The following is a 46,178-nucleotide window of genomic DNA, read 5'->3' as shown; positions in this document are numbered from 1 at the left end:
ACATCGGCATCTTCAAAGGCAGATTTGACAAAATCCATCATCGAGGCCTGAAGTTCATAAGCCGGTTTAATGATGCCTGGGGTATCTGAAAACACCACCTGAAAATCATCTCCGTTCACAATTCCAAAAATGCGGTGCCTGGTCGTTTGTGCCTTAGAGGTGATAATGGACAGCTTTTCTCCGACAAAGGCATTCATCAAGGTCGATTTGCCCACATTTGGGTTACCAATAATGTTTACAAAGCCAGATTTATGCGCGCTCATCCTGAAGTTTTGAAAAGTAGGTTTTCGCCGATTGGTTCACTTTCGGTGCCAACCACAGCACCGCAATCATGTTCGGTATGACCATCAGGGCGTAGGCCAAATCGATGAGGTTAATGACCAAATCGACAGAAGCGACCGCCGCAAAGACAATGGTGGCGACAAAATACCAGTTGAAAAACCTACCGATCTTGGCATTGGTCAAAAAAGAAAGGCATTTTACGCCATAGTATGAATACGTGAACAGGGTCGAAAGGGCAAAGGCGGCCACAATGACCATCAACAGTACATCACCTACCCCGAACAATGATTTTTTAAAAGCTATCAGCGTCATGATGATGCCATTGCTCTCTGCTTCTAAATACGCCCCGCTCAGAATAATCACCACAGCGGTCAGTGTGCACACCACAATGGTATCGATAAACGGCCCCAACATGGCCACCAAACCTTCTCTTGTAGGTTCTTTGGTCTTCGATTGGCCATGGTACATGGGCGCGCTGCCCAGACCTGCCTCATTTGAGAACATGGCCCGACGCACCCCAAGTATCACCAAGCCCCAAAAACCACCGGTAACGGCCGTCTTCAAATTGAAGGCCTCTGCAAAAATGAGTTTCAATGATGGCAGTATTTCCGAAGCGTTCATGAACATCACCACGACCACTGCCAAGAAATAGAGCAATACCATGAACGGTACAATGGCGGTAGCTACCTTGGCTATTTTTTTGAGTCCCCCGAAAATGACAAAAGAGGTAATCAAGGCAAGTATGATCCCGATGGTCAATTTCCAATTGAATTCTCCCAATACCATAAGGTTTTCATCAGGCTTGACCACGTTCATAAAAGTCTGTGTGAACTGGTTGGCGGTGAAGACTCCCAAAAAGCCAAACAGACCGGCAACACAAAAGAAAACGGCCAATGGCCTTGCTTTTTTGCCCATACCCTTGGTGATATAGAACATAGGCCCCCCTTGAAGTTTTCCTTCTGAATCTTCCCCTCTGTACATGATGGCCAGACTGCAGGAATAAAATTTGATGGCCATACCCAACAATGCCGTCATCCAAATCCAAAAAATAACCCCGGGACCACCCATGTATATGGCTATTGCCACTCCCGAGATATTCCCCAGACCTACTGTCGCCGCAACTGCTGACGATAACGCCTGCAATGAACTCACATCGCCCTTTGCGTCTTTGTCATCATATTTGCCCGAGGTGATGGCAATGGCATGGCCAAAATATCGGTAGGGCAATAATTTTGAATAAAAAGCAAGAAAAAGCCCTCCACCGATCAACAGAATGAGCATGGCCCATTCGGTGTAGGGCAACATGGAGGAAAGAAAATCATTGAATGCGTCCATGCGGTCGAAGTTAAGCAATTCTCATCTTGCATCGATCAGACCTAAAGTAAGTAGGTCTCATTTTGTGAATCGAAGAAACCGTCGTATATTTGCCGTCCATATCGCGGGGTAGAGCAGTATGCTTCGGCTACGCTCAGCACAAGGTCCGCTCGTCGGGTTCCAGGCTTTGAAAAATTGACGATAAGTTGTTACCGCAGGGCAACGTTAAAATATATCGCGGGGTAGAGCAGTAGGTAGCTCGTCGGGCTCATAACCCGAAGGTCGCTGGTTCGAGTCCAGTCCCCGCTACTAGATTAACCCATTGATAGGCAGGTATTTAAACCTCTTGACAATGGGTTCTTTTTTTGATAAATTACAAACCGTATACGCTACCGTATACAGTCACGGTTTGAAAAAGCGATTCACGGAACCAAAAATCTATCACGGCGGGGAGGATTTTGACCTCTCCAAGCGTTGGTATGTCTATTATTCCTTTGAGCATCCCACCAAAAGGGACGACAAGGGAAACCCGACTCTCAAGCGGCAAACCCCAATTATGCTGAGGGTCAACCAAAGGTACAAGACCAAAAAAGAGCGGTTGTTCCATTTGCAGTTGATCCGCGATGCGCTGCACCAGATGCTGAAGGACGGCTATAGCCCTTACGAACAAGAAAGGGACGAACGGTCCATCAGTTATTCCGCCGAGTCCGCCCTTGACTTTGCGTTCGAACTTAAGAAGGGCTTGTTGAGCGAATCGTCCGTCAGGGACTACAAAAGCCGGTTGAACAGGTTCAAGACCCATTTGGAACAACAAGGGCTGTTGCATCGGGACATCCGGCAAGTTGACAAAAAAGTGGTCAACGACTACCTGAATTCCATACAAAAGGCGTCGAGCGCCCGTAACAGAAACAATGCCAAGATGGTGCTGGGGGCCCTGTTCTCGGTTCTGGTGGACAATGAGATCATTCCCCGAAACTTTGTGCACAGCATAAAGAAACTGAAATCAAGGCCCAAGCGAAACAAAGCCTATTCCCATAAGGTGGTGGACGGCCTTTATGAATTTTTAGAAGCAGAGGACCCACAACTGTTGTTCTTCATTAAAATGGTCTCGTACAATTTTCTACGCCCCATTGAGGTATGCCGCCTTCAGATCAAGGACATCGACCTGTCCCAAAAGGTGCTTCACGTAAGGGCAAAGAACAAGCTGGTCAAGACAAAGATCGTTCCCGACCTTATCCTCCCTGAACTGGAAAGATTGGACTTTTCCAATGCGGAGGATTACCTGGTCACCCCTACGGGCGTAGGCCCTTGGGATGCCACGGAAACGAACCGTCGTGATTATTTCTCGAAACAGTTCAACAAAGCCAAAAAAATGTACAATATGCACTTGAAAGAATTGGGCGAGTCCCTGCAACTGGGGCAAGACCACACCATCTATTCTTTCCGTCATACGTTCATCACCAAGCTGTACCGTCAATTGCGGAAAGAATTTTCCACAACCGAAACCTACGACAAGGTAATGTTGATCACCGGGCACTCCACTTTGGATGCCCTAAAGGCCTACTTGCGTGATATCGATGCTGAACTACCGGACGATTATAGCGGCTACCTGAATTAGATGCTAGGTTCGACTGGGGGATATAAAATCCCCAAGGCGACCATTCTTCTTCGATAGCCCTCTAATAACCTTTCTCTTTCCGTCATGGGTTTTGGCCTATCCAACAGAATCCCTCTTTTACGGGATAGGGCAGCCTCCAATTCTTCCACGGAAAGGCTATCGACCAAGAGGTTCAATATGTTATCACTTCTAAGCCCCATAAAACTGCCCTAGATCGGAACACTTCCAGAGCATTGTTTTCAATTTCCTTTCAAGTTCCTATCAAACCGAAAATTGTACAACAAAAGGTATGACAACATATGTTGCAAAAAACAATTATATCCTTGAAAAACAATAATTAAACCCAAAAAAAAGAATGTTTGACCAAATTAGGTCCCAAAGGAATAAAAATGGGTTCCCCGAATAGCGGAAGAAAAGCCCAAACTGGCCGGACCCTCAAAAGTCCAGGGACAGTTTGGGCTTTGTTTCCAAGATATTTGGAAGAGGCTTATTGACCGGAAAGGTCAATATACCGAATCCATGAAACACCAATATTCATCAAAGCGATTTGGGAAACATCCTTTATTTAAACTATTTAGTTGAAAATGTCTCGACAGATTTGGATTTTCCTTTTTCATCAAACTTAATTTTCAAAAAAATCATTTCTTTAGGGTCGATATCCCATCCATATCATATATTTCCTGTACAGCAAAATACTTTACAGATTCATGCTCTTGACTATTTAACCTGGAAGAGGAACCTATAAGCTCAATTATTTCAGTTTCATCCTTATTTAACAGAATCTCATTTTTAATTAAATCATCAACCATATTCAATCTTGTATCAAGTACAATCCCTTCACCACCAGAACTCTTCCACTCTGCGCTATCAAACTTAGTGTTCTCATTGCATGATATGAATAATAATATCAATGGAAAGAAATATTTCATTCTCTTATTATCTTTTTTTGAACTTTTAAAGTTACTCATTCTAAAATGCCAATGGATTAAAAACAAAATACCCTAGTAAAGGGCTTAAAAAGTTTCACTTTTTATCTGAAAAAGGCGTTGCGTAACGGTTACGGTTGTTGTACTTGGTTGTTTTTTATTCTCGTTAGAATTAAATTGAAAGGCGGCCAAAATGGTTTGCCGAGGACTTTTTGACCATAAATCCTTAGACCAAATTCTTTTTCTGCAATCTCAACTAGGATAAAACCTCCAAACAATAAATTTGGGTTAGATATATCTAATTCTGACACTTTTGATTTTCTAAAAACATCGAAATGAAGTGTAAATGGGGAAATGCTCTTATTTAAATGAATAATCAAATCTTTTGATTTATCAACTTCTTGATGAAGTGTTAATTGCTGTATTTCTTTTGGAGCGCAGACCAAAATCAATTTTGACACTTTGATTTCATCAAAACTAAAACCTACAATTCCGTCGCGTAGTCTGTTACCTTCCTTATCTCTCGAATGTATTAAACCACTCTGGTGAATAGATAAATGGTCTCTGATAAAATTAGTTTCTGCATAATCATTGAAGTTAATTTTACTATAATCTCTTTTTTCTAAAGGAGTTTAGGAACCATTACGTTTTTATTTGCATCATCATAGAAATGAAAATAAAATGAATTATCATCCTTCTTTTTAGCCACCCAAAAATTTAGGAATTTGTAATAGTTCTTTTGATATTCAAAGATTATTCGAGTGTAGATTGATTTCATTTTTATATGCCCAAATCGGTGGCAATGCGTATGAAAAATTTAGATTTGATAGGAGGCATCCATGGACACGCCAGCAAGTCAGAAGCACTTCTAAAAAAAGAGCATAATCTCATTCCGAATATAAATGTTGAAATGCTTTTGTTAATGATAAATATCATAATCTGTCAATCTCTTAAAATTAAGTTATGGAAATAATCTAGATTTTGATACCATTGGCTAGCTGATTTTCCGTCCTTTAAATTTGAGGCAAGCATTTTACCAATCCTGATAGATCTATCCATATTGGATTGCATAAAAAATCCGGATTTACCGGCAATATAAAGTTTGGGGTGTTCCTCTCCGATTATTTTCAAAATTGACTTTATATGGCTTTTCCAATTCTTGTAATACATTGGATATACATCTTTCACATTGATATGAAAATCAAATTCTGATTTTTCGTAAGCTCTATTTCTTAGCAGTCCTGCTTCAATTAGGTCCTTATAGCAAACTTTTATCGCTTCTTCTGTAGACAAGTTCCAGATTCTATCGTTTGGGGAACAGGGTATTTCACATATAATTCCCGTTACTTTTTCATTTGGATTCATAGAATTAGAAAACCTCTTGGGTATCGAAACTCTTCCAATGGAATATTTTGTTTCGGGCAAATAGAAACACTCTCCTTGGACTAAAACATCATTTTCAGTATGAAGAAAAATTAGCTTAAGCCCCCTGAATTGGACAGAGTTTAGTAGCTTTTTGTCATCTTTTTTGAAATTAAGTTTGCTTATAATAGCCTGAAGCGATATTGTAGATATTAGATAATCGTATTCTATTAACTGCTGAATATGATTATTCTTAAAAGCAATGGTATTCTTTGAAATTTCAAAATCCTGAATAGATTTTACAATTTTAACTCTATTCTGCTCAGCAATATTCTCAAGACCATCAGGAAATTTACCTACGCCTCCCTTTAAATAGTAATAATATCTATCTGTGTCTTTAGTAATTAGTGAACGAACAAATTGTTTAATTAGAGTTAAAGGTCCTACCATTGCGGACTGTCTCTTAATAGCGGAGCTAGAAATTAAATTGGGATCAACATTCCAAAGTTTTAAAGCGTACGGTCGGTAAAATATCTCATATGCCCTGAAGCCTACATTTCTTTTAAGTTCTTTTTCATATCCTTGATCTTTATTTTTTGGATTCAGTAAGAATAATTTAGTTAATCGACCCCTTAATAAGGAAATGGTGCAAATAATTGACTCTTTCAGACCTAATCCATACAAAAAGTTAACAGACTTCAAAGGGTACCTAATATAAGCCTTGCGAAAAACTAATTTTCCAATTCGCTTATTTCTAATTAGCAATCCGCCGGATACTTCATCCACATACTTAAGCGTCTCTGGTTCAATTTCATCATGTATTATGTGAGATCCTATATCATATCGAAATCCATTCCTTTCGATTGTTCTTAACAATCCACCTACCTCATTCTCTTTTTCTATTAATAAAACCTCACCAGGACAATCTTTGGCAAGTTCATTTGCTGCTACGAGTCCTGTAACTCCAGCACCTATAATTACATACTTGAATTTTTCCATCTATATTAAATAGAGCTATTTATAAAATAATCATTGATGGAAGTAAATTCAAATTCATTTATTAGTCGTCTAAACTTTTTCATTGAGTTTTTTGTGTTATGATATAAAACAAACTTATACAGTGTTCTAATATTCTGGACTCTAACAAGATTTGGATCTAACTCCCACGGATGAAAATACATCAATATGGGATGATTGTATTTTTTCTTTAACCTTTTTATAAAATATCTAATAATTCTATAAGGCATAAATCTGAAATAAATTCCTCCGCAAAAAGGCAGGTTAAAACCGAAAATCTTAATGGTAGAAGGGGGTAATTCGATTATATTTTGGTTGACGTGAGTAAATCTAGGAGCTTTGGGATTGCCATACATCCACCGATTTATCGGAAAAATGCTAGAGTCATATTTAATATTTTTCTTTGACAAGACATCCCAATACCAGTACATATTGGGCTTATATGACCACATAGGAGCACGATAACAGTCAACATCTTCTCCACTTGCTGTGGTAATATGTTTTATGGAATTTTCAAGATCCGATTGAAATTCAGATCTGGTTAGTTTATACGCCTTGGAATGTTTAAAACTATGTGATCCCAAATGGTGACCATTATTTCTAATACGTCTAACTAGATCTGGGTTACGTTTTGCAATTTCCCCTACAATAAAAAAAGTGGCTTTAGTGTCATTAGCATTTCTAAGTTCTATAAGAATTGCATTTATCTGATTATCGATCATTTGATTTAAATCAATATCAGATTTAAGATTCTTAAATGCCGGTAAGAGCAAAAAATCTTCACAATCAATAGTAAGTATATTTTTTCTTTCTGTTGGCATTTGTTAATTTACTCAAACCGCACCACTAATTTCATGGTTTTTACTAAATGATATCGATTCTAGTTTTAATAAATCTACTTTTTATTTTATCGTTAGTGCTTCTTGTCCTGTTGTTAAAGCAGAAGCTCAGACTTGGGCCTAATCGTAAAAAAGTGTTTCCTTGGATTATATCTATATTTTTTTTATTCCTTTTATTTAAAATTCCTAACGATTTTAAATTTTTCAAAGGTCTGGAATATGAGGATTCATATTTGGCCAACTCAGTTTCAAGATTTTTGATATATAATCAGAGGAATTTAGAATTTACTTTTTCGGCAACAACATGTGGAATAGGCTCACTTTCAGAGTGTGAAATAAGTTCTATTTATCCGAGTAATTTAATAGGACTCCCTTCGGTTTTATACTTAGTTCATAAAATTGTAGGTTATAACCACATAAATGTCTCATTCTTAAACTTATTTTTTGCTTTTATTTCACTAATAGGCATTTATATTTTTTGTTATAAATGTCAAAATAGTCATGAGTTTGCATTAATTTCTTCCTTTGTCTTTATCACCACACCGGTTTTCAATAGTTTTCATTCTTCGGCTTTATTCGAGACTAGTGTAAGTGGTCTAATTATGATCTCCTTAATACTTTTTGTTATGTATTTTGAGGAGAAAGGTAGAAGTAGAACCATACTTCTTTTTTCATCTTTAATTGTCTTATTTGTGTTGTTAATACACTTTAAAAGAGAGGGCATAATCATTATACTTTTTCCCCTAATATATGTTTTTGGTGGACTAATAAGAAATAGAGATAAGGGAGGAATATTAACTCAGGAATTTGGCTATTTTTTAATTTTCTGTGTAGCACTAGGTGTATATTATTTTAATGTCTTTGAGATTGGTTTAGGTTTAGAAATGGAACGAGAATATGCAATGGGAAATCCGTTTCAATTCAAATTCTTCATTCCTCTAGTCTCTATGTTTTTAAAAGGATTTTCCAATTTTGATTGGTTTTTTATTTATGCCCCTTTAGCCTTAATAGGAACATTTTATATTCTTATTGAGTTTAAAAAAAGACCATACTTGTCATATCCATTACTCATTTTAGTGGCTTTAATTTTCATTAACACGCTTCATCACAGAAGCTACTATTTTGTTAGAAATGATGTCGTTACGTCTTTTGAATCTTTAAGACATATTAATTTATTATCTCCTTTTTTTTCAATTCTTGCCGGTTATGGCATCTATAAATCAGTAATCTATTGTAAAACTCGATTTAAGAAAAAACTCGTAACCATAGGTCTTTATTCTCTAGGAATCTTGTTGCTGCCTTTTCTATTTAATTTGTCTTATGAATCAAGACATGATTTGATAAATATTGAAACCCAAACAAGAATTACTCCAATAAAGGAACTGATAAAAATTACCCAGTCAAAAGATGCTATAGTAATTACGGATCAATCAGTTCTTTTACAGAACTACTGTAGTGAAAAGTTGCCAATTATTGATTTTGCCATGATGGGATCCTACCTTGTGACTGCAGATATCAAGAAATTAATAAATCAAAAGGAGGTTTACTTGTTATGGGAAGATTATTTTGAGGAGAGCATTTTTCGTGGGAGGTATAACAGGTCTATTAAAATTTTAGAAGAACTAGATATGATTACTATAAAGAGAGGCAAGGGATATGCTATCAAAAAGTTAGTTAACCACACATTGTAATTAGGTTGTCTTTCCTTGATTTTAAGTCACTTTATACCAATTAAGAGAGGTCCAATATGATATTTATCATTTTTAGTTCTGAACAATTTTTGGTAATTTGATGGTTCATTATATGATCTTCACAAAATGAAAGAGGATTCCAAATTGTCGAAAAAAGTTGCTTCTGTAGTTGCTTCATCATTAACCTTATTAGGAACTGTGGGTTTTGTTTCAGGCCACAATTCAAAAGATCAAGGTGAATCTAAGGAGACCATATCAAACAAACACTCAAAACCACAATTGATTTTGACCACTAGCGCTGATTCTGTCTATTACACCCTGGAGAGTGCACAGGCTAGTCATTCCTCTCATAGTTCGCATTCTTCACATGGGTCCCATGCTTCTCATGCTTCCCATTCTTCTAGTTCAATATAAATGCCTAGCAAAGACTTTTCACTTCAATTCAAACTTGATTCAAGAGTATATTCAAAAAATTCGATTGTAAAATGCCTTTATTGGTATTCTGAAGATTTCGATATTTCAATTAATCTTGAGGATGACCACTACTATAGTATTATTTTAATTTCTAAAAAACCCTTGGATCAAGAGGGAATTGAAAAATTGAAAGGCAAATTGAATCAAGAATTTATTGATTATAACCTAAGAGATATTGTTAGTAATGAGACTAAAACAATACGAGAGTTAATTATTGCTAAGGCCTTTTCTCATGGTGAATATGATGAAGACCCAAAAGGTGACTTCGATGATCCGATAGGCATAAAATTTCCATGAACAAGAAAGTTTTTGACCGGAAAAGAAAAGATTTTCGCCAGTTTAGAGACTATGATTACTATGATCAGTCTAAGGGGAAGTACTTTCTAATGCCCTTTAATTTTCATAGGATAAACAAGAATCGAGAAGTTCTTATAAATGAAATTGGTGATTTTATTTTTGCACCTGTTGGCACATATGAAACCATTGTAAAAAGGGAGTTGTCCAAAGAAAAGCATCCTGAATTATATCAGGATTTAGTATCGAATCACTTTATTTCCGAAGAGATTTATTCTCCGAATATCGATTTGATTGCCACAAGGTTCAGGACTAAAAAACTTTTCCTAGATCGATTTACCTCCCTACATATTTTTGTTATATCTCTTAGGTGTGAACATACCTGTGCCTATTGTCAGGTTTCCAGAGTAACTCAAAATAAGGAGAAATATGACATGAGCTTAGTTTCCATTGATAAGGGAATTGAATTCATGATGAAGTCGCCCAATCCTAACGTCACAATGGAATTTCAGGGAGGAGAAGCCCTATTGGCCTTCGATAATATCAAGTATGCGATAAAAAAAGCTCAGGAATTTGCTCCAATTTACGGGAAGAGTATCAATTATGTTATTTGTACAAACCTAGCACTTATAAACGAAGAAATCCTTGAGTATTGTAAGATAAACCAGGTGCTGATCTCTACCTCTTTGGACGGCCCCAAGTACGTACATGACAAGAACAGAAATAAACCTAATTGCAGCAGTTATGATTTGACTATTAGAGGGATAGAATTGTCCAGGGAGATTTTAGGGCATGATAAAGTTTCAGCTTTGATGACGACAAGTTCTCATTCTCTAAACTATCCAGTAGAAATTGTAAATGAATATTTTGAGCAAGGTTTCTCTGGAATATTTTTAAGAAATATTAGTCCGTATGGATTTGCCTTGAGAACAGAGAAAAACCGATATGAAACAGAAGTGTTCTTGCATTTCTATAAAAAAGCTCTAAATAGAATTATTCAAATCAATAAAGAAGGTCATTTTTTTACTGAGGACTTTAGTAAAATAATACTAACCAAAATTCTTACTCCATTTAATATTCCATATGTAGATTTACAATCCCCAGCTGGATTAATTAATGGGGTTGTAGTGTTTAACTATGACGGGGCTGTATATGCTACAGATGAGAGTCGTATGCTTGCCGAACAAAAAGATTTCTCTTTTAGATTAGGTCATTTATTAGAAAATAAATACGAGGAAATTATTTACGGTCTAAAATCTAGAAGAATTGCTCAGGTTTGGACTAATGAATCATTGGCAGGTTGTTCTGAGTGTGCATTCAGAGTATACTGTGGGGCTGATCCCGTCCATAATTGGGCGACTCAAGGAGATATGTATGGTTATAGGCCTTCTAGTGCTTTTTGCAATAAAAATATGGAGGTTATTCGCTATTTATTGACACTGATGGACAGCGATGATGAGACCAGGGATATTTTGGAAAGTTGGATTAAATAGGCATGAAATTAAGAACCAAAGGTATTCCAGTAAACATTACAGAACCGTTAGTAATTAAAGCTACACGATTCAAGTTTAAATTGACTGATCCTAATTATTGCTTGATATTGGATGAAAACGACCCAATAAACGAAGAGAATGGTTCATATGTACTTCTCACAACTTCTGCTGATTTAAATAAGAATTTCATGGGGAAAGCAGTATTTAGGATAAATGAACTTTCCCATATTTTTGAGGATGACATCTTACTAATAGGACAGACTGGTCAAATAAAAACTTTATATAGAGTTAACTCTAGGCATAATTTTATTTTACTAACGGAGAGATGCAATAGCAATTGTTTAATGTGCTCACAACCTCCAAAAGATAGAAATGACATTGAGTTTCTTCATGATATACACAAGAAATTAATCCCTCTGATCCCTAAAAACTGTTATGAGTTAACGCTCACTGGCGGAGAACCTATGCTTTTAGGCACACTATTTTTTAAGCTGCTCGACCTTATTAAAATAGAATTACCTAATACTGAGGTTCATATACTTACCAATGGAAGATTATTTGCAATAAATAGGTATGCTGAAAAACTTTCTGAAGTAAATAACCCTAGAATAATGTTAGGTATTCCCTTGTACAGTGATTATTATCAGACTCATGATCATATAGTGCAATGTAAGGATGCCTACTACCAGACTATAATGGGAATCCACAATTTAAAGCGATATGGGATAAGAGTTGAAATTAGGGTGGTAATTCACAAGCTCACCGTACCAAGATTATTCAAATTATCAAACTTTATTTATAGAAATTTGCCTTTTGTAGATCAAGTTGTATTTATGGGATTAGAAATAACAGGATTTACTCTTGCAAACCTGTCAGATCTTTGGATTGACCCCTATGATTATATGGAGGAATTGGAGAGATCGGTGAAATTTCTTAATGAAAGAGGGGTTAATGCATGGATATATAATACTCCCCTTTGTCTCCTACCAGAAAGTTTATGGTGTTATAATAAAAATTCAATATCCGATTGGAAGAATATTTTCTTTGAAGAATGCCAGAAGTGTGCAGCTATCGACAAATGTGGGGGATTATTCGCTTCTTCCACAATAAAGCATAGTGAATACATCAAAGCTTTTCAAATAGATCCTACTTAAAGCAAAACCATCACTTAACTTTAGACCAAGTTCAGTCCACTTTTAGTTGAAGATTTACATTAGAGCAAGATTCATTGTAGAACTCAAGTTGAATTCTGATCAAATGTAAAGTTGTCTTGTGGTCTTGCTTTAAAAGGGAGGGTTAAAAGGCCAACGCTGAGCCTTCTCTTTTCTTCAATTACTTCAGCACCTAAGTCAAAATCACTTTTTTTAAAGGCGTAAATTTTATTGTTATAGAACTTACTGAAATCTAATCTCTCTTCTCCATCGGGTATTAATTTCCATTTTCCTGATATTCCTCGGAGAATGTATTGAAATTTAAGGCTCGAACTCTTGTCATTAAATCTGATTTTCAATGACAACGAATTTTATGTTTCTATGTATAATGTTGAACTTATTGGTTACTACCTTCAGATCTACTATACTTTCTACAGATACTATAGGTATTTGGTACTTAAATTTAATAAGATCTCCAACATCTTATCCAACGTTTTTGAGACAATAGGCTCGATACGCCCTATGTCTTCCCCATGCTACTGAGGGACGGGCTCACTCCCCTGCAATTGGAATACCGTAAGAAGAAGGTACTCCAGCAGTACAACATGGGGCTCAAGGAGCTGGCCTTGATGGCGGGCATAGATAAAAGGGTCACCTCCTATGTAGCGCGGCACAGCTACGCCGCCTGTCTCAAGTTCAAAAGGGTCTCAACGGATATCATCTCTGAAGTACTTAGCCATCGGGACATAAAGGTCACCCAGACCTATTTAAAAGAATTTGGCAATGCGGTTTTGGATGAGGACTCGGCATTGTTGCTTGATGCATAAATAGCCACATTTGCCTCAAGCACTGATAAACGAAAAGATCCTCTTCGATTAAATTATTAACTTTAGGTATTCACCTCAAGTGTAGGTCAATGAAAAATGCAGAATCAATTTAAAGACTTTTGGAATATGGAGAGAAAGTTTTCGAAGACTCCTTAAATTTCCACATTTGGATACGCCCTATGGAGTTTCTTTTCACCCTACTTTAAAGTGGGGCTTCCCGCTTATCTTCCCGAACGCAGAAGAAATTCCGAAGGAACCATGCGCATCGGCCATGGTAGGATTTGGGGGCTAAGATATTTCTAAAGGTTTAGAGATAATAATTCTATAATGCTTTTTTCATATTAAACCATTTGATTTTTGTAAATAAATTACTACATTAGCTTTGTAAGAACATATAAGAAATATTTTACAAAACACTAGCTGAAAATGGACAATTGTGTTGCCGCCCTAAAGACACTTTTACGCCGATTCCACTTTCGATACACGAATTCATTTATTGAAGAAAGTATCCTTTCCCACCCCGATTACCCAAGCTTGCTCTGTATTTCCGACACCTTACAGAAATATGGGATTGAGAACCTTCCAGTCAAAGCGGACAGGCAAAAGCTTAAAGAGTTTCCACTTCCATGCTTAATACAACTATCCGTTGGTCGTGGGATGTTCTATGTTCTGATTCGATATTCTAAGGAGGAAACGGTATATCTTGATGATAAAGGGAAGCGGGTGGTAATGACAACAGAACAATTTCTAAAAAAATGGACTGGAGTATGTCTTTTGGCAGAACCAAATGAGAAGTCCAAGGAGCCAGGAATTGAAGAGAGGCTTTCTGAAAGAAAATCTATAACCGCACTAAAATGGTTGGTTACACTTTCATTGGTTGCATTGGGGATTGTAAACATTCTTGACCATGCTCTAATGGTCAATTTGGTCAATGTCCTTATAGGAGGTTATGCCATATTGAAGTTTGTTGGATTGGTCATTGGTGTCATGTTGTTGTGGTACGAAGTGGACAAGTACAACCCAACACTTCAACGCTTCTGTTCTGGGGGCGAAAAAGTTAATTGTGATTCTGTTCTAAACTCGAAATATTCCAAAATATTGAACGGACAACTAAGCCTTGGACTTATAGGATTTGCCTATTTTTTTGGAACGTTATCCTTTTTGCTCTTTACCGGTTTCTCTAAAACTTCGTTGGTGACATTGGCCTATCTAAGTTTTGGTGCGGTTCCATTTATATTGTTGTCGGCCTATTATCAAGGTATAGTTATCAAACAATGGTGCAGGTTCTGTGTCATTGTACAAGGAATTTTGGTGTCCGAAATTCTAGTCGTTTTTTTGGGGAAGCTCTTCAAAGGAACGATAAGCTTTAATGAATTTCCATTGCTGATAACATTATTGTTGCTGCCTGTTCTTGGTTGGAAATTGCTCAAGCCACTTCTGGAAAAAGAAAAAGAAACCAATTTGCACAAAAGAGGACTCAAGAAAATAAAGAACAATCCTGATGTCCTTCATGGCCTCCTGTCAAAAACTCGAAAAATAACTACAAATACAGAAGGTTTAGGCATTTCTTTTGTGAATAAAAATGCAAAGTACAATGTATTAAAGGTGTGTAGTCCTTATTGTGGGCCTTGTGCAGGGGTACATTCCCTGCTGGAGGAATTATACCAAAAAGAAAAGATAAACCTAAAAATAATATTTACGACATCGATTAAAAAGGATGACAAAAAGACGAAACCTGTGAGGCATTTCATGGCGATCGATTCTAAAGGAGATAAAGCCAAAACGCAGAAGGCTTTAGATGACTGGTACCTATCAGAGGAGAAAAATTATGAGACTTTTGCCAATCGATACCCGATTAATGGGGAACTTGAAGCTCAGGATGAAAAGATAGAAGCTATGGGAAAATGGTGCAGTGCCGAAAAAATAACGTATACCCCCACTATATTCATAAACGGCCGTGAACTACCAAGGGAATACAGTGCTGAAGATTTAAAGGAAGTATTGGGGTAATAACAAAAATGGCCCAAGGAAATTCTTGGGCCACAGACGACATTCTTGCGAAAGAATGGTCACAAACCTTGGTGACCTTAAACGTCAAGGCAAATATATTCTTTTAATTTGTTTCATTATGAAAAAACTTAGTTTAAAAAAGTTGAGCCTTTCAACAAATGATTTACTCCAGAGAGAGCAGCTAAAAAGCATCTTTGGGGGTTATGATCTTTGTGCTGGTCAACCATGTCATGAGGGTGATACTACTAAGTGTGGTACACAATGTATTTGTGATTTTGGGAGAGGTTATTGCCGTCTTCACTAGGCGTATAAAACAATGCAATTAGAGATTGCTCTCTACTTGCATTGTTTTTATTTAAGTAAATTTCAGGACCTGAAAAACTAACTACTACATCATATTAACATTCGGTACGTTGGGCCAAACATTACAATACAAAAAGGCCACATGAAGCATTGCAAAAACTTACTCCAATAGGATTTTTGGAGAAATATGGAAAGGGTCGCTTTTCCATATTAAATAATGAACTAATTTCTACAAACTTTCGAAACGAATCTATGTTGTGTTTGTTAATACACTAGGTAATAAATTATAAAAATTATGCTTTCCTTGAGAATATATGCTTCATATTTGATTTAATTTGAAGCACTGATATTAAATTTTGTAGAAATTAAAAAAGTAGAAAGGGAATGATTGAAGAAATTGAGTTTATCAACAAACAGTGGTTTTGGTTGCTTTTAGCACTTCCATTAGCAATACTATGGTATATTTTTAAGCATAATCAACAAACAGCTGAACTTAAAATTTCTAGTTTAAAAGGATTTAAAGGCACTAATTCTTGGCTGCCAAAATTTAGACATGTCTTATTTGTTTTAAGGTTACTTGCCCTAACCCTGATAATAACTGCTTTAGCAAGACCTCAAACTGTTGATGTATCAACCAAAACAAAAACTACACGTGGTATTGACATTGCTATGGCCATTGATGTATCTACTAGTATGTTAGCAAAAGATTTATCACCTGATAGACTAGAAGCCTTAAAAAAGGTAGCGGCAGATTTTATTAAAAGAAGACCAAATGATAGGATAGGGTTGGTAGTGTATGCTGGGGAGAGTTATACCAAAACACCAATAACAAGTGATAAGGCTATAGTTTTGGAGTCATTACAGAGTGTTAGAAATGATAATCTTATAGATGATGGTACTGCTATTGGTTTGGGATTAGCAACAGCAGTGAATCGTTTAAAAGATAGTAAAGCTAAAAGTAAAATCATTATTTTATTAACTGATGGGGTAAACAATGCAGGTTTCGTAACCCCTCTTACTGCTAGTAAACTTGCTGCCGAATATGATATTAAAATATACACCATTGGTTTAGGTACTAATGGCATGGCATTATCTCCTGTTTCCCCCTTACCAAATGGAGGCTTTGAATATAGACATATTCAGGTTGAGATAGATGAAAAACTATTAGAAGAAGTAGCCGAAGCTACTGGAGGCACTTATTTTAGAGCTACGGATAATAAAAAATTAGAAGAAATCTATGAAGAAATTAATAAGTTAGAGAAAACAGAAATAGAAGAGTTTAAGTACTACAATTATAAAGAAAAATACAGGCCATTGGTATTACTTGCGGTAATGTTATTGCTTTTAGAATTCATATTAAAAGTCACCATTTTCCGGAGTTTTATATAGTATTGTCTATTCTATTACTTGTATCCTTTTCATAGAAATAATAAGATTATAACTTATAGGGTATATGGCTTATGGGAAAACTATATGTACATGAATTGTGCCATTTCTTACGCTAAACAAAATCAACAAACAACCTCAAGTAAAAAGTATTCAAAAAATTAATTGATTCTATATGGACCCAAGAAATTTCTTATTGGATAAGATGCCGAAGTACTCCATATGTGCTGAAATTGGATCATGGTTAGGGGATTTTAGTAGAAGAATAATGGATAGAACGGCACCAAAAAAACTTTACCTTATTGACCCATACCTCTATATATCTGAATATCAAAAGGCTTGGTATGGTGGTATGATAGGTAGTCAAAAGAAAATGGATGAGGTTTATAATTATATAGTTGACAAATTCAAAAAGGAAATAAACAATAAGCAATTAGAAATCAAGCGAAATTTCTCAAGCGAGGCTCTTTCCACTTTTCCAAACGATAGTTTGGACTGGGTATACATTGACGGAAATCACACTTACGACTATGTTAAGAAGGATCTAAATATTTCATGGAATAAAGTAAAAATAGGGGGGTTTATCACCGGTGATGACTACAATGTTGTGGGTTGGTGGGATAACGGAGTTACAATAGCTGTGGATGAATTCATAAAACTGAACGAAGATTTTATTGGCAAAACTTACATCAAAGGGACACAATTTATTATTGAAAAAATAAGGTGACCTATTCATAACAAAATAAAAATATTATTCACTATCCTTCCAGTGACATGGACGAAAAAGACTAATTATTGATGGAGCGACGACCCTTTTAGTGTAAACCCAGTGAAGGCTTCAAATGACCTCTCTGAAATAGCCGGTCCTTAAAAAATTGAAATCATGTGTTCTAACATTCAAGTGAATAAATATGAAAAAGTGAATAATGGTGAAATTCATCATCGTGCTATTTATGAAATTTTGAGAAGGTTAAACAGTGTAACTCTTTTTAACTTTGTTGGACTTCGCAGAAGTGGGAATCATGCGATTATAAAATGGATCCTACATCATTACCCCGGGTTTTCTGTCCATTATAATGACATCAATAATTCCGAAACCCCCTTAGATGTTTACTATATTATTTATAGATGGAAACTAGGACTCCCAGCTATTGCTTGTACTTATGAAGATATGCAGATAAATGATTTTTTAAGCAGAAAGAACATTTTTAAGAAGACTTTCAACCACTTTAATATACTAATCATTAGGGATCCTTTCAATCTTTTTGCAAGTAGATACGCTTGGAAAACAGAGGAAGGTCATAAATTTAGAACTTCAATAGATTATCGCATAAAAGTCATTGCTCTTTGGAAGGATCATGCCAAAAGCTTCCTAGGATGGTCTAACAATTCAACCAATTGCATAACTATCAATTATAATCGATGGTGCTTGGATTTGGACTATCAAAAAAAAAAATTAAAATCATTGAAAATTCCTGCAAAAAAAATAAATCAACTTTACCAAATTCCTAATTTTGGTTATGGCAGCTCCTTTACCGGAATCAAGCCTATTCGCAATAAGAAACAGTTTACACAGAGATTTCTATCACTCAAGGAGAACCCAAATTTTATGGATATATTTCATGATAAGGAAATTTTTGAGTTGTCAAAACCAATCTTCGGAGACTTAAATGATATTATAAGTAATTAGTGTAAATCTTATATGTTCACCTCTATTATCACTTAAATTTATTTTAAAACTGTTAATATAACATCAGTTCAGGATAAGAGAGGTCCTTTTTAGCTTTAGAAAAGATAGTTTAAAAGAAATTATAGGTCTTTTTGGAAAAATAAATCAAGTCAATTGAGAAATCATTTCACCTTCTATAAACAACCCGATTCCAAGGATTGTGGCCCCACTTGCCTGCGAATCATTGCCAAACATTACGGTAAACTGATTTCATTGCAAGAGATCCGTGAGCTTTCAGAGACTACCCGCGCAGGCAGTAATTTATTGAAGTTGAGTGATGCAGCAGAGGCCATCGGTTTTAAGTCAATCGGTGTCAAATTAAATTTTGAAAAACTCAAGGAAGCCCCCTTGCCCTGCATCGTGCATTGGAACAACAACCATTTTGTGGTGGTCTATAAAATCAAGAACGACACCGTATTTATCTCTGACCCCTCTTATGGCCTGATTACCTATTCAAAAGAAGAGTTCATACCCCGATGGATCGGCAACAATGCCACCGAAAAAACCAAGGAAGGAATAGTGTTGTTGTTAGAGGTAACACCCAAATTCAAAACCTTGGAATGGGAAGATACCGACAAGAAATCACTGCGGTTTTTGTTTCAATATTTGTTCAAATACAAGGGGCTGTTGCTCCAATTGTGCATCGGGCTTTTGGTGGGGAGTTTGCTTCAGCTCATTTTCCCTTTTTTAACACAAAGCATTGTTGATGTAGGCATACAAAACCAAGACATCAATTTTATTTATGTGGTGCTTTTGGCCCAAGTGATGCTCTTTTTGGGTCGAGCAAGCGTTGATGTGTTCAGAAGTTGGATTTTATTGCATCTTAGCACTCGGGTAAATATTTCCTTGGTTTCTGATTTTTTTATCAAGTTAATGAACCTGCCCATCGCCTATTTTGATACGAGAATGACAGGTGATATCATGCAACGTATCCAAGACCATTCGCGAATTGAGAGTCTGCTTACCGGATCGACGTTGAATACCTTGTTCTCTTTTTTCAACCTTGTGGTTTTTGGGGCGGTTTTGATGTATTACAACCTCATGATATTTGGCATCTTCGCGATTGGCAGCCTGCTGTATGTGATATGGGTCGTTTATTTTCTCAAAAGAAGGAAGGAACTGGATTATAAGCGGTTTTCACAGTTAAGTCAAGAACAAAGCACCGTAATAGAGCTAATCAACGGAATGCAGGAAATAAAGATGCACAATGCCGAGAAGCAGAAACGATGGAAATGGGAATATGTGCAGGCAAGATTGTTCAAGGTTTCAATGCAAAGTCTGGCATTGGAACAGACCCAAGGGGTAGGGTCTTTGGTAATCAATGAGCTTAAAAACATCGTCATTACTTTTACCTCGGCCGTATTGGTCATTCAAGGCTCTATAACCTTGGGCATGATGCTTTCCATCCAGTATATCATAGGCCAACTCAACGGGCCCATCGGCCAGATGGTGAATTTTATACGCTCCTATCAAGATGCCAAGATAAGTTTGGAACGTTTGGGAGAAATCCATGAAAAAGAAGACGAGGAAAAAAAGGACAAGTCTTTACTATCACATATTAAACCCGATTGTGATTTGACATTAAAAGACATTTCCTTTCGCTATGTGGGCAGCGATGAGAATGTTATCAAAAACCTCAGCATGACAATACCTGCTAAAAAAATAACAGCTATTGTTGGGGCAAGCGGTAGTGGCAAGACCACTTTGATGAAGTTGTTACTCAAGTTTTATACCCCACAAAAAGGCACGATTTTGTATGGAGAAAATTACCTTGAAAACATTTCTCACAAGACATGGCGTGACCACAGTGGTGTGGTGATGCAGGAAGGGTATTTGTTCAATGACACCATTGCCTATAATATTGCGGTGGGGCAAGACACCGTCGATCAAGAAAGACTGATAAAAGCGACCAAGATTGCAAACATCCATGACCATATCCAATCATTGCCCTTGGGGTTCAATACCAAGATTGGGAATGAAGGAGCAGGAATGAGCACTGGGCAGAAACAGCGAATATTCATAGCAAGGGCCATCTATAAGAATCCCGAGATGTTGTTTTTTGACGAGGCCACCTCCGCCCTAGATTCAAAAAACGAACGCATCATCATGGAAAATCTGAGCAAGTTTTTTGAAAGCAAGACCGTATTGATCATTGCCCACAGATTGAGCACTGTAAAAAATGCCGACCAAATAGTGGTGATGGATGAAGGAGAGGTCAAAGAGGTTGGCACCCATCAAGAATTGCTGTACAGAGAAGGAATCTATTATAATTTGGTAAAAAATCAGTTGGAGCTCGAAAGGCTGAGCGGTTAAGGACAAGATGGAATTGGAAAAAAAACAAATAATAAATTTAAAGCTACGGTCTGAGGAAGTACAGGAAATATTGACCAACCCTCCCTCTTGGATTGTGCGTTGGGGCATAACCCTGATTTTTGCTTTCACTTGTTTGATCTTGATATTGGCAAACATTATACGCTACCCCGATTTTGTTACGGCCAAGATTGCGGTCACTTCCGAAAAACCCGCGGAACAAATAGTTGCGCGCACCTCAGGTGCCTTGGATAAAATCTATGCGAACAATGGAGACACAATCCACCAAGACCAAATTTTGGCAATAATTCGCAATACTGCCAATAATGAGGATGTATATAAACTGAAAGCATTGGTGGACACTTTGAGAGTGGCAAACACATTTTATTTCTTTCCCATAGATTATACCAATAAGCTAATACTTGGTGACGTTGAACCTGCATACCTCACATTCACAGCACACTTCACAGATTTTAAACTGCTAAGGGAACTGAAGCCCCATCTTGGAGCACTATCGAACAATAGACAGTCCCTTTCTGAGGTTAAGACACGACTGAACAGCCAACTTCAACAAAAAGAAATTTTAGTACAAGAACTCGAATTGGAACAAAACGATTATGAAAGGCACCAGAGCCTTTTCGAAAAGGGGGTTATCTCCCAACAGGAGTTTGAGGCCAAAAAGAGGGCATTGCTTCAGATGGAAAAAGACATCAACGCCATGACCATTTCCATTTCACAGCTTAGAGAAACGATGGGTTCAGCCACCCAAAACCTGAGAAGCACCTTTATCAACAAAGAAGAAGACTATGCCCAATCAGCATCCAATCTTTCACAATCTTTGATTGCGCTAAGAAAGGCCATCATGGATTGGGAACACAATTATGTTCTCAAAGCTTCGATAGACGGCAAAATCGGCTTTCAAAAATTTTGGGGTGAAAATCAGTACATAAGTACGGGGGAGACGGTGTTTTCAATCCTACCCCTCGATACCTCAAAATTAGTGGGCAAACTTGTGGTGCCATCCCAAAATGCAGGTAAGATAAGTATTGGACAAAAAGTGCTTGTAAAGCTCGATAATTTTCCATATCAGCAATACGGCATGTTGGTGGGGAAGGTTGAAAATATCTCTGTATCACCTGATAGTAATGGCAATTACTTTGTCTATATCTCGTTACCCGACGGTACCAAAACATCATATAATCAAACACTGCCTTTTGACCAAGAGTTGTTGGGCAATGCCGAGATCATTACGGAAGATCTAAGTATAGCCGAAAGAATATTCTACAAATTCAAGGATATTTTTAAATATTGATGAAAAAAGAAGCCGATTCATATTCGATTGCATTGATTTACCTATACTACGGGTCATGGTCTTGGTATTTTGATTTTTTTATCAAGTCTTGTTCCCATAATACAGAGATTACCTTTATTATTATTTCAGACATAGACCCGCCAGAAGAATATCCAAAAAACATAAAATTCATCTCCAGATCGCTTATAGAGGTCGAACAACTTGCCACTTCTAAACTTGGTTTTAAGGTGAGTTTGAGTCGGGCCTACAAATTATGCGACTTTAAACCTGCCTACGGTTATATTTTTGAGGATTTGCTCTCGGATTTTCAGTTTTGGGGCCATGGGGACATCGATTTGGTTTTCGGGCGCATTGCGAGTTTTATCGATGCCAAAGTGCTTTCAAAATATGACACAATTAGTGTAAGACATGATTATCCTTCAGGTTTTTTTATGTTATACCGGAATGTTCCCCAGGTGAATAAACTTTTTATGAAAAGTAGGGATTACAAGTTTGTATTCGCCTCTGACACTCATTATTGTTTTGATGAGTGTAATTTTCAACACGGCTTCCTGTTCGGAGGAATGAATATTTTCGATACAGATTCGTCAATAGAGAGCATGATGCATGTCATCAAAAAAGAAGAGAAAGAGGGCGCGATTCGACCCTATTTTGATTTTTGCGTTTGCGAGGGAATCCCTGGAAACTTAAAATGGGATAAGGGAATACTTTCTTTGAACAATGAATATGAAGTGTTGCTATATCATTTCATACAGTTAAAAGAAAACGACTATTTCTACAAGCCTTCTTGGATAAGAATACCAGACACTTTTTATATTGAGAAAAATGGCTTCTTTAAGTATCCTAAAAACTCCCTAATCGGCTTTACCTCTCGTTTTTGGGTCAATTCCAAGGTAACATCAAGGAAAATCTGGAGGAATCTATTATTAAAAATCAATAAAGTAATCATTGGCATTCACACACTCTTTTCAAGGCAGCCCAATAAATATCTGGGTACTTATGCCTGTCGGAACAAGATTTTGAAAATCGCAAAAGTGAAGAACAAATTCTATATGAGCCTGAGTTATCCGAAAATTTCAATGATAAAATTAGATCCTGTCTTTTACAACCCATCGCTTTTGGTCGGCTACGATATTGGATTGCTTCTTCAAAAAAAGCAAGATGAAATCATTGCCACAAGGACAGATGGCCAAAGGGAAGTATTTCATAGGCTCGGCCCATCAGAATAACTTTTCTCACTATAGTGAATAAAAAACTGAAAATTTCTTTTTGTACGGTTTGCATGAACAGGTTGCACCATATACGCGAGACCTTGCCCAAGAACATTACTGATAATATTTCGTACAAAAATTTAGAGTTTGTTGTACTCAATTATAATTCAAAAGACGGATTGGATGAGTGGATCAATGCTGAAATGTCAGGATACATACAGCAAGGAATCTTAAAATATTTTACGACGAAAGAGCCAAATTCCTTTCTAAGAAGCCATTCGAAAAACGTTGCTGCAAAACAAGCCACTGGTGATATCATTTGCAATGTCGACGCTGATAATTTTATCGGAAACGGTTTCGCTCAATACGTAAACAATGTTTTTTGTAACAATCAAAATTGCTACGCGGCAGTTGACAGAAAAAAGACCAGTGCTGATTTTTATGGGCGCATTTGCCTCAGGAAAGAGGATTTTTGGAAAATCAATGGCTATGACGAAAGCATGGTCGGGTATGGGTTTGAGGACTATGATTTATGGAACAGGCTCGAAATGATAGGCAGAAAGGCTTTTTACATTGATGATCCAAAATATCTAAAATCGGTGGAACATGGTGACGACGAACGAATAGAAAACGAATCCAACACAAAAGACATCTTCAAAATCTACATCCACTATCTCAACCATGCAGTCTCGGAGCTTCTGTATCTGTTCAAAAACAAAAAATTCTATCTAGGCAAAGTGGTGATCAACAAGCTCTACAACTCAGAATCAATCGACAATTTGTTCCAGAACAAAAATTTTGAACACTACAACAGTTTGTTGAATAACTCATGGCTTCAAGGCGAATGGAAAAAAACTCCTGATAAAATTATTCTGGAAGACGAAAGTGGCTGCACCATTGAATTAGTCTTGACAGACAAAAAGAGCCTCATCAAAAAAACCAAACACAGAACAATCACTGAATATTTTGAAATCGAAAAGAAATCACAATTGTCAGAACTGATCATGTTCTTTTCCCAAATCAACAATCGTATCATAATGGAAAAAAACAAGAAACATAAAATTATCAAGGTTAACGGTGATAGCTTTGGTAATGCTTCTTTAATCTAAATTTTGGTAGATTTTCGATGGAAGGGAAAAGAGAAAAATACTTATGTATTTCAATTTTTTATGCAAAACCCAATTGGCACCAAATCATTGTTGGAGCAATTTACCCATATGTCATAGACAACAAAGATGTTCGCGGTTATTTTGTCAGTTTAAATATGGAAAGAGGAGAGCAAGTGAGGCTGACCTTAATTGCTGACGAAAATAACACCCGACAAGTTGCGATGAATTTCCATAAATACTTCAATGACTATCTTGAAAAAAATCCTTCCCCATCTGAAAAAAGTTTAATTCCCAAACATGGATTGTTTCTCAATTTCAAGAACAATTCCATCCACTATGGGGCTTTTGAACCGTATAGTTTAGAAAAAGAATCCCAGCATTTCAAAGAATATCTAAAAGGTCTTTCCGAGGTGATTCTTCAAGTTTTTAAGGACTTTGGCGAAGACACCCTTAATCAACAGGTTGAAATAATGCTGCAATTGTTTTCTATTTTTAGCAGAACGATACCCGAAAACATAGGAGAGGCTATTGAAATTTTTGATTCTTTATTGGCTGATGAATATCAAAAAATCAGTAAAAATTCTTTGCAACAAGTCAACACATTGAATAAAGAAAATTTTAGAGCGAACAAATCAGCAATTCTGGAACTGATTTCGTCAAATGAAGATACTGACAAAGATTTTTTCCAGCATTTATGGCTCAAAAAATGGCAAGAGGTGTTGTTGTCTTTTAGTAAAGACAAGGTCAAATCAACACAGCAAAACAAAAAAATGGATGAAAACAAAAAGTTGATTCGAATGCTCTGCAACACTTTTGCCTTGGATGATAAAATCAGTGCTTGTTACTTATTTCGAGAGGCATTGAAATTAAACTCCAATCAAGGGCAGTAATTTTTTTGATATATACATAAATTTATCAGAACATACAGTTTTTGAACAAAAATCAGCAATTTTTAACGTCAGAAATTATCGTTTTTTTGAACTTTTTATTTTGAATTTGAGAGACTTTGACATCCTAGTGGTCAATCCAGATTTTCTAACCACAATCTCTTAATTTGACTACTTGATATCTCGAAGAATCAAGAGTGATTCGAAAACCAAAGGTTCATCTTCTCATTTTGAGAGGCATAGACATGCCTTTTCGGCTATTTTATCTTCATAGGCTCTGCGGTACGGATAGAGTGGCTCAAAATTTTAAAGTAAGTGCCTCCAGTTTTGTTAATCTTTTCTAATTCAAATTAACTAACTTATCTTAAGTTTCTTGACTAATTTGCTGTAAATCAAATCTGTGGCTTGTTCGATGGAGTAGTCTTCATTTATTTCTATATACGGATTCTTTGGTTGCTCATATCGAGCCGATATACCTGTGAAATCAAAAATTTTTCCCTTGCGAGCTTTTTTATATAGACCTTTGGAATCACGTTTCTCACAAGTTCTCAAGCTGGTATTTACAAAAATTTCTAAAAAGTCAGCATTCCCGATTAAGTTTCTGATTTCATCTCTATGCTTTGCATACGGTGCAACAAACGCTGCAAGTACGACAATTCCTGCATCGATGAATAGCTTAGAAATTTCAGAAGCAATTCTAAGGTTCTCAGATCTATCATTGGGGCTAAAAGTTAAATTTTTATTGATATTGTTTCTTAAATTGTCTCCATCAAGTATGTATGATTTTATGTTTTTTGAGAAAAGTCTTTGCTCCAAGGCATTGGCAAGTGTCGATTTTCCGGAACAAGGGAGTCCTGTAAACAGAATCATAAGTGATTTGTGTCCATTACGTTTCATACGGACATTTCTTGATATTCGGAATGTTTCAGGAAATATTGTTTTCTCCAATTTTCTGAATTTTACTCTTAGATTAAATCATTTTTGCCATCATAGGCATAAATTTATGAATTTACTGTAAATTAATTCTTACAAATAAGGTAAGATGAAAAAACGAATCTAGGAAAACCGTTAAATGTTTTAACCTATGCGATAGGCACAGGAGAAAACAAGATCGTGAATGGCGAAATCAAACGAGTAAGGAAAAAGCGGAATTAGAAAATGAATTACTTCGAAGACAGATTTTTGAGTCGGATAATAGAATTATGCAGAGGAGAATCGAAATTTTGAGAGAATTAGGATTTACTGATCAAGAGATAAGACAAGTAATTTGGGCAAATCTAGAAGAACCATTAAAACAATTAGGCAAACATCAAGATGATGGATTGATTGAGGGGGCGGAATAAATGAATAACTACCACCAACAATGTATATAAGCCATTGAAACGGCTCATCTACAAAGCCGTCAACGATAATTTTAGAAGTTCCATAAAGCGAAGGTTCTATGTGACTATTTTTTTTAAGCTTCATTAGAAATGAATCCCACCTAAAATCAGACTTTTTGGTCAATAGAAAAAAGAGCTTTTTAAATTCTTTCAATCATCGAAGTTCGAGTATAGATCAGGGGTCTGGGGAACATCCCCAGCAAGCCGTCCGAACAGAGTGAGGAGTTTTCCGTACGGAAAACATGGCTTGCTGCTGAAAGAACATTAAAATGTTCTTTCAAATCTGAATATCAAATTGTTTGAATCAATATATACCTCGGAGCACACTCTTGACAAGACATTTTTTATCTTTGAAATAACAAACCGTATACGGTACCGTATACGGTTGAATACAAAATCGAAGAAAATTTATTTTTTAACCATCTGTTTATCAGGTTATTGTATTTTCAAAAGGATAGCGGATTGAACTCATAACCCGAAGGTCGCTGGTTCGAGTCCAGTCCCCGCTACAAAGAAAGCCATCAACAGAAGTTGGTGGCTTTTTCTTTTTGAAGAAGCAAAGGCCACTTTGGCTTGTGAGAAAAGAAAAAGACGACACCTTGCCTTGGGCAAGGTGATGGATTTCTTGGTAAAGCCACCCCCAAGGCCGCTTACGAGCATCGCGAGGAAGCAATCCAGTCCCCGCTACAAATAAACCCCAAGCTGCACCCCTCAAAAGTCCAGGGGCTGTTTGGGCTTTTTTTCAAGACATTTGGAAGAAGCTTACTGACCGAAAAGATCAATGTGCCGAATCCATGAAACACCAATATTCATCAAAGGGGTCTGGAGAACATCCCCTGCAAGCCTTGTTTTTCCTAGGGAAAACAAGGCTTGCTGCTGAAAAGATTATCATTTAATTGACCTTTGTCAATTTGATACTAATCTCATCATTAAAATATTTAGGCCGTCTCATTTCAATTAAGTGTATACTATCACCAAATTCGTTTGAAGACGTACAGTGATAAGTGTATTAATTACAACTTAAATAATCATCACTGACAACTCTAATCCTTATTTAACAATTTACCTACTAGATTAGCAAAACTAAATCCTACCCCCCAATACATAGGACTCTCATCTGAATTTCCGGTTTGATTAAGATTTATGCCACCAGTAACAAAAATCTTTTTATTAAAAAACCCAACTAATAAACCAGTACCTATTTCTACATCGTCTGAAGTACTGAAATCTAAATAAGAAACATTTATTCCAATAGATGGTTCGATAAAATTGATAAAACTATTCTTCTCGCCCCCATCTCTTCTATAGGTCAAAAGCAAAGAGACTCCCGGAGCTCCTTTGAAATTTGATGGAGAAACATTATCAACAGTTTGATTATCAGGTTCATTTATTCTGTCTACTAAAAAAAAGGAATCGGAGATATTAACCTGCCACTTGGTATTTCTAAGTTCATATGTGCCAATTGGCAAAATTATTTGTTTAGTTCCGCCCTTATCAGAATTCTTTCTCCTTTGGGTTTCTTCTAGAGCAACATAAATGTATAATATATCACCTTCTGAGGCTCTTTCCTTTTTAAGATTTATTGTTGCATAATTTAAATCTCTATAGATTGTTTTGCTTGCAATATTAGAAAGCTTCTTTATTATTTTGTCCTTATCAGCACTATGCTCAACTTTTAAACTCAAAGAGCGATAAAACCTTTCATCGAGAAGAGCCTCAATTTCAGTTCCCCTAAGCTGTATTAACTTAGATATTTCCTCTCTTGCAGGGAAATATAAATTTTTTAGCACCAAATTCTCTGGAAGTGCGGACGAAGGATTTATCAAAAAATACCCACTAGGATTTTCAAGGTATTTATCTATTTTCTCCTTGTGTCCCTTTAAATTCTCCTCAATTTTATCAAGTGCAATATAATCCAACTTAATAACCCCTAAAAAGGCATCTTCCGCTTGTTCGCCAGATGTTTTGAAATAATTAATATACTCCAATATTACTCCGACGCTATTACTGATATTTTGAATTTCCCCAATTGCAGCATCTTCCATAAACGTGCTTAACTCAATTTTATCACCTGTATCGACCAATCCATCATCAACAACTATTTCAGTATCTTTAACTACTCTTAGACATTCAATAATTAGGTTCGTAAAGACTGTAGCAATTTCATAAGGAGGTCTTGTAGGAATTCCAACTCCTTTCTTTTCTTCTCCAATTCTTGAATAAGGGAATACTTCAACTGGATCTTCCCCACCATCTTTGCTTATAATTTTCCCTTCTATTGTAATATTACCCTTAAAATTACGGTTTAAGGCAATTTTGTCCTTTTCAAACTCAATTTGAATTTCACTAGAAACATCTAAAATTTTTCTGGTTTGATTTCCTTTTTTATCCGATTCACGATAGAACCAAATTTTCTGTTTTTCCGTATTCTTTATTTCATATATGGTTATGTATTGCCTAGGATCAGTGTTATCAAAATCAACAGTACTCGACATTGAAGAATCCATAGAAATATCGGTCTTCTGACCAATTAACCCAACAAAATACAATAGACAGCACAGCTGGATAAATAAAAAACTTGATAATCTCATTACGTTAAAATTTGAACAAATAAATGCTGAAAATGAAGATTAGAAGCAGTTATTCTGAACACCTAATGAATTAATTTTAACAATGTAAATAACATTGGAATCACATCTTCTCTCGCAAATCACGTTTTCTCTATTCCCAGAATTTAGAGTTAACTCTTTTGTTATATGATTACTCTCCTCATTTGTAAGAGTATTTCTGGCAACGACTGTGTAATTGATTTTCAGTTGTTGAGTTGTACTTCTATTCACGAATATTTGTTTTCTGCCACACTCTCCACCGGTAGTACAATCACCAAAAGGAACAGTTTCCAAATAAAAACTAAACTTCCCCTCCTCTACTGGGGTATATTCAATTATGCACTTATCTCCGCCACCACAATCAGAAGAACAACATTTGCAGGATTGCTGTAACATTAAAAAACTAAAAAGCAAGAAAACTTTAAAACGCAAAATCATTAATTTGAGATTCGTATTGTGCATCATATTGATTTTTAGAGTTGGTTGTTGGAAATATGCTAGGAGATATTTGGGGATATGAAAAATATATTCTTTCATTATTGTCTTTTCTATAAATTGAATTTTCGATCATTGCCTCCAACAAAATATTGTACTTAAAATCAGGCAAATAATTCTCTCCCCTTAAGTTTTCAAAACTCTTTTTTTGGCTTGAGGTATTATCTTCAAAAAAATCGATATTGTAAACAATAGCTTTTTCAAGTTCAACAAGACCTGACCTTTTCTTGTCATAATTTATCGAATCCAGTTCCAAAAATTTGTCAATTAAAATCGACTCCTCTATTGTTTGTTCCAATAAATTTCGTTTCCATTGTGCAAGTCCAGAATTCTCAGAATTCTTGTAATGAATGAACGGCATCTTTGATTTTATCGTTTCAATACCTTCAAGCTTTGCATCGATTTTTGACACCTTTCCAACATTAATATTTTTTGCGTCTATCTTTTTAGTAAGCCGTCTTGTCTCCGCAATTACAGCACCATTGTCTCCCTCTTTTCTCAAAAGCCTAATAAATTCCCTAATTCCTTCAATTGACTCTTCTTCTGATTTAATGCTTTCTTCCAGCTCTGCTTTTTCTTTTATCAACCTACTGACCTCATTTTTGTCAATTTCAACTTTTCTTTGCTCTTCTTGGCTTTTATTCAAGGAATTGATAATATCATAGATTCTTTTCTCTAACGTATCATCAAGATATATTGCCGCTTTCGTATAATTTCTATAACCAGCATTTCTATTCTCTCGGATAGATTCTTGAAATTCAATATTAACTTTATTAACACCTTCTTTAATTTCTTCTAATTTAGATTCAAGTTGATTCTCCTCATTAAATAAAATCGTTTGGTTTTTAGTAATATTTTGGGCAAGAAGCTCAAGTAATTCTATGTAGTACGAGTCTATTCGTCTTTTGTATTTTACGGCTTCCTCATTAAAAAGGATTACGTGACCAAAAATGTTACTAGGGATAATATCATCTCCTTCAGAAATTAAAGTTTCAATGGAACTTCTATCGATTTCCAAATCCCTTAGAGTCGGAAATCTTACTTCTTTTGCAATTACGTCTGGGATTAATTTACTGTATAAATGAGGGTCTTCGTTGTAAATATCATATACGGTTTTCAATATGGAAAATATCATGTCTTCAAAAATCCCAGAACCCTCCCGATTCTTTAATATATAATAGGCATATAGCATCGATGCTATTTCATCCGTTTTATTTTTTGGATTTTTAAATAAATTAAAACTTCTCAAGGATAATAATTGATTGTCTTTGTATCCACTTTGGAAAACTTGACTTTCATAAGCAATTAATTGGTCGTCTTTTGAAAACCCTGGCCCAGAGTTCTGAATTAAATATTCGTTGGTGACTAATTCCAAAAAAATTTGAGCTTTATTGGAAATGTGTGTTTTGTTATACTGATCTTTCACGACATTTGGCTGCAATAGTTCAAGAGTCTTTCCTGCAACCTTTGCACCAGCAACATTGTAAGAAGCGAAAGCCATATCAAATTCTTCTTTCTGTTCATTTATTGCTTGTAGTGCCTCATCTTTTATAGGGTTAGGAATTAGTCTAAAGGCGTAAAATGAAACGAATCCACCTATCAGACAAGCTAGGATTGTGAAAACCAAGTTGGGTTTTTGGCTACCATTTCGTTTAAGCATGAAACCCAAAATAACTATTACGACACCAACAACTAGTACACCATTAAGTACTTTCCACATCTGCTCTGAAAATACCGTAAGACTTCCTACTATTGCACCCCTCGCTTGACGTGCTGCCCCTTCCGCAGTTAAATCCAGTCTATCCGAAAACTCTTTTGTTAAACTACCGAACTCAACAATAGCGTCATCTACAATTGTATCAAAGCTATTTAACCCTTTTTCTACTATTTTTTTTTGAAGGTCGTCTGTGAATTTTTCTAAAGTCTTATCATTAACCTCTCCAAACTCTTTAAGCAGAGGTCTGATTCCTTGCGCAAAACCTATCCCAAATCTTTTCCCTGTTGATCTTCTTCCACCGTCAATTGTTGAAGAACAAATTAGACAACAGAATATTGTAAATATTAGTTTTTTTGTCATTAGTCAAAATGTTGTATATCTAATTCTTAGGGAGGGGGAGGAAATCTTTTCGGATTTAAGATAGGGTGATTTTAGATCTTCTGCAAACCGACATACTTAAAAGTTCCAAATTGACTTCATCACTAAGCAATGAGAATTTTACCAAACTTTAAATCTCAAATCGGCATTTAATTATTTCAGCCTTTAATTCAATCCAGACTAGTAAAAACAAAATAAATTTGAACTGTAAATATTCAAATAGGAATTATTTGAAAATAGCTTGTAGTAATATTGGTCAATTCAAATTCCATCTTAATTAAGAACACCGAGATAGAAACTCCATAAAGAATAGAAAGAACACCCACCCATTTTCTCATAGTCTTTCTATGGGTATCGGAAGACTTGTTAATTAAGACCAAAATGAGCAATAGAACATAAACGCCACAGCTGGCGTTTAAAATGGAATCAAACAAATTCTTATTTCCAATTACTTTGAACAATGGATAAATAAAAATAGGGATGAAAAGAATACGGGTAATTTTCCAAAATCCATCTGTCTTTTGTAAAACCCTCTAATCATATTCATCGTTTTTTTGAACTTTTATAAAGGAAGATTTCTAAATTTAAAAGCATTTTTATGACTTCTTTCTAATAAATGGTTCTAAATATATCTGGGAGATAAGAACCATCTTTAACTATTTTGCAATCATTAATTCGAACCACCCACCTATCATCTTCTTTTTGAGAATTCCAAACATATTCCTGTTTAGGATTCATATTAAAATTAAAATTGTTATTGATATCATAATCTGTATCAACCCAAGAACCCTTCTTGATGGAAGATTCAAAAAGTAGTATATGTTTTTTGAATTGCGAGCCAGCATTGGCTATTAATCTGACACCCTTGGTTTGAAAAGCAACATTTTTTGGCATAAACAATTCAATTCGACATTCATCTAAGTCATTAACTGTTTTAAAAGGCTTATCTTTCGAGTTTACTAAGCTTATTGGTAGTGGGATTGAAGTTAAACTACTTTCCCATACCTGCATCCCATAGCCTGTCCTTATTTTTGTTTGATATTCTTTAAGTGCAAAAGCAGTGCTAACTATACTCCACACAGGCTCCTTATTACCATTGTATCCTTCATTTAAATAGTATAATACTTGAAGATTCTCTTTGTTTGATGGATTTGAACCAGAAATTCTAATAAGAAAGCCTTCACCAACGAATTCCTCAGATGATATGTTAGTTTCAAAATCCACGATCAAATTCAAATACTTTATTTCAGATTCTAAAACATGCTGAGTAATCTGACTTTCGATAATATCCTCCTTAATTGTTTGAGTTAACTTACTTCTGCCTAATTGAATGTAATAATGCCCAAGAAATGCAAGAAATGTGGCGAAAATTCCACCTACGCCAATAAGCAATATCCCTATCATTATATCTCTATTCATATGTAATATTTAGGAGAATCTGCAATTTCTTTTTGTCCAGATTCACGTATCAATTTTCTAAGCTCACTAACTTTCATCATAAGAAGCATTTACTTCTTTAAATACTAATGTTATTTTCCTAAGAGGTTTTAGAGGTTTTATATGATCTCAGCTTCCCCGAAAGCCCCCTAAATCTTAAATACTTGTAGTAAGTAGCCCTGGAAATATCCATTCGTTCACATATTTCTGAAACCGTAAGTTTTCCCTCATTAAAATACTCCTCACAAAGTACAGCTTTTTGCTGATTTTTCTTACTAATGCCCTTAGGAGCTCCTAAAACTTTTCCGCGTCTTCTAGCTGATTCCAGACCTGCTTTGGTTCTTTCAATAATAATGTCCCTTTCCAGCTGGGCCAAAGCAGCAAAAATGTTTATGATAAATTCTGAATGCGAAGACTTTGCAGTTGTATCTATAAAGGGCTCGGTAATGCTTTTGAACTTCACTCCCTTTTCCTCCAGTTCCGTCATCAACTTGGTAAAATGAATCAAGCTCCTGGCCAATCGGTCCAGTTTCCAAACTACGATAGTATCTCCTTCCCTGACATAGTTCAACAACTTTTTGAGACTTCTCCGCTCTTCTTTAGTGCTAGAAACCTTGTCCGTATAAATGTTCCTTTCTTTGATTCCTTCCTTTAAAAAGGCATCAATTTGTAGATTCAAATTCTGTTCGCTTGTACTTACTCGTGCATACCCAAATATCATGACCTAAAAGTTTAATTAAAGGTCAAAATAGAAACGACTTAATTAGTACGGGAAAATGAACTTTGTGGGAGCGTTGGAACCGTAAAATGTCAAAAGTTTACAAAAACGGTGCTGTAAATCGAAAGAAGGTTTCCCTGTTTTATGGAAAACTTACAAAAGTATCATCATAAACTTCAGATTCAGCCCTGTCAAATCAAATCATTTTTGTCGAACGGCTATCTTTATTGTTCGAATTACATTTTGATCAAATAGAAAATGTAAGAGTAGATAGTTTCGAACATTTTATAATTTTTACGGAACAATATTTGTAAGATATTATATATGTTTCGTATAATTAAAATCTTTCTTTAGTGAAAATTAGTTTTTGTTTTCCAAGTTTTGTCCCTAATCAAGCATTTGCCAAATTTTTTCTCATTATCTCCTTTTCATCCATTTCCTCTCTTTCCGGGTTTGGCAATAAGGTACTACCGTCCTATCTTGAAGAAACTCCGACCACAGTGGCCAGTCTTATCACGGAAAAGGTATATATTCATTTTGACAGGTCAAATTATTATGCCGAAGAGGATATTTGGTTCAAGGTGTATCTGATAGACGCGATCACCCATTGGCCTGCTTTGAGCCAAGTTGTTCATCTTGACCTTATAAGTCCATTGAACACAATAGTGGATTCCAAAACGGTCAAAATTGACAATGGATTTGGTGAGGGGGACTTCAGTCTTCCTTTTGATATCTATGGGGGAGAATATACGGTACGGGCATACACCAACTATATGAGGAATTTCGGACATTCCTGTTTTTTTCATAAAAAATTGATTATTCACTCCCCTTATCATCCCACTGAGAATTTACATCCAATTCCCTCTACTAAAATGACCCCTGATGGAGCATCGCAAAAAGGCCAAAAACTGGACATACAGTTTTTCCCAGAAGGAGGTCATATGGTAAATGGTTTTACGAATCGAGTTGGATTCAAAGTGACAAATCAAAACGGCATGGGAGTAGATTTGGAAGGAGAGATCGTAGATGCATCAAATCAAGAAATCACAAGTTTTGAAACCTCAAAATTTGGAATGGGCACATTCCAACTTATACCCAATCAAGGTCAAAGATACAGAGCCAAAATCATGCACAATGGGGTCGTGGAATTTTATAATCTTCCAGCATGCTTAAATATGGGGGCAACTTTGCAAATAGTTGACCATGGAAATCATTATAGGGCAAACATACAGTCCTCTCTTTCCAGTGGGATCAATAGTCTTAAACTTTTTGGCAAACAAAGAAATGGGATAGTCTATAGTTCACAAATTGTAGGAGACGGGTCCGTTGCAATAGTAAAAGTTCCCAAGGACATCTTGCAACAGGGCATAGTCCAGTTTACACTTTTTGATGGCAATGAAAACCCTTTGGCCGAAAGGTTGGTGTTTTTTGAAGGCGAGGGAACAACCCCTAAAGTCAACATATCACCTTCAAAAAATGAATACAATAAAAAGGAACTTGTGACATTGGATATTTCTTTAGAGCATCCAACAAGCACAAAAAAAATGGCAAACACTTCCTTGGCCGTAACAAAAATATCAGAAAATGCAACACAACTTGGTGATTATGATATTAAAACGTATCTGTTGTTGAATTCAGAAATACAGGGAAACATAGAGAATCCTTATTATTACTTTAATTCTAGTGATCCCCAAAGAAGAAAAAACTTGGATATATTGATGATGACACAGGGTTGGAGACAATTCATTGATATTGATGACACAATTTATGGGAGAGAACCGAATAACAAATTTGAACTAGAAAAGGGTATTACCCTAAAAGGTACCGTCAAAAGTTCCTATAATCGCGATAAACCTGTTATGGCGCTTGTTTCCCTTTCCTATAAAAATAGTCAAGAGGTTGGGTTTGATGAAGTAAAAACAAATGCTCAGGGACGGTTTGTTTTTAAAGACTTGAATTTTATTGATACCACATCTGTCATTTTACAAGCGAAAAATATTAATGCTAGTAAATCATTAAATAGCAAAAAAAAGCAGGGCCTAAGGTCAGATTTTTTTATTGAAATGGATTCTGTCATACCTCCTCCAATATGTCCTTCAATCAATCTCCATAGCGCTGTTAATAAAGGCGACTTGAATGATTATGTAGCTGGTAGCAGCAAAAATTTCGAGACAACTTTCCTTACGGATAAGGATGTGGTCCAGTTGGAAGAGGTAGAGGTAAAGTCTAAAAAACTAAGACCAAAAGACCGATATGTCGAAAAAAGAATCCTGTATAAAGAGGCCTCTCAAACTATAGATTTTCAAGATATCCCTGTATCAACATCTAAAGAAAACCCATTGATGATGCTCCAAGGAAGAATTCCTGGATTTTCAATTTGGAATGGTGATGTATATTTGCGAGGCTCAAGTACATTAAGGAAAGAAGATAGCAAGGCGTTAATCCTTTTAAATGGTACTCCAGTAGAAGATGCTCTGACCATTCAATCAATGCCTTTCACAGAAATTGACTTTATAGATGTATTGAAGGGCCCAAGGACAGCAATATATGGTTCAAGAGCAGGTGGTGGAATTGTAGCCATTTACACGAAGAGCTTTAGCAAAAAGAAAATTTCTACAAAAGTGATAAATAGTGGAACCATCAATTTCACACATTCAGGATTCAGCCATGCAAGAAAATTTTATGAACCTGTTTATCATACCAATAAGCTAGATATACATACTCCAAATCCAAAATCTTCGGTTCTTAGTTGGAGGCCAACGGTAATCATAAAAGAGGGCAAAGCTTCTATTTCCTTTTATTCATCTAATAAATCTGGTGCCTATCAAGTAATTTTGGAAGGCATAACATATGAGGGCGATCCCTTGGTTTCACGAGCGACTTTTGAAGTAAGATAAAAAATCATGGATGTAATGATTTCATTTGACCGAACCCTCTACTTAGTGACTTAATTGGTGTTAGAATGAAGCAATATCAAATAACCCCTTAATTTAATTTATAAAGTTTATCTCATATTTTTAACTTCAAGGGTTTATTGATTAAAGAGGTATTTCAATTTTTAGAATATTCTTAATTTGTATGCCGAGAAAGGAACGTTTTAAGGGACTACCCCCTAGTGGAATCCTGAGCAATCAATCCCACCTTACATCAGACTTTTAGGTTAATAGAAAAAGAGCTTTTTTACATCTTTTCAATCATTGGAGTTCAAAGATAAATCAGGGGTCTGGGGAGTATCCCCAGCAAGCCATCCGAACAGAGTGAGGGGTTTTCTGTACGAAAAACAGGGCTTGCTGCCGAAAGATCTCTTCGAAGACCTGGGCTCATAATAATTTAGGGTTGCTCAGTATACCTCAAATAAGGGATGACTTTTTGATGGCCTTTTGGAAATGCTTCTATCGCATCCTTTTCCGATATTGATGGGTCGATAATTACGTCTTCCTTTTGTTTCCAATTAGCAGGAGTCACCACAGGGTGTTTGGCACTTAGTTGAAGGGCATCAACAACTCTAAGAATCTCATCAAAGTTTCTCCCAACCGCCATTGGGTAGGTCAACATTAGTTTGATGTCTTTTTCAGGGCCAATGACGAATACGGCTCTAATTGTATGTTTCTCAGAACTGTCTTTGTGAATCATTTCATAAAGTTGAGCCACTTCAGCATGCTCATCTGCAATAATGGGAAAGTTTACTTTGGCGTTCATGGATCGCTCGATATCTTCAATCCAACCTATATGGGATTCAAGACTGTCAACACTCAAGGCAATGGCCTTTACACCTCGTTTTTCAAATTCATCACGCAGGTTCGCCACTACGCCCAATTCAGTAGTGCAAACCGGGGTATAATCTTCAGGATGCGAAAACAACAAACCCCAACTCGACCCCAACCATTTATGGAACTGCAAATCGCCCATAGTGGTTTTTGCATAAAAATCTGGTGCTATAGATCCCAAGGTTATCATGTGATAACTAAATTATCAAATAACCTTGAAATTGAAAAGAAGCAATCGCGTATATTTATCGAACAAGTAATGAAGGAGAACAATAAAATAAGGGCCATTCTTGTCGATGATGAAGAAAGACATCACGAGACATTGAGCAAAATGCTCGATAATTTCTGTCCTGACATTGAAATATTGGGAGATGCCTACAATGTGGAAGAAGCTGTCAAGATCATCCATGAAAAGAATCCCCAAATCATTTTTTTGGATATTGAGATGCCCGGCGGAAATGGCTTTACCCTTTTTGACCATTTTGAAGAGCCGCCTTTTGAGGTAATTTTCACCACGGCCCATGACCTTTATGCCATCAACGCCATAAAATATGCGGCGCTTGATTACTTAATGAAACCCATAAATATTAGGGAACTGCAAGATGCTATAGCTCGAGCGGTCAAGGTCATAGGCAAAAAGGAAAGTACGACGAGTACTGAAAAGATCAATGTCTTGAAATCTAATTTGAAGCTGGAAGACCAGCGTTTTACCAAAATAGCCCTTCCTTCCTCCGATGGTATTGACTTTATTGAGGCTGAGGCTATCATAAGGGCAGAGGCAGAACGTTCCTATTCCAATTTTTATCTGCAGAATGGCAAAAAGATTTTGGTTTCAAAGCCATTGAAAGAGTATGAAGCCCTCTTAGAGCAATGTAATTTCTTTAGGGTTCACAAGTCACATATGGTCAATCTCACGCATTTACAAAAGTATGTGAAGGGCAAGGGGGGGTATGTAATAATGAAAGATGGCTCACATGTTGATGTATCTGTTAGAAAGAAAGATGATCTATTAAACCGTCTAATGTAAATCGTTGGGAAAACATACCGTAACCTTTGTTCCCGTAGGACCTTTTTCATCTTTCAAGTCTACAATTTCATAGGTATACTCATTGGCTTCCTCAGAATTATTAAGCAACTCCAAACGGGTCTCCAAATTACTAATGGCTACTGATTTATGACCTGGACTGCGATGTTTCAAAGCATTTTCCCTTCCGATGCCGTTGTCTTCGATCGTACACACTATTCTGTCCTCCACTTCATCCAGATTGACTTTTAATTTCCCTTTTCGTTCTTTAAGTTTACTGAGCCCATGAATTACGGCGTTTTCTATAAAGGGTTGCAAAAGCATTGGGGGAATCAGTGTATCATGGAGATTATCGATGGTCTCGGTAATACTATAATCAAAGTTATTATTGAAACGTATTTTTTCGAGCAGTAAATATTTGTCCAAAAATTCAAGTTCTTCTGAGATGGAGATATATTTTGTAGTCGAATTGATTAAGTTCTTCCGCATTAACCCGGCAAACTCTGAAATAAAGTCTACCGCTCTATTTGTTTCTTTGCTCAAGATATAAGATTGTACCGATCCAAGTGAGTTAAAGATAAAATGTGGGTTCATTTGTGAAGACAACATCATCATCTTCGATTGTAATGCCTCTTGACGCTCCTCCTTTATTTGCTGCTGGTGGAATTTCTCTGCTTCTTTCTGCGCTTTCTTCAATTCGACCTCGACTTTTTTTCTTATTTCTATTTCTTGTCGAAGCACCTTGGTCCTATCTTTTATTTTCTCCTCCAACAACAAGTTCATCTTGCTCAACTCATCCTTTGATTTTTGAAGTTCCATATTGAGTCCTGAGGTCTCTTCAAACAGTAAGGTATTGTAAATTGATATGGCGGCTTGCGAAGCAATAACCCTAAGAATTTCGAGGTCACTCCCCTTAAATAGGCCAGAAAACTGATGATTCTCCAAGTACAGGACACCAATAAGTTCTTTTTGCCTTAACAGAGGCAAAGCCAGCAAGGAGAGAATGTTGTTTTTGTCAATGTATTTACTGTCAACATCGGCTATTGATTTTTGGCTTTCAAGCACAAATTCCTTTTTTGAATCAATTACATATTCAATAATATTGGTGGGTATTTTGCTTTTGTGCAAGGGGTTTTTTCCAAGGGATTTCATTTCCTTTTCTGAAGTTATCTCAGCCTCAACATAGGGGATGCCCTTTTCAGTTAAAATTAATATACTTCTATCGGCACCAGCATTTTCCATAATCACGCCCAGAAGCTTTCCAATTACATCTCCCTTATTCACTTCAGAAGAAATAGCCTGCATAGATTTTATAAGACTTGCGGTATTAAGGTCAGCGCCTTTGCTTCTGCTAAAAGAATCTTTTTCTTGTATTTCTGTTTTCGCCCAAGCATTCCATTGGGCATAGACACTTTTGGCATTCTCTTCAAAACCCGTTGCAAGTATTGAGTACTCGCTAGATTTCAACATATCGGAGGCTACTTCGTAAGAAAGTGCCTTTACACCCATAAGCCTGCCTTTTTCAGCCCATTTCAGGGACAAATTAAAAGAAGCCAACGCCTCTTCCATATTTCCTTTCCTACTTTTCAGGAGGGTTTCTATCAGATAGTACTCGGCACTGAAATTTTCAGGCATGCTATCACTCCAAAGCTTTAAAGTGCTTTGATTATCCTGTATCCGTTTCTCTTGTGCCTTTAATAACGTCGGATTTTGGTATAGCAAGCAAAGGGAATCAAGAAAATAATGTTTTGGCACATGGGGTTGGGATGCAGCATACACAACGATTTCCCCGTTTTGTTTTAACAGCTCGCTCGCCAGTTTGTACTCCCTTAAAATACAGTGGGTCCAACTCCTAAAAATATAATGGTGCGATACGGCAGTAAAAAACTTCACATCGAGAAGAAACTGTAAGGCTTCCCGCTCAACGGCTCCATAGTTGGAATCATATTTGTTCAAAAGTTTTAGGATACTGCCCTTTAACAAGCGCATTAGTGCCAACAGGCCTTGATTGTTGACATTTTGCATAAACGCAATACTTTCGTCGCAAAGATCCAAAGTTTCGCTTAGGTCGTTGCCAGCTAAAAAAGCATCCCGTACCTTGGCATAAAACGAATATCCTGCATAAGGAAGGTCACCCGTTTCAAGGCCGCTGTAAATAGATTCATCAAGATTTACCGTACCTGCAAGAATTGGTTCTTTAAAGTGTTGGATAAAAATCGGAAACACGGAAAGTGTTCTGCTTTTGTATTGATCGTTTTCCACCTTTTTTAAAAGCTCTACCCCCAGTTTCCCAAAATTGTAACCACGATCGAACTCTTTGTACAATGCAACCAACAGGGAGCCCACAAAAACCAAAGCAAAGGGAGTGGAATTGGTCAGGCCATGACGTAAAGTTTGGTTGGCCATTTTCAATGTGCTCCAAGCAAACAAGTATAGGTTGACAAAGTAGGCAGACGCATTCATATTGACCAGAACATCCATAATGGCAAGTTCTTCGGGAGATGTCATTTTCCTTTTTGAAAGTTCATAGAACAAGTCTCTTGTTCCCGTAAGCGAATTAAAAAGCTGATATTCCTTTTCTATAAGTGGCCCCAGGGTGTTTTTCACGTGATGTTCTTCCCCTTCAATTTTAAATAGGGTGAGTGCCTGAAGACCGGTTTCTATGTTTTTCTCGAACATGGCGTAGCTCTCATAGAAAAGCATCTTCATGCGAAGCAGTCTTACTTTTTCCAATATGTTTTCTGTGGAATCATAGGCCTTGTCGGCATAGGCCTCTGCAGACGCTAAATCATTTAATAGGCAACAAGCTTCTGATAGGCCTAAATAACAATCAAATAGGTGCTTTCTGATTTTGAACTTTTTACTCAAATAAAGTGCCAGCTCAAAGTGCTGTTTGCTGGCTTCTGGAGTTACCGATAAAGCCGAATCGCCATTTAGCCCAAGTATGAGGTTGATTACTGTCGTTGTATCTCTTTTGGAAATCAATTCTTTGGCCGCTAAAAAGTGCAGTAAAATTTCCCCAACAGAATAGCTTTTGTTTGCTCCTTTTTTCAAAAAATATTCCCCAATCTGAAGGTGCAACTGTTCATTGGTCAACGGAAATGCCGGAATTGTCAATTGATATGACACCTGCTGAACACGGTCGTGGGTGAAATGGTACCGCTGTACATCCTTCTGCCTTGATTTTGAGATATAGCCACTCCCCATGGAAACATCAAGAAGTATCGGAATAAGTGTTTTTTCAATCCCGCTGATTTCAGAAATCAAATCCAAGTCAAATTTTCCAGCTACACATGAAGCGATTTTAAAGATAATCTGTACTTCATACGAAAGCGTATCAATTTTTTGGGTAATTAGATCAATTACATTTTGGGCAAGCCCCTCTTTTTTGATGCCAGAATGGTCCCAGCTCCAAAAATGCTTGTCAAAATCATATTTCAGAAATCCCTTTTGATATAATGAATTGACAAACTGCTTGATGAAAAATGGATTACCCCCTGTTTTATCGAAAATCAACTTTGAAAGCTCAGTTGTCTCAGACTCATCCATTCCCAATGCCGTGGCGATCATCTGATTTGACAACCTCCTTTCCAGTGGGTCAACAATAAAATGATGGCAATGTGGCAACTTGGTATTTTCAGTCTTAAATAAATGAAAAGGATGGTTGCCATCCACTTCGTTGCCCCTGAAGGCGAATAAAAGCAAAATACCTTTGCCTTCTTGTTGTGCCAATGATTTCATCAATTCTAAAGAAGGAGGGTCGCACCATTGCCAATCATCTATGAACAAAACAATGTATAGTCCCAGACCCGTAATCGCTTTGCAAAATTTCTGAAATACATAATTGAAACGGTTCCTTGTCTCGATTGGATTCAAGACTTCCACGGGCTCGAAATCACCAACTAAAAATCCAATACTCGGAACTATTCCCTGAAGCACACCGACATTTTTTCCCAATTCATCAACCAAGATCTTCTTAAGCTTTTTTCTATCAATATTGGACTTTAGCAATAATTGCCTTTCCAGGTCACTGAAGGCCATTTGAACGGCTGTATAGGGAGCTTGCTTGTATTGGTCGAACTTACCTTCTAAAGCAATTGTTTTTTTTGATGACGTTTCATTGATAAACCTTTGGAGCAAACTGGTTTTTCCCACACCGGAAAACCCTTCTACAAAGACTATTTGCGAATGGAAGTGTTCTGCCCTGCTATAACGATCTTCCAACTCTTTCAACATTCCATCCCGACCGAACAACGTACTTCCAAAATCGATTTTTCCTGGATTATAGTCTATGTGCAATTGTACGGGCGAATCATTCCCTTTTTCAAATGCGTTGAGAATGGCCTCTAGGTCTTGGAGAATTCCAAATGCTGAAGCGTATCGGCCTTCAGGCTGTTTGGCCAATAAGGTCAATATCAAATCGCTGAGACCTTCAGGAATTGCTGGATTGATTTCCTTTGGGACAATGGGTATTCTTGTAAGGTGATGGTGCATTAGCTGCATTTTGTCATCTCCTTTAAATGGAAGGCTCCCTGTATACCAGACATATAAATTAACCCCAAGAGAATAGAAGTCGGCACGATAATCTGGGGTCAGCTGTATGTTCTCATAACATTCCGGGGCCAAATAATAGAAATCTTCCAATGCATAATACTCAAACCCAAATTCAGCAGGGGTATCATTTATTAAAGAATTACCAAGTATTATGAGTTCACTCTTGTCATTTAAATAGAATCTGCTTGAAGAAAGTAATCCTATTGACAAACTGTTTTGATGCAAGAATTTAATCGCTTTGACCAAAGAAATACTCGTAACCAACAATTCGGTGATTTCTTCTCTGCTTCGTGACGTCTTTGGGTCAAAATGCTCAAGCTGTAAATAATCGAAAGCATGTTCGAAATAATCAGATCTTGACGTACTGACAGGCCTTAAAAAATTGGGAACATCGACTTCAATAGGTTTTGCCTCTCGGTCAGAAACTATTTGCTCTGTCAACATGGGCTTTCCATCAATGTCTTGAACATTGATTTCCACATCGGAAAACTTCGCTGGGAAGGACATTGGTCTTTAAGATTATGACAACCTCAATATAATTAATAAAAGGGCAAAAACGTAATACGTTCGGAAGTCAATTAAGGGCGTTGGGAAGTTATCGGTGCACATCCCCTCGCCCATAAGATACTTTTGATAAAATTTCTTGCCATGACCATTTACGATAAACAAAGGCTTTTAAACGAGTGCCACAGGGTACTTCAATATTATTTGGAAAAGACCGAAAGGGTGATGAACCTCTATCAGGACACTTCGGAAACCCAGTACTTTCTGTTCGCATTAAAGGGCACCATGGCATTCATAAACAACCACGAAAATGCAGACGTCCCCTTTTTGAAAAAATGCATCAATGGGTTGATTGCGGGTCAAAAGGGGCGAAATGGCAGCGATAGACTTTCGGAGCTTCGAAAAGAACTTGAAGAAGAACTGACCCTTCTAAAGCTTCGGTATAACATCAATTGATTGGTTTTGAAAAGAATTCGAAAAGCATATCGGTATCACTTGCGATTGCAGCGATTTCTTTTTCGGGGCAAGAACAACTCAACTTGGCTGTTGCTAAGTCTTGTCCTTTTGCTTTTACTGCCCATTCCAGTGTACTTAATGCCAGACTTAAGGACATTAATTTTTCAAACCGTGCTATCTTTTGTTGTGTTTACAGGGATACAATTGATATCCAGTTCAATTCGCCACTTTTTGATAGGGTTGGTAATAGGCTTTGTAGCCATAATTTTTATCTGGTTGGGTGCAGAAACTGAACAATTTCCTATAGTGAAATTTTCAAGGGCCTTTTTCACTAGCACGTTTTTAATTTTTCTGGGTTACCGCCTGTTCAGTATCATCTGGAATAGCCAAAGAATTACCCTGAACATAATAGCTGCTGCCGTATCGGGCTATTTCTTGATTGGCCTTTTCGGTGGACAATTATGCCAGTTCATCAATTTGGTGATTCCTGAATCCTACAACTTGAACAATGGTGGTGATATGTACCAACTCACCTACTTCTCTTTTACCACTCTTACATCTCTAGGATTTGGGGACGTGCTTCCCCTGACGCCCCCTGCCCAGTCCGTGGCCCTTTTAATCGGAATTATCGGCCAACTCTACCTGACAATCTTAGTGGCAATGTTGGTCGGGAAATACTTAATTCAGGAACCTTCAGAATTCTAGCCCTATTGATTCATCATTCTTAGAATCAAATGGCCACAATTGACACGTTGGTAAATGATTCAACGACGATAGGTAACCACTAGGTGTTTACAGGAGGCCTCGCTTCTAGTTTTGACCACTACTCAATAAATCTAGAAGCCATGAAAAATTACAAATCCAAAGTACTAATGCTGCTGTGCCTCTATCTGGGCAATCTAAAAATGTATGGTCAGCTTACAGAGAGGATTGGACATTCAAATTCAACTTCACCGCTTTGATCCCCAAGGCCATATTCCAGAAGAAAAGCAGCACTCCATAACGTTCGGAAAGTGAGATGCGCCATTGGGGAAATGCCACTGGTGCAAGGGACCTACCGTCAATAACATTGTATCAAAATTTAAAATAAAGTACAACCTAATAATTTGAAAATTATGAAAACAAATCAATTGAGATCAGAATTACTTTTTCTGTTGGCAGTAGCAGCCCTTTTATTCTGTGGGCGGTCTTTTGCACAAGAGAAAACACAGGAGCAGCCAAACTTTCTCGTCATCGTTGCTGACGACATGGGCTTTTCGGACGTAGGTGCTTTTGGAGGTGAAATAAACACTCCCAACATAGACAAATTGGCTGAAGAGGGTGTCCGCTACACTAACTTTTATGTAGCACCTACCTGCTCACCAACACGTTCTATGCTGCTATCTGGAATGGACAGTCATTTGGCTGGGCTGGGTAACATGTATGAAAAAACGGCTCAAAACCAAATGGATGTAGTCGGTTATGAAGGTCATCTCAGAACCGATATTCCTGCTTTATCCGAAATCCTTAAAGAAAATGGGTATCACACCTATATGGCAGGAAAATGGCACTTGGGAAAAGCGAAAGAGTATCTTCCCCGTGCACGTGGATTT

37 protein-coding genes, 1 tRNA gene and 1 pseudogene are annotated in these 46,178 nt (G+C 36.7%); 24 read left to right on the top strand and 15 right to left on the bottom strand.

Annotated elements, in window-relative coordinates; genetic code table 11:
* Both Q0992_RS16055 and Q0992_RS16050 read right to left on the bottom strand, forming a co-directional pair.
* Positions 1–263 (bottom strand): GTPase (locus Q0992_RS16055; protein ID WP_299526792.1); only part of this gene is annotated, 263 nt, incomplete at its 3' end.
* Positions 250–1,617: a sodium:alanine symporter family protein gene (locus Q0992_RS16050; RefSeq protein WP_299526790.1), complete on the bottom strand. Its 1,368-nt coding sequence runs from the start codon at positions 1,615–1,617 to the stop codon at positions 250–252. The genes Q0992_RS16050 and Q0992_RS16055, both read right to left, overlap by 14 nt.
* A 215-nt stretch (positions 1,618–1,832) precedes the next feature.
* On the opposite strand from Q0992_RS16050, the gene Q0992_RS16045 reads away from it, so the two are divergent.
* A tRNA-Met gene (locus Q0992_RS16045) sits at positions 1,833–1,905 on the top strand.
* Between the two features lie 43 nt (positions 1,906–1,948).
* The gene (locus Q0992_RS16040) at positions 1,949–3,214 is read left to right on the top strand and encodes a site-specific integrase (protein WP_299526788.1); all 1,266 of its coding nucleotides are present in this window, start codon (positions 1,949–1,951) and stop codon (positions 3,212–3,214) included.
* A gap of 638 nt (positions 3,215–3,852) precedes the next feature.
* On the opposite strand, the gene Q0992_RS16035 is transcribed toward Q0992_RS16040, so the two are convergent.
* The 4 genes from Q0992_RS16035 to Q0992_RS16020 form a co-directional block, all read right to left on the bottom strand.
* On the bottom strand, positions 3,853–4,125 hold the full coding sequence (locus Q0992_RS16035; RefSeq protein WP_299526786.1) for a hypothetical protein: 273 nt from the start codon (positions 4,123–4,125) through the stop codon (positions 3,853–3,855).
* Positions 4,126–4,271: 146 nt separating this feature from the next.
* The gene (locus tag Q0992_RS16030; protein ID WP_299526784.1) at positions 4,272–4,601 is read right to left on the bottom strand and encodes a hypothetical protein; all 330 of its coding nucleotides are present in this window, start codon (positions 4,599–4,601) and stop codon (positions 4,272–4,274) included.
* A gap of 481 nt (positions 4,602–5,082) precedes the next feature.
* A complete protein-coding gene (locus tag Q0992_RS16025; protein WP_299526782.1) occupies positions 5,083–6,501 on the bottom strand; it encodes an NAD(P)-binding protein in 1,419 nt (472 codons plus the stop codon).
* A gap of 5 nt (positions 6,502–6,506) precedes the next feature.
* Positions 6,507–7,340 carry a polysaccharide deacetylase family protein gene (locus tag Q0992_RS16020; protein ID WP_299526780.1) on the bottom strand — a complete coding sequence of 278 codons (834 nt, stop codon included), beginning with the start codon at positions 7,338–7,340 and terminating at the stop codon, positions 6,507–6,509.
* 620 nt (positions 7,341–7,960) lie between these two features.
* On the opposite strand from Q0992_RS16020, the gene Q0992_RS16015 reads away from it, so the two are divergent.
* From Q0992_RS16015 to hxsC, 4 genes are all read left to right on the top strand, one after another.
* Positions 7,961–9,049, top strand: a complete 1,089-nt coding sequence (locus Q0992_RS16015; protein ID WP_299526778.1) for a hypothetical protein — start codon at positions 7,961–7,963, stop codon at positions 9,047–9,049.
* A gap of 414 nt (positions 9,050–9,463) precedes the next feature.
* On the top strand, positions 9,464–9,820 hold the full coding sequence (gene hxsD / locus Q0992_RS16010; RefSeq protein ID WP_299526776.1) for a His-Xaa-Ser system protein HxsD: 357 nt from the start codon (positions 9,464–9,466) through the stop codon (positions 9,818–9,820).
* Positions 9,817–11,310 (top strand): His-Xaa-Ser system radical SAM maturase HxsB, encoded by a 1,494-nt coding sequence (gene hxsB / locus Q0992_RS16005; RefSeq protein ID WP_299526774.1) that lies wholly within the window; start codon positions 9,817–9,819, stop codon positions 11,308–11,310. Before hxsD ends, hxsB begins: the two co-directional genes overlap by 4 nt.
* Positions 11,311–11,312: 2 nt before the next feature.
* Positions 11,313–12,464, top strand: coding sequence for a His-Xaa-Ser system radical SAM maturase HxsC (gene hxsC, locus Q0992_RS16000; RefSeq protein WP_299526772.1), 1,152 nt, complete (start codon positions 11,313–11,315; stop codon positions 12,462–12,464).
* A gap of 83 nt (positions 12,465–12,547) precedes the next feature.
* On the opposite strand, the gene Q0992_RS15995 is transcribed toward hxsC, so the two are convergent.
* A complete protein-coding gene (locus Q0992_RS15995; protein WP_299526770.1) occupies positions 12,548–12,820 on the bottom strand; it encodes a hypothetical protein in 273 nt (90 codons plus the stop codon).
* Between the two features lie 207 nt (positions 12,821–13,027).
* Here Q0992_RS15995 and Q0992_RS15990 point away from each other — a divergent pair, with 207 nt between their 5' ends.
* The 12 genes and pseudogenes from Q0992_RS15990 (at position 13,028) to Q0992_RS15940 (ending at position 25,548) form a co-directional block, all read left to right on the top strand.
* Entirely contained in the window at positions 13,028–13,288 is a 261-nt protein-coding gene (locus Q0992_RS15990; RefSeq protein WP_299526768.1) for a tyrosine-type recombinase/integrase, read from the top strand.
* Between the two features lie 426 nt (positions 13,289–13,714).
* Positions 13,715–15,298: a vitamin K epoxide reductase family protein gene (locus Q0992_RS15985; RefSeq protein ID WP_299526766.1), complete on the top strand. Its 1,584-nt coding sequence runs from the start codon at positions 13,715–13,717 to the stop codon at positions 15,296–15,298.
* A 118-nt stretch (positions 15,299–15,416) separates the two neighbouring features.
* On the top strand, positions 15,417–15,602 hold the full coding sequence (locus Q0992_RS15980; protein ID WP_299526764.1) for a hypothetical protein: 186 nt from the start codon (positions 15,417–15,419) through the stop codon (positions 15,600–15,602).
* A gap of 110 nt (positions 15,603–15,712) precedes the next feature.
* Positions 15,713–15,877 (top strand): annotated as a pseudogene (locus tag Q0992_RS16900) (integrase core domain-containing protein); the annotation flags it as partial.
* A 108-nt stretch (positions 15,878–15,985) separates the two neighbouring features.
* Entirely contained in the window at positions 15,986–16,990 is a 1,005-nt protein-coding gene (locus tag Q0992_RS15975) for a VWA domain-containing protein (protein ID WP_299526762.1), read from the top strand.
* 172 nt (positions 16,991–17,162) lie between these two features.
* Complete coding sequence (locus Q0992_RS15970; RefSeq protein WP_299526761.1) at positions 17,163–17,714, top strand: class I SAM-dependent methyltransferase; 552 nt, start codon at positions 17,163–17,165, stop codon at positions 17,712–17,714.
* A 156-nt stretch (positions 17,715–17,870) separates the two neighbouring features.
* Entirely contained in the window at positions 17,871–18,677 is an 807-nt protein-coding gene (locus Q0992_RS15965) for a hypothetical protein (protein WP_299526759.1), read from the top strand.
* Between the two features lie 153 nt (positions 18,678–18,830).
* Positions 18,831–21,029: a peptidase domain-containing ABC transporter gene (locus Q0992_RS15960; RefSeq protein WP_299526757.1), complete on the top strand. Its 2,199-nt coding sequence runs from the start codon at positions 18,831–18,833 to the stop codon at positions 21,027–21,029.
* Positions 21,030–21,174: 145 nt separating this feature from the next.
* On the top strand, positions 21,175–22,338 hold the full coding sequence (locus Q0992_RS15955) for an HlyD family efflux transporter periplasmic adaptor subunit (protein WP_299526755.1): 1,164 nt from the start codon (positions 21,175–21,177) through the stop codon (positions 22,336–22,338).
* On the top strand, positions 22,338–23,567 hold the full coding sequence (locus Q0992_RS15950; RefSeq protein ID WP_299526753.1) for a DUF6625 family protein: 1,230 nt from the start codon (positions 22,338–22,340) through the stop codon (positions 23,565–23,567). The genes Q0992_RS15955 and Q0992_RS15950 overlap by 1 nt, the downstream gene beginning before the upstream one ends.
* 14 nt (positions 23,568–23,581) lie before the next feature.
* Positions 23,582–24,658 carry a glycosyltransferase family 2 protein gene (locus Q0992_RS15945; RefSeq protein WP_299526751.1) on the top strand — a complete coding sequence of 359 codons (1,077 nt, stop codon included), beginning with the start codon at positions 23,582–23,584 and terminating at the stop codon, positions 24,656–24,658.
* A gap of 17 nt (positions 24,659–24,675) precedes the next feature.
* Entirely contained in the window at positions 24,676–25,548 is an 873-nt protein-coding gene (locus Q0992_RS15940; protein WP_299526749.1) for a hypothetical protein, read from the top strand.
* Positions 25,549–25,899: 351 nt separating this feature from the next.
* Here the strand turns inward: Q0992_RS15940 and cysC are convergent, their stop codons facing one another.
* Positions 25,900–26,493, bottom strand: coding sequence for an adenylyl-sulfate kinase (gene cysC / locus Q0992_RS15935; RefSeq protein WP_299526747.1), 594 nt, complete (start codon positions 26,491–26,493; stop codon positions 25,900–25,902).
* A 254-nt stretch (positions 26,494–26,747) separates the two neighbouring features.
* Between cysC and Q0992_RS15930 the strand changes: the two genes are divergently transcribed.
* Positions 26,748–26,888, top strand: a complete 141-nt coding sequence (locus tag Q0992_RS15930; RefSeq protein WP_299526745.1) for a hypothetical protein — start codon at positions 26,748–26,750, stop codon at positions 26,886–26,888.
* 1,082 nt (positions 26,889–27,970) lie between these two features.
* Here Q0992_RS15930 and Q0992_RS15925 read toward each other — a convergent pair.
* The 4 genes from Q0992_RS15925 to Q0992_RS15910 all read right to left on the bottom strand — a co-directional run bounded on the left by Q0992_RS15925 (position 27,971) and on the right by Q0992_RS15910 (position 34,284).
* The gene (locus Q0992_RS15925; RefSeq protein WP_299526743.1) at positions 27,971–29,434 is read right to left on the bottom strand and encodes a hypothetical protein; all 1,464 of its coding nucleotides are present in this window, start codon (positions 29,432–29,434) and stop codon (positions 27,971–27,973) included.
* A gap of 523 nt (positions 29,435–29,957) precedes the next feature.
* On the bottom strand, positions 29,958–32,108 hold the full coding sequence (locus Q0992_RS15920) for a hypothetical protein (RefSeq protein ID WP_299526741.1): 2,151 nt from the start codon (positions 32,106–32,108) through the stop codon (positions 29,958–29,960).
* Between the two features lie 627 nt (positions 32,109–32,735).
* On the bottom strand, positions 32,736–33,545 hold the full coding sequence (locus Q0992_RS15915; protein ID WP_299526739.1) for a hypothetical protein: 810 nt from the start codon (positions 33,543–33,545) through the stop codon (positions 32,736–32,738).
* A 118-nt stretch (positions 33,546–33,663) separates the two neighbouring features.
* Complete coding sequence (locus tag Q0992_RS15910; RefSeq protein ID WP_299526737.1) at positions 33,664–34,284, bottom strand: recombinase family protein; 621 nt, start codon at positions 34,282–34,284, stop codon at positions 33,664–33,666.
* Positions 34,285–34,634: 350 nt separating this feature from the next.
* Between Q0992_RS15910 and Q0992_RS15905 the strand changes: the two genes are divergently transcribed.
* Entirely contained in the window at positions 34,635–37,178 is a 2,544-nt protein-coding gene (locus tag Q0992_RS15905; protein WP_299526736.1) for a TonB-dependent receptor plug domain-containing protein, read from the top strand.
* Between the two features lie 433 nt (positions 37,179–37,611).
* Here Q0992_RS15905 and Q0992_RS15900 read toward each other — a convergent pair whose 3' ends face one another.
* Entirely contained in the window at positions 37,612–38,238 is a 627-nt protein-coding gene (locus tag Q0992_RS15900; RefSeq protein WP_299526734.1) for a peroxiredoxin, read from the bottom strand.
* Here Q0992_RS15900 and Q0992_RS15895 point away from each other — a divergent pair, their 5' ends adjacent.
* Positions 38,239–39,075, top strand: a complete 837-nt coding sequence (locus tag Q0992_RS15895) for a LytTR family DNA-binding domain-containing protein (RefSeq protein ID WP_299526732.1) — start codon at positions 38,239–38,241, stop codon at positions 39,073–39,075.
* Here the strand turns inward: Q0992_RS15895 and Q0992_RS15890 are convergent.
* Positions 39,067–44,133, bottom strand: a complete 5,067-nt coding sequence (locus Q0992_RS15890; RefSeq protein WP_299526730.1) for an AAA family ATPase — start codon at positions 44,131–44,133, stop codon at positions 39,067–39,069. The genes Q0992_RS15895 and Q0992_RS15890 overlap by 9 nt on opposite strands.
* A 222-nt stretch (positions 44,134–44,355) precedes the next feature.
* Here Q0992_RS15890 and Q0992_RS15885 point away from each other — a divergent pair, with 222 nt between their 5' ends.
* On the top strand, positions 44,356–44,586 hold the full coding sequence (locus Q0992_RS15885; protein WP_299526728.1) for a hypothetical protein: 231 nt from the start codon (positions 44,356–44,358) through the stop codon (positions 44,584–44,586).
* Here the strand turns inward: Q0992_RS15885 and Q0992_RS15880 are convergent.
* Positions 44,579–44,743, bottom strand: coding sequence for a hypothetical protein (locus Q0992_RS15880; protein ID WP_299526726.1), 165 nt, complete (start codon positions 44,741–44,743; stop codon positions 44,579–44,581). The two genes, Q0992_RS15885 and Q0992_RS15880, sit on opposite strands and share 8 nt — an antisense overlap.
* 119 nt (positions 44,744–44,862) lie before the next feature.
* On the opposite strand from Q0992_RS15880, the gene Q0992_RS15875 reads away from it, so the two are divergent.
* Together Q0992_RS15875 and Q0992_RS15870 are read left to right on the top strand one after the other, a co-directional pair.
* The gene (locus Q0992_RS15875) at positions 44,863–45,291 is read left to right on the top strand and encodes an ion channel (RefSeq protein ID WP_299526723.1); all 429 of its coding nucleotides are present in this window, start codon (positions 44,863–44,865) and stop codon (positions 45,289–45,291) included.
* A gap of 410 nt (positions 45,292–45,701) precedes the next feature.
* On the top strand, positions 45,702–46,178 hold a 477-nt coding region (locus tag Q0992_RS15870; protein WP_299526720.1), incomplete at its 3' end, for a sulfatase-like hydrolase/transferase.

The organism is Winogradskyella sp., assembly GCF_028289625.1.
In the GTDB taxonomy this organism is placed as follows: Bacteria; Bacteroidota; Bacteroidia; order Flavobacteriales; family Flavobacteriaceae; genus Winogradskyella.
This window is presented reverse-complemented; position numbering and strand designations above follow the sequence as displayed.

Bases quoted from the DNA above. Each gene is read 5' to 3' on its own strand.
- Q0992_RS15920 (WP_299526741.1), bottom strand. From the start codon at position 32,108: ATGACAAAAAAACTAATATTTACAATATTCTGTTGTCTAATTTGTTCT.
- Q0992_RS16020 (WP_299526780.1), bottom strand. From the start codon at position 7,340: ATGCCAACAGAAAGAAAAAATATACTTACTATTGATTGTGAAGATTTT.
- Q0992_RS16040 (WP_299526788.1), top strand. From the start codon at position 1,949: ATGGGTTCTTTTTTTGATAAATTACAAACCGTATACGCTACCGTATAC.
- Q0992_RS15910 (WP_299526737.1), bottom strand. From the start codon at position 34,284: ATGATATTTGGGTATGCACGAGTAAGTACAAGCGAACAGAATTTGAAT.
- Q0992_RS15940 (WP_299526749.1), top strand. From the start codon at position 24,676: ATGGAAGGGAAAAGAGAAAAATACTTATGTATTTCAATTTTTTATGCA.
- Q0992_RS15975 (WP_299526762.1), top strand. From the start codon at position 15,986: ATGATTGAAGAAATTGAGTTTATCAACAAACAGTGGTTTTGGTTGCTT.
- Q0992_RS15950 (WP_299526753.1), top strand. From the start codon at position 22,338: ATGAAAAAAGAAGCCGATTCATATTCGATTGCATTGATTTACCTATAC.
- Q0992_RS15930 (WP_299526745.1), top strand. From the start codon at position 26,748: ATGCAGAGGAGAATCGAAATTTTGAGAGAATTAGGATTTACTGATCAA.
- Q0992_RS16015 (WP_299526778.1), top strand. From the start codon at position 7,961: ATGATCTCCTTAATACTTTTTGTTATGTATTTTGAGGAGAAAGGTAGA.
- Q0992_RS15885 (WP_299526728.1), top strand. From the start codon at position 44,356: ATGAACCTCTATCAGGACACTTCGGAAACCCAGTACTTTCTGTTCGCA.
- Q0992_RS15900 (WP_299526734.1), bottom strand. From the start codon at position 38,238: ATGATAACCTTGGGATCTATAGCACCAGATTTTTATGCAAAAACCACT.
- Q0992_RS15880 (WP_299526726.1), bottom strand. From the start codon at position 44,743: ATGTCCTTAAGTCTGGCATTAAGTACACTGGAATGGGCAGTAAAAGCA.
- Q0992_RS15970 (WP_299526761.1), top strand. From the start codon at position 17,163: ATGGACCCAAGAAATTTCTTATTGGATAAGATGCCGAAGTACTCCATA.
- Q0992_RS15925 (WP_299526743.1), bottom strand. From the start codon at position 29,434: ATGGATTCTTCAATGTCGAGTACTGTTGATTTTGATAACACTGATCCT.
- hxsC (WP_299526772.1), top strand. From the start codon at position 11,313: ATGAAATTAAGAACCAAAGGTATTCCAGTAAACATTACAGAACCGTTA.
- Q0992_RS15980 (WP_299526764.1), top strand. From the start codon at position 15,417: ATGAAAAAACTTAGTTTAAAAAAGTTGAGCCTTTCAACAAATGATTTA.
- Q0992_RS15915 (WP_299526739.1), bottom strand. From the start codon at position 33,545: ATGAATAGAGATATAATGATAGGGATATTGCTTATTGGCGTAGGTGGA.
- Q0992_RS15965 (WP_299526759.1), top strand. From the start codon at position 17,871: ATGTGTTCTAACATTCAAGTGAATAAATATGAAAAAGTGAATAATGGT.
- hxsB (WP_299526774.1), top strand. From the start codon at position 9,817: ATGAACAAGAAAGTTTTTGACCGGAAAAGAAAAGATTTTCGCCAGTTT.
- Q0992_RS16050 (WP_299526790.1), bottom strand. From the start codon at position 1,617: ATGGACGCATTCAATGATTTTCTTTCCTCCATGTTGCCCTACACCGAA.
- hxsD (WP_299526776.1), top strand. From the start codon at position 9,464: ATGCCTAGCAAAGACTTTTCACTTCAATTCAAACTTGATTCAAGAGTA.
- Q0992_RS16025 (WP_299526782.1), bottom strand. From the start codon at position 6,501: ATGGAAAAATTCAAGTATGTAATTATAGGTGCTGGAGTTACAGGACTC.
- Q0992_RS15890 (WP_299526730.1), bottom strand. From the start codon at position 44,133: ATGTCCTTCCCAGCGAAGTTTTCCGATGTGGAAATCAATGTTCAAGAC.
- Q0992_RS15985 (WP_299526766.1), top strand. From the start codon at position 13,715: ATGGACAATTGTGTTGCCGCCCTAAAGACACTTTTACGCCGATTCCAC.